The organism is Pseudarthrobacter sp. AB1 (assembly GCF_014926485.1).
Lineage (GTDB): Bacteria > Actinomycetota > Actinomycetes > Actinomycetales > Micrococcaceae > Arthrobacter.
In genome coordinates this window covers 342,643-400,313 of sequence record NZ_PZKO01000055.1, presented here as the reverse complement: position 1 = coordinate 400,313, position 57,671 = coordinate 342,643, and the positions used below count along the sequence as shown (strand labels likewise).

Below are 57,671 nucleotides of genomic sequence, written 5' to 3'. Positions count from 1 at the left end.
CAGGCAGTCGAGGTCCTTATGCGTGACCCCAGCGTGGGCTTGGTCCTAGTTATAGGCATGTACGGCGGCTACCACGAGCGGTTCAGCTCGCGGCTGCGTGAGATTGAGGAACGGGACGCCAGCCAGCTGGTCGAGATTGGAAAAAAATACGGTAAACCATTCATCGTGCAGAGCTGCTACGCATTCGACCGACTTAGCACACACCAAGTGCTTCGTGAGAACGGCATCCCTGTGATCGGGTCCATCGACCATGCGGTCCGTTCCGTAGCCGCCCTCGCTCGACGCGGGAAGCGTCTCGCAACAGCGTCGTTGCGGTCCTCTTTGCTGCTTCCCAACGATCCAGCGACCGTGCATGAGGAAGATCCGGTTCTCCTGAGTGAACCCGCCGCGCGTCGGCTCATCGAGTCCGAAGGCATCTCGAGCGGCGATTGGACATTCGCGTCCTCGGCCAAGGAACTGGAGGCTGCGCTGCGGAAGTTCGATATGCCGTGTGCCGTAAAGATTGTTGCCGACGGGGTCGCTCACAAGTCCGACGTCGGGGGGGTGAGCCTGAAGGTGACGCCCGGGTTGGCAACGGAAACCTGGAAGAGGATGGTCGCGTCGGTGACCGCGGGCGCACCCGAGGGGGTTATCCAAGGCATGGTCGTTGCCCCGATGGCGCCGTCAGGTGTCGAGGTGCTAGTCGGGGCACGCCGCGACCCGATCTTCGGGCCAATAGTGGCGTTTGGAAGCGGAGGGTTCCTCGTGGAAGCGTTACGAGACGTGTCGTTCCGTGCCGCACCGTTGACGCATCTCGAGGCCGAGGAACTCATTGACGAGACGTTGGCTTCGCGACTTCTGGACGGCTATCGCAATCTACTGCCGATCGACCGTTCCGCCATGGCTGACCTGCTAGTCGCCGTCGGTGACCTGATGCTTGCGCGGCCCGAAATTTACGAACTCGACCTCAATCCGGTCATCGCATCCGGAACGGAACTTTGTCCCGTCGATGTGCGCATTGCTGTACGAAATTTCACCCTTTGAATACCGAGAGGAACGACACCGTGCATAATAACCCGCCCCTCCTCATCACAAGCGAGGACGGCATCGCCATCTGGACGCTGAACCGGCCAGACACCCGCAACACGGTGTCCGAGGACGACATGGTCGCCGCCATCGTCGACGCTGCACAGCAGGCCAACACTGACTCGGACATCCGGTGCGTCGTCTTGACGGCTGTCGGGCCGGCATTTTCCGCCGGCGGAAACATCAAGCACATGCGTGACAAGGTCGGCATGTTCGGCGGGACGCCTGCCGCCCTTCGCGAGGGCTACCGTAGCGGGATCCAACGGATCCCGCGGGCCCTCGCCAGCTTAGAGATTCCAATCATTGCAGCGGTGAATGGGCCTGCCGTCGGTGCCGGAAGCGACTTGGCGTGGATGTGCGACATGCGTATTGCATCCACGGACGCGTACTTCGCAGAGAGCTTCGTCCGCGCCGGACTCGTGCCAGGGGATGGAGGAGCTTGGCTCCTGGACCGGATCGCCGGCCCCGCAATCGCTGCGGAGATGTCGTTCACCGGCGAATCGGTCAGTGCCGAGCGTGCGCTCAAACTAGGGCTGGTCTCCCGGGTCGTGTCGCCAGCGGATCTACTTCCTACGGCGCTGACGCTCGCACGAATGGTGGCGAGGAACTCGCGCCCAATTCTCAGAATGACGAAGCGGCTCCTCGTTGAGAGCCGCACGCAGACGATGGAGACGCATCTGCAGATGGCGGCCGCAATGCAAGCCATTGCCCATCACACGCCCGACCACCTCGAGGCGGTCAACGCGCTGCTGGAGCGACGCGAACCGAACTTTCGAAACTAGATGAGAAAAGTCTCAATTCGACGTGATTACAGAACACACCCTTCCGCGCCATCCATCCGAGGGAGCCTTCGTGAGCAAAGAGACCGTAACCAATGTTAGTACCGAGTACTTTGAGCGCGCCGGCTTCCGGATCGCCCTGCTGACCCTGGACAACGGCAGCCGCCGCCCCGAAACCCTCGGTCCTGCCTCGCTGACAAATCTGGCCGCCGCCATCCAGTCGGTGGAGACTGGCGGGACGGACGCGGTAGCCGTCACCGGCACGGGGCACGTGTTTTGCGCCGGCGCGGACCTGAAGCAGATGACCGAGGCCACCACCAGAGAGCAGGCAGAAGACGTGGCCGCCCGGGGACTGGCAGCACTCGGCCGGTTGCACGGACTCACCATTCCAACGTTCGCCTTCCTCAACGGGATCGCCCTCGGCGGCGGCCTGGAGCTGGCCCTGCACGCCCAATACCGGACCGCAGCGGATTCCGTGCGCGCACTGGGCTTTCCCGAGGTCCGGCTGGGACTCATTCCGGGCTGGGGAGGCATACCCCTCGCCACCGCGCTGGCCGGCACCGACGCGACTGCCCGGCTGGTAATCACCGACTCGCTCGCCGGCCGACACCTCTCCGCCGGGGCCGCCGCGAAGCTTGGGCTGGTCGATGCGGTGCTACCGGAAGACGGCTTTCTCGAGGCATCGCTCGATTTCGCCGTGCACGTCCTGTCTGGCCGGCACGGCCGCCGGACCGTGCGCCCGGCCGATCAAGGCCGCAGCCTGAAGCAGATCCGCAGTCGGCTGGACGCACGCCTGCACGGTGCAGCCCCTGCCCCGTACCGGGCGCTCGAGTTGATCGACGCGGCGGCCCGCAGCGTGGCCGGCACCGGCGGGACTGCCGCAGCCGGACGGGACGCCGAGATCCGCGCCTTCGGCGAACTGCTGCTCTCCGACGAGGCCCGGGCCAGCATCTACGCCTTCAACCTGACGCAGTCACTGGCCCGGAAGCCGGCCGGCGTACCTACCGCCGAGCCCCGCCCGGTACGGTCCGTCGGTGTCGTCGGCGCCGGGCTCATGGCCAGCCAGCTGGCTCTGGTCTTCGCCCGGCAGCTGCGCGTGCCTGTGCTGCTCACCGATCTGTCGACCGAACGCATCGACAAAGCACTGGCCTGGATCGAGGACCAGCTGCGCGGGCTCGTGGACCGGGGGCAGCTGGACGCCGCCGAGGCCAAAGCCATCCGCGCCCTCGTCTCCGGCACCTCAGACAAGGCCGACTTCGCCGACTGCGACGCGGTCATCGAGGCCGTCTTCGAAGAACTCGAGACCAAGCGCCGCGTCTTCGCCGAGCTAGAGTCGCTCCTGCGCCCGGACGCACTGCTGCTGACCAATACTTCTTCGCTCTCGGTTGAGGCGATGGGCGCCGGCCTCGCCCACCCCGGGCGGCTGATCGGCTTCCACTTCTTCAACCCGGTGGCCGTGCTGCCGCTGGTGGAACTCGTGGCCACACCCCGGACAGACGAGTCCACCATCGCCACGGCGTTCGAACTGGCCAAGTCACTGCGCAAAACGGCGGTGATTGTCAAGGACGCGCCCGGCTTCGTGGTCAACCGACTGCTGTCCCGCCTGTTCAGCGAGATCCTGCAGTGCATCGACAACGGCGACGACCCCGCAGCGGTAGACCACGCCCTGGACCCGCTGGGACTGCCGATGACACCGCTGCGCCTGCTGCAGTTCATCGGTCCACAGGTCCAGCTGCACATCTGCGAAACCCTTCACCTGGCATATCCGGACCGGTTCGCCGTCAGTCCAAGCCTGACGGCCGTGGCCGGCGCCGGACTGCCCGGCTACCTGGCCGACGACGGCGGGATCTCCCCCGACGCGGCACGCCTGCTGCCGCCGGCCGCCCCTGCCGACCCGGTCGCGGTTCGCGCCCGGGTTTTGGCCGCCCTGGCCGAGGAGGTGGAGATCATGCTCGCCCAGTCCGTGGCCGCCGGCCCGGAGCAGATCGACCTGTGCATGATCCTCGGCGCCAACTACCCCTTCCATACCGGCGGACTGACCCCACTTCTGGACCGCGAAACCGGCAGCAACTTCCGCCCCGGCCTCCCCTCGCTCCGATAACCGCCCAAGTACTACCCACCATCCCCACCGCACCCCCCAGGAGCACGCATGAACCACGGCCAGGACATCGTCATTATCGGAGCGGCCAGGACGCCACAGGGCAGGCTCATGGGCCAGCTTGCACCGCTGTCTGCCGTCGAACTCGGCGGCGCCGCCATCGCCGGCGCCCTGAGCAAGGCGGGCGTCGCACCCGAGGCGGTCGAGGCCGTTGTCATGGGACAGGCGCTGCAGGCCGGCGCCGGCCAGAACCCCGCCCGGCAGGCCGCCGTCGCGGCCGGCATCCCGCTGGCCGCACACGCAGCTACCGTCAACAAGGTCTGCCTCTCCGGGCTGACCGCAATCATTGAGGCCAGCCGGCTGTTGCGCCTGGGCGAGGCCAACGTCGTCGTCGCCGGGGGCCAGGAGTCCATGAGCAACGCACCGCACCTGCTGCCCGGCTCCCGCACCGGCACGCCCTATGGCAACGCCGCCCTCGTGGATTCGGCGGCCCACGACGGGCTGACGGATGCGTTCGACCACGAGGCGATGGGTCTGGCCACGGACCGCGCCAATGCTGCACTGCAGATCCCCCGCGCCGAGCAGGACCAGGTGGCCGCCGCATCCCACCTGCGGGCGGCGGCGGCACAGAACAATGGCCTGTTCGACGCGGAGATCGTCCCGGTCAAGGTGCCCCAGCGCCGCGGCGGGATCGTGCTGGCGACGGCGGACGAAGGCGTCCGGGCCAATACCACTGCTCAGGTACTGGCCGGACTGAAACCGGCCTTCTCCCCGTCCGGAACCGTAACGGCCGGCAACGCCTCCCCGCTCAACGACGGAGCGGCCGCCGTCGTCCTGACCACCCGTGGCCACGCCCAGGCTAACGGCCTGACAGTCCTCGCCACCTTCGGCGCCCCCGGACAGATCGCCGGACCGGACACCTCGCTGCCCGACAAACCGGCACAAGCCCTCCGCAAGGCACTCGACAGGGCCGGCTGGACCGCAGCGGAACTCGACTTCGTCGAGATCAATGAGGCCTTCGCCTCGGTGGCGATCCACTCGGCAGCCATGCTGGGTATAGCTCCGGAGCGGGTCAATGTCAACGGAGGGGCCATCGCCATCGGCCATCCAATCGGAGCTTCCGGTGCGCGCGTGGTGGTCTCCGCCGTCCACGAACTTCTCCGCCGCGGCAGCGGAAAGGCCGCCGTGGCATTGTGCGGCGGCGGCGGCCAGGGCGAGGCGCTGCTGCTCTTACGCTAAGTCTCGCTGACATGAAAATTGCGGTGACGTTGTCCCGTTGACTGGTTGATCTGGCGGTCGGCGTTTTGAGGCAGGAATATCCGGTGGGTTGCAGGGGCGCGAGGGTGACTTGGTAGCCCAGGGATTCGAGCTGTCCGATCGCGCGGGCCTTGGTCTTGGCAGGTGCTTGCAGCCTGAAGGAGTCGGCGCCGGGTCTTTGTAGAGTTCCCCGGTGGTGAGCACATGCCAGGCGGCGGTGAGCATGGCGTGTTCGACCGCGACGAGGGCTTTGGATGGCCCGCGCCGGGCGGCGAGGCGGGAGTATTTTGCGGAGAAGTAGGTGTTCTTCGAGCGTGCTGCCGAGAGCGCGGCGATTCCGAGCGCTCCTTTGAGGTAGCGGTTGCCGGGGCGAGTCTTGGTGGACTTGACCCGTCAGGCGGATTCGTTGGATCCCGGAGAGGTGCCGGCCCAGGACGCCAGGTGTCCGTCATGCCGAGGACAGAATGATGCCATGTGGACACCGCAATTTCATACATGTTGAATTGTAAAATAATTTAAACCAGCAACATTTCCTGTGAATAACTCTATGCATAATCCCTTGCATAGTGCTACGCTCCTTGAGTGTTGGGGGAGGGCATAATGCACATCACACCACTGGAAGACCTGTGAGGCATGAAAAATGGCACCAAAACGATCAATAAAACCGAGAACTCTAAGCACGTTTGAGGAGCTTACAAACCTGATCGAGGAAGCTCGACCTGCACTGACCCCTAGCCAATTGCGTCTAGCTAACCTCGTCATTGACGGCCCCCAGCAGCTCGCTCTCTCCACAGCGGCCGAGTTGGCCAAACGTGCAGAAATGGATGAGTCGACCGTGGTGCGCTTCGCCCAGGCGATTGGGCTGAGCGGATACCCTGCCCTCCGAGACCTGTGCGCTACTGAACTGCAGCGCCAGGCGGGACTGCTTACTCGTTACGACTCCATGAAATCTGAAGCCTTTGGAGACGAGGATTTGTTCGAAACCATGTCCACCATCGAACACAGAAATATCGACCGCACGGCGGCAAACGTGGATCTTGCCAGTTGGAAACAAATTGTCGAAATCGTCGCGACGAGCAGGTCCGTCTATGTCATGGGGTTGCGCGCATGCTTCTCCATGGCGCACCTGCTGAGCTTCCAACTCAGCCTCGTTCGCGACCAGGTCCGACTAGTAACAGACCTAGATGGGACCATCCCTGAACAGCTCTCTCACCTGACCGATGAGGACGTCTTCATCGCGATTACGCTGGCGCCATACACCACTCAGACTTTAAAGGTAGCCAAGTACGCGGCGACCCGCGGATGTCGAACGGTCGCTTTCACCGACCGTCGCTCGTCACCATTGGCTCGAACGTCGGCCAACGCGGTTCTAGTCGACGCTGACGGACCTCTCCTAATGCCGTCGATGACGGCCCTGACGTATGTCCTTCAAACACTGATCGTAGCGGTCTCCGAGACGCTCAACACTGATGGAGCGAAGGACCTTGAACGGGTGAATGCTGTCCTTGCTGCGTTCGACACCCACACCTCCGCAAGTAATTCGCCGTGAACCGAATTTTAACGAACTCAACAAGGCGTCCCGCTCAATGAAATGGGAGCACTAGGAGAAGGCCTATGGAACGCTGACGAACGTTTGTGGGGGCAAACCGAAAAAAGAATGCGAAAACTCTCCAGACACAAATGGTTGACCGTGGATGGCTTCAACTCGACGAATAGGAGCATGGCATGAACAAAATAACTCGTAAAACAGGGGTAGCCACAGTCCTCACATGCATCGCGCTAACACTGGGGGCCTGCGGCTCCGCCGAAAATGTTGGGCCATCGAAGTTCGCAGAAGGCACCAAAATGGCCTCCATTGCGAGCAAGGGTGAACTCACGGTAGGCACGCTTTCGACATATCCGCTGCTCGGCATGCGGGGCCTGGGTACCTATACGGGGTTCGACATCGAGATTGCGAAGCAGATCGCCAAACGACTAGGCATTTCAGAGGACCATATCAACTTCGTACCTGTCACGACGCCCACCCGCGAAGCATTCCTGGCGCAGGGCAAAGTCGACCTCGTCACCGCAGGATATGCCATGACGAAGGAGCGCGCCAAGGTAATTGACTTCGCTGGTCCATACCTAAATGCCCCCAACGGGCTCTACACCAAAGCGGATAGTCCAATAGCGAATTTCTCTGATTTGCAAGGCAAGAGTCTCTGCGCGATCAACGGATCCGTCCAACAGACCTACCTGGATGAGCATTATCCTGAGATCAAGCTGACTCTCTTCGACACGAGCGCCAAGTGCGCCGACGCGGTTCTTAACGGGCAGGTCGACGCGGCAACCACCGAACGAACGGTGCTCGCGGGGTTCGTCCACGAGAGTGCCGGCAAACTGAAGGCACTCGACGTGAGCTACCTCGAGGACAATAACTACGGCATTGGCGTTACGAAAACGGACGACAAGGTCTTTTGTAAGTGGATTAACGATCAACTCACCGACATGTACCAGGACGGAAGCTGGGCGAAAGCCTATAAGGATACCCTCGGCACCGGGTTGGGTGACACCCCTGAGCCTCCAAAGATCCGCAGCTGCGACAACTCCGTTAGCCAGTAAGACAACAGCGTGGACACGATAGTTCAGGCAGCGCCGATAATCTTCCAAGGGTTTGTAACCGCTTGGCAACTCGCGTTGATCGCCAGCGTGGGTGCCCTTTTACTCGGATTCATCACGGTTGCAATGCGAGTGTCCCCAGTGCCCCCACTCCGGTGGGGCGCTGCAGCATACATCACCCTAGTGCGAAATACACCGCTCACCGTTGTGTTCTTTATCGTGGCGTTCGGGCTGCCGCAGGTAGACATCCATTTGCCCTTTTTCACGTTCGCGGTTATCGCGCTCGCCGTGTACACCGCAACATTCGTTGCGGAAGCGATTCGATCGGGCATCCACTCAATCCCAACCGGACAGCTGGAGGCCGCAAAATCTATTGGCATGACTTTCCCCAAGATAATGCAGCACGTGGTGCTACCGCAAGCATGGAAGGCGGTGATTGCACCCATGGCGAGCGTGCTTATCGCTCTCTTTAAGAACACTTCGATTGCAAGCGCGTTCGGTGTAGCGGAGGCAATCAGTAAAATGACGAGCCAGGTCAACGTCCACAGCAGTCAGGTTATTTTGATTATGTTTATCACTACTTGCGGCTACGTCCTGACCGGATTGGTCATGGGGCGGGTCTCTGCCTTGGTAGAGAGGCGGGCGGTGGTCCTGAGATGAATAGCATGGCTCTCTTCGACGCGTCGGGGCCGCGTGCGCGTCGCCGTACACTAATCACAAGCTTGCTGGCGGGAATCGGGGTCGCCCTGATAGCAGCGCTGCTCGTCAAACGACTCGCGGAGAATGGACAGTTCAGCGCCGATAAATGGGATCCGCTGTTCAGCGGCGAACTGATCCAATTCCTGGCCATAGGTCTTATGTACACAATCCTTGCTGCCGTGATCGGTTTGGCGCTCGCCTTACCGTTCGGAATAGTACTGGCGGTTGGCCGACGTTCCACACATGGGTGGCTCAGACTTGTGTGCACAACCTACGTCGAATTCATTCGGGGTACGCCGGTGCTGCTCCTAGTGTTGTTTTTCTTCTTGGCCTTCCCAATTATGTTCCATATGGACCTCCCAGCTATCTGGTCCGTGGTATTTGCCTTGGTTATGTTCAATGGAGCGATCATTTGCGAGATCGTGCGCGCCGGGATATCCGCCCTTCCGACGGGTCAATACGAGGCTGCCAGCGCCATCGGGATGCGCAGACTCCAGATAGTGCGGATAATCCTGCTTCCGCAGGCCCTGCGAGTGATGCTTCCGGCACTTATCGGTCAGTTTGCCATCCTAATAAAGGACACCTCTTTGGGGTTCGTGATCAATTACGATGAGCTGTTGACCCGTAGCCAATCCGCTGGCCTGCTGTTCAGCAACCCTCTCCAGATCTATGTAGTAACGGCCGCAGTTTACATCGCTCTGAACGTAACAGTCTCCTGGCTGAGCCAGCGAATCAGCCTGAGGCAATCCCGTCGAAACAAGAGCACGCTGCCGGTGCCGACTCAGTCGGAGCAAGAGCGCATAACAGTCTCGAGCACCATCAAGTAGCGGAGTGATAGAAGCCATGCACACCAATATGGCCCACAGCAAGGTCGCCACGACCCAATCAACTTGTATTTGAGGAAGCACATATGTCTAGCGAAGCTCCAGCAATTTCAGGGATCAATTTGGGTGCGCGCGCAGAATCGCAGCCGATTATTACGCTCCGCGGCGTGAACAAGTGGTATGGGAGTCTGCATGTCCTCAAAGACATCGACCTCTCTGTCTCGCGCGGCGAGGTGGTGGTGGTTATTGGACCGAGCGGGTCTGGTAAGTCGACCCTGTGTCGGGCGATCAATCGTCTCGAGGCTATCGACAGTGGTACCGTCACGTTAGACGGGCAACCCCTCCCGCAAGAGGGCCGCGGCTTGGCTATGTTGCGTGCGGACATCGGAATGGTTTTCCAGAACTTCAATCTTTTCGCCCACAAAACAATTCTTGAGAACGTCACCCTCGGTCCCATTAAAGTTCGCGGCCAGAGGAAGAAAGAGGCCGAGAAGCGTGCCCACGAATTGCTGGAACGAGTGGGGATTGGCCATCAGGCGGTTAAATTTCCGGCACAACTCTCCGGGGGGCAGCAGCAACGTGTGGCTATCGCGCGCGCATTGGCAATGGATCCCCGCGTCATGCTTTTCGACGAGCCAACTTCTGCACTCGATCCGGAGATGATCAAAGAAGTTCTAGATGTAATGGTCGACTTGGCCAAACAAGGGATGACCATGGTGACGGTCACTCATGAGATGGGCTTTGCCCGCACCGCGGCCGATCGCGTTGTATTTATGGCAGATGGTCAGATCCTGGAACAAAACACGCCCAATGAATTCTTCACGAACCCGCAGACAGCGCGTGCAAAAGACTTTCTGGGGAAGATCCTCAAACACTGAGGAGGCCCAGTCTCGAGCTGCCGATAGTGGTGGTGGCACTTGCCAAGGTCGCGGATGATGTCGATTTTTACCTTGCTCCGCTTCATAACGCGATTGCGCGTCGAGTGCAAAAAATTAGCATTCCCGGGCCCGGTAACGAAAGTCGATAACGTGTTTCCGAATGTTTTCAACGCGTTAACTGCAATGGGAAAATATGGTTACTAATTTCCCTCGCGAATTTTCATAAAACCTCGCCTAAATGAATTCGTCGACGTAGTTTTGCTACATAAAATAATGCAATTGACCGGCATCACGCCAGCAAAGCTCGGCTAGCCCTCTGGAAATAGAGGATTTCGGGTTTGCATTCGATACCCTCCCGGAGCCCCAACCGGGGTTCAGACATGATCTTCAGCGCAGTCTCATATGCACCCAAAGATGAACAGTTCTGCCAATCCAAGGAGAAACCATGACCATCGACACTGAAACTGAATCCGTTGTAGGGGTGGCGCATCCTCTCGATCCGCTGTCCCGCGCCGAGATCTCCCGCGCCGCCGCAATCCTTAAAGACGGCCCGGCCGCGCCAGAAACGTTCCGCTTCATCAGCATTGAATTGCGTGAACCCTCCAAGATAGCCCTGCGCGAAGGCACCGACACCGAACGCGAAGCCGACTCCGTCCTGATCGACCGCGGCACCGGAAACGCCTACGAAGCCATCGTCAACCTTGACTCCGGCATCGTCACGACCTGGACACAGCTGGCCTCGGGCGTTCAGCCGCCGTTCATGCTCGACGAGTTCGCCGAGTGCGAGGAAGCCTGTAGAAAGGATTCGAACGTCATTGAGGCCCTCGCCAAGCGGGGCCTGACCAACCTGGACCTTGTCTGCTTCGAGCCGTGGTCTGTGGGCTACTTCGGAGAAGACGCCCAGGGCCAGCGCCTGATGCGCGCCCTGGTCTTCGTCCGCGAGAATCCTACCGACAGCCCCTACGCGCACCCGATCGAGAACTTCGTCGTTTTCTACGACCTCAGCTCCGGCAAGGTTGTCAAGGTCGAGGACAACGAGTCCATCCCGGTCCCCAAAGCCTCCGGTAACTACCTGCCCGAGTACGTCGGGCCGGCCCGCACCGACCTCAAACCCATTTCCATCACCCAGCCCGAAGGTGCTTCCTTCCAGGTCACCGGAAACCACGTCCAGTGGGCCGACTGGTCCTTCCGCGTCGGCTTCACCCCCCGCGAAGGCCTCGTCCTGCACCAGCTGAAGTTCCGCGACCAGGGCGTTGAGCGTCCGGTGATCAACCGGGCCTCACTGTCCGAAATGGTCGTCCCCTACGGCGACACCGCCCCGGTCCAGGCCAAAAAGAACGCCTTCGACTCGGGCGAATACAACATCGGGAACATGGCCAACTCCCTGACCCTGGGCTGTGACTGCCTCGGCGAGATCAAGTACTTCGACGGCCACAGCGTGGACAGCCACGGCAACCCGTGGACAATCGAGAACGCCATCTGCATGCACGAAGAAGACGACTCGATCCTCTGGAAGCACTTCGACTTCCGCGAAGGCACCGCCGAAACCCGCCGCAGCCGCAAACTCGTAATCTCCTTCATCGCCACCGTCGCGAACTACGAGTACGCCTTCTATTGGCACCTCTTCCTCGACGGCAGCATCGAGTTCCTCGTCAAAGCCACCGGCATCCTCTCCACCGCCGCCCAGCACCCCGGCGAGAAAAGCCCCTACGGCCAGGCACTAAACAACGACGGACTCTACGGACCCATCCACCAGCACATGTTCAACGTCCGGATGGACTTCGAGCTCGACGGCCCGAAGAACTCCGTCTACGAAGTCGACATGGAAATACCCGAACACAACCCCACCCACACCGCGTTCAAAGCAGTGGACCGGCTCCTCGAAACCGAACAGGCAGCCATCCGCAAAACCGACTCCTCCAAACACCGCTTCTGGAAGATCGCCAACCGCGACAGCCGCAACATCGTGGACGAACCCGTCGCCTACCGCCTCATCCCCACCGACGGCATCCAGCTCGCCGCCGGCGATGAATCCTACGTCAGCAAACGAGCCCAGTTCGCCCGGAACAACCTCTGGGTCACCGCATACGACCGCACCGAACGCTTCGCCGCCGGCGAATTCCCCAACCAAGCCACCGGCGCCGACGACGGCCTGCACATCTGGACCCAAGCAGACCGGAACATCGTCGACCAAGACCTCGTAGTCTGGTACACCTTCGGCATGCACCACGTCGTCCGCCTCGAAGACTGGCCCATCATGCCCCGCCAAAACATCGGCTTCATGCTCGAACCCCACGGATTCTTCAACCAAAACCCCACCCTCAACCTCCCCACCTCAGACACGGTACCCACCGCCACCACCGGACAATGCTGCAGCGGAACCGACAAGTAACCCTGAACCGGACAATGACCTAGAGCTGAAAGACAACCAGCCCTAAATACGTGGTCCCCGGCGCTGTAACAACAGCACCGGGGACCACACCCATACCCGCCAAACCCAAACCCGGAAGTGAGGACATGATTGGCGTGTTCAACATCCCCGTAATTACTTGGACCCTCACAACCATCCTGCTGCTGGGCGGAAGCTACCACGTCCTCCAAGCAGCAAAATCCCGCCACCTCACCGACCGCGTCAACAAAGGCCTCCACGCCCTCATGAACGCCCTGATGGCCGCCATGTTGTGGAACCTCATACCCACAACTATGCTGGCTCAAGTCACCGTCCTCACCTGCGCGGCACTGTGGTTCACCATCCAGGCCGTCGCCCGGCCGGAATTCAAAATACTCTGCACGGACAGCCAGGGCCGGCTCAAATGCCTCTACCACGCCCTCACCATGGCCGGTGCCGCCCTCATGCTCGCAATGATGGCCCAAACGACCACCCCGGGCCACGGAACCGTTCCCGCAGGAACCATGTCCATGCCCACCACCCACCACGCCATGGCAACCGCAGCCCACACCACCGCCACACCCACCCTGGACCATTCACCCGCCCTGGCGATCCCGGTGACAATCTTCTTCGGAACAGCAGCAGCAATATTCATCATCCTTCTCCTACGTTCCCGGCTAAGAACCACCACCACCCACGCACATACCCCAAAACTCACCACCCGCACAGAACACGCGCTCGAAGCCCTCGGCGCCGCCATCATGGCCCTCATGTTCGCCACCACGACAGCATGAATCCCAAAAAAACCGGCCCAACCCCAGGGCTCCAGGACTCTGGACATGGGACTGTGGATATAACGGTGTATCCGGCCCAACACGCCAGGCGGTGAGCTTGGTGGGAAGGAGCCGATATGACGGCGACACTGGATGCTGTGAAAAACACGGCGACCGCTACGAACATGAGCGACACTTCCGAGGCTGATGCAGCCCGCGAGCTTGTCAGGATGGCCAAGGAGCAGGGGCTGTCACTGACAGGCCCGGATGGGCTGCTGAAGATGCTGACGAAGACGGTCATCGAGACGGCCCTGGACGAGGAAAGGGACTGCCCCGGATTTCATTGACTCTCGGGGTTGAGTGTTGCTAGGCGGCTTTGAGGCCGGTATTGATTGTCTCAAACTCGACCGGCGTTAGCCGCCCGAGTCGCCGCTGACGGCGTTTCCGATGGTAGGTTTTCTCGATCCACGTCACGATAGCCAGGCGAAGATCGGCCCTGGTGGACCATCGCTGACGATCCAGCACGTTCTTTTGCAGGAGTGAGAAGAACGATTCCATGGCGGCATTGTCGGCACACGCGCCCACCCGCCCCATCGACCCTTTCAGCCCGTTGCCCTTCAGCGTCCGCACGAAGGCGTTGGAGCGGAATTGCGAACCGCGGTCGCTGTGCACCACGGTTCCTGCCGGCTCCCTGAGTGCTATCGCATTGTGGAGCGCCGAGACGGCCAGGGACGCTTTCATCCGGGAATCGATGGAGTAGCCCACGATCCGGTTGGAATAAACGTCTTTGATGGCGCACAGATAGAGCTTGCCCTCGTCGGTCCGGTGTTCGGTGATGTCCGTGAGCCACAGCTGATCCGGCGCCGCCGCGGTGAAGTCCCGGCGGACGTGGTCATCGTGCACGGGCGGACCGGCCTTGCGGGTCAGTCCGCGTTTCTTGGCGAACACGGACCAGATCCGCTGGCTGCTGCACAGCCGGGCGACCCGGTTCTCTCCGACGCTGAAACCCTGGTCTTCGAGCTCGTCGGCGATGAAGCGGTACCCGAACGCCGGATCGTCCCGGTGGACGTCCAGGGCTGCGTTGATCAGGTGGGCGTCAGACCAGTCGCGCTCCGTGACCGGCGCGGCCTTCCATGCGTAGAAGGCCTGTTTGGAGAAGCCCAGCACCCGGCAGGCCACCGCGACGGGAATCCCGTCTGCGGCAAGGTCAAGGACCAGCGGGAACTTCATTTTGGGGGCAGTTCCCGGGCGAAGAAGGCCGCGGCCCGGCGCAGGATTTCGTTCTCCTGTTCCAGCAGCCGGATCCGCTTCCTGGCGTCCCTGAGTTCGGCAGCTTCCTTCTCGGCCACGCCGGGACGGGCGCCGTCCTCGATGTCGGCTTTCTTGAGCCAGTTATGCAGCGTTGCTTCGGAAATTCCGAAGTCTTTGGCGATCTGTGAGATCGGGGCTTCGTGCTTGCGTGCAACCGCGACCACGTCGCGGCGGAACTCAGCGGGGAAAGGCTTGGGCATGTTGAACATCCTTGCTGCAAGGAGTGAATCCTCACAAGTCAGGAGTCAAGCAAACCCGGGGCAGTCCCTAGCGATGCGTTGCCGGCTCACCGCGGGGCTTAGCGGATCTACCTTTAGAGCCCGAAGGTCGCTCTCGAGGACCTTTATTGCTTTCCCACGTGTGAGCCGCGAGAAGCTTGCAGGAATGCAAGTAAACGAGCGGTCAGCGTGAAGAAGGGCTGCTGCAGCAACCCGTTCCAGCCCTTCGTTGCGGATCCTGTGTCGTTGATCGCTCTCGATGAAAACGCTCATCTCAGTCCTTCCTGTTGACCTGGAATGCTTCCAGGTAGCTTCCGTAGATCCGCTCGACGGTGATTCCGCCGGGGAAATGTGTTGTCGCTTCGTCTCTCTGGGCCTCGGAGTCAGTGACGATGAAGAGGTGGTTGATCTCGTGCTCCGTGTCGGTCAGCGAGTAGCTGGGCATCTCAACGCCGGGGCCGCTTTGGATTCGACCTGGGTGATGCTTCTCGGGTGCGTGGCTCAGGCGGCCATACGGGATTGGATGCTGCGTTTACGGTCAAGGTCGGCCTGTGTGACCTGCTCGCCGCGGGACGTGATGTAGGGCAGGCACAGGTCCGGGTACGCCTCGGCGCCCAGGGGCCCGTACGCGCGGATAATCTCCCCGGAACGCTCCACGTACCCGCCGGTCTCACTGGTCCAACGGAGGGCCTCCAGCGCCCCGGTCATGAGCTGCATGAGCGGGTGCCCGAGAGAATCCGCCAGGGGCGCGAACTGGCTTCGGATCCGCCAGCTGACGGTACGCTTCTCGCGGTCAAAACTGATGGCCGACTCATGGGCTGCGAACTCGGTCGTCCGGTTGTTCGCGAACTCCAGATCGCCTTTCTGGACGCGGGCCGGCTTGACGTAGTTCCCCGGTGAGCCGAGCAGTTTCCGGGCCTCGATGATCGCCAGCTCCTCCCACGGGTCAATGACCAAAGTGACGGAGCGCATCGGGCCGCGGGTAGTCCTCCGGTTGTCGGCGGTCCGATCCTCCAGGAACATCTCCACGGCAGCCCGGTACTCGCGCGGCCGGTCCTGTTCACGGCGCGGGATGCCCCGCCAGCACTGCTGGGTCAGCTCATACGTCCGGTCCTGGAGGTCCTTCTCGGCAGACTCCAAGGACCTCCGGAGCGCGGTGAAGTCACTGGACGGCAGCGTGACTGTGCCGTCCTCCCATGCAGCCGTCATGGCGCCACCGCTGATCCGGTGAACAGCGCCCGGAGCCGGCTGGCCAGCCCTTCCCGTTGAGCGGGTTTTACGAGCCCCAGCCGGGCAAGCTTGTGGGCGAGGAGACCGTCGAGATCGGACAGGGCCAGTCGCACGGTCTGATCCATGCGGAGCCCAGAGTCGGCAGCCAGCCGGCGCACGGCGGACGGGAAGTCCTCGCCATCCCTCGGATCCCTCAGCGCCTCAGCGAGCAGCCAGGAGATCGGCTGGACCGCCGTGGCGTCCGGAGTGTGCCCGACATAGACCACCGAACCACCCGACTCAGAGACCCGCACCCGGTAGCACATCGGTACAAGGCGAAGCCCGGCGAACGCGTTCAGGGCCGATTCTGAAGGCCCCTGCGGTACACGCCGCAGCCGGCCGGCGTCCACCAGTTTCTTCACGTCGGATGCGCTGCCTCCTGCATCGGCAACCCAGGACAGCACATCGGATTCGTAGCGCGGCGTCTCCAGGTAGGTCAGGAAGTCACGCAGCAGACCGGGGACCTCAACGACAGTGTTCTCCGCCACCAACAGCTTGAAGCTCGAGCCGTCTTCCACAGATTCCTCCGTAAGGATCTGGCCCACGAGCATGATGACTGGCTCGTCTTGATCAACGAATTGAGCCACTGCTACCAGGCTCCTTCGGTCGAGAGTCGCTGGTTGGACGGCGCGGCAGGGTGCGCTCCGGGTTCTACTCTGCGTGGCATGACGTTCTTTCTCGCGGGGGTCTGACCTGGCGGTTCCTGCGGATTTCTCTGGCATGAGCCACCGCGAGGAAACATGCGTAGACGACACGCCAACGGCCAGCCCCGCCGGGACGAACCGGGAGACTGGCCGCTGGGACGATCAGAGGCTGACGATCCGTGGGTTCCAGATGATCAGCGGCGTCGTCCCGTATCCGTACCAGTCGTCGCGAGGATCACCGATGCGGAAGGACAGGTCGAACTCATCACAGATCTGCTCTGCTTTGGCAGTCATTTCGTGGACGTGCAGGTAGGGCGCCGAAACTACGCCCGCGAAGTCTGTGAGCTTGTTCCTGCCCTTGATCCTGAACCGCCTGGGGTGGTCGAAAATGGACCCGGAGATGAAGCAACTATCACCCTCGCAGCCGATCGTGCTGGCTGCAGCCTGCCCAATGATGGGTAGTCCGGCCATCCGGTGGAAGCAGCTGCGGTTACTCCTGGTGTGGTGGGCAAGACCGTTGGTGTTCAACCATTCGTCCATCTCGACTGTGGGAAGCTTGCCCGGTTCTGATGTCTTTGGCATTAGGTTCAATCTCTCGTTCTCTGAAGCCGGCGGATCAGCGGCGGGGAATGCCGGCACTGTGGGTGCGTCGTTGGGAAACATGCGTAGACGACGCCTCAGACTGCAAGCCTCGCCTGGTCAAATCGGGAGACTGGCCGCTCGTCAGATCGGGCCTAGTAGCCGATGACTCTACGGTTTCCACTGCTACGGAAATCTCGGCACCGCCCTGGCCGACCTGGCCGACCGCCGTGTCCCAAAGCCCAAGCATTTCGTCGGCTGTGCGGCCGCCGGCGTAGTTGATGTCCCGGATCTCGAAGCGTCAGAAGTGCCAGATGGCTGGGCTTAGCCGGGCCTCAGGCGGAATGCCGGGGAAATGCGGGTGGCTCTGCATGCGTGGAACGGTTGAAACCCCGCGCGTACGGGGAAACGCGACCAAGGACCGGGCCCTAGTGCCTGCCGTTGGAAATACCCCCGCGCGTGCGGGGAAAAGGGAGGCGCCGTGCGGGTTCTCCCGGCTGGTTTGGAAACACCCCCGCGCGTGCGGGGAAAAGCTTAGCCTGCTCCGCCGCGGCCCCAAGGCCCAGGAAACACCCCCGCGCGTGCGGGGAAAAGCATGTCAGCGACGAACTCGTGGCGTGGGCGTTTGAAACACCCCCGCGCGTGCGGGGAAAAGAAAGGGACACCACCATCAAATTGACTGAGATCGGAAACACCCCCGCGCGTGCGGGGAAAAGAACCAGGTCCACTACCGGCTATTCCGGGACAAGGAAACACCCCCGCGCGTGTGTTAGCGGCCATGAAAAACTGCCCATAGGCGGCCACGGAACTGCCCACTGACGGCCAGGAAAACTGCCCGTTGGTGGCCATGAGATCTGCCCACTTCCTTTACTTAGCCCTGCTGCTTAAGCGGCGGGAGCCTCTTCCCGGGGTTTGATGACGGTGTCTAGTCGCACCAAAGTCGCCCGGGAAGAGGCCCTAATGAAGTTTGACGGAGAAATCATGGAAATACTTGCTGCGTATGATCTGACCGGATCGTTGCGTGCCGCCGCGGAACTCACGGGCTGCTCCCACCACACGGTCGCCCGGCACGTCGCCGCCCGAGACGCGGGCCAGCCGATCGCCGAACCGGCCTACCGGGGCCGGGTCACCGACCCTTTCCTGCCCAAGATCGAAGAATGGATCGAGGCCTCCAAGGGCAAGATCCGCGCCGACAAAGCCCACGAGAAACTCCGGGCCCTCGGCTATGAGGGTTCGGAGCGCTCTACCCGCCGGGCCGTCGCGCAGGTCCGCGCCGCCTGGCGGCTGGGTCATGTCCGGGTGCACCGCCCCTGGGTGACCGAGCCCGGTCAGTGGATTCAATACGATTTCGGCGACGGCCCCGTCATCGAGGGGAAAAAGACCGTGCTGTTCGTGGCGTGGCTGGCATGGTCGCGGTTCCGGGTCGTGATCGCACTGCGGGACAGGACGGCGCCGAGCGTGTTCGCGGCGCTGGACCGCACCTTCCGTGTCATAGGCGGCGCCCCAACCTACGTCCTCACGGATAACGAGAAGACCGTGACAGTTTCCCATGTCGCCGGGGTCCCGGTGCGCAACCAGCAGACGGTCGACTTCGCCCGCCATTACGGCGTGACGGTGTTGACCTGCCAGCCGGCGGATCCGGCATCCAAGGGCGGTGTGGAGTCCTCGGTGAAAGTCGCCAAAGCCGACATCGTGCCCAAGGACACTAACCTGCGTGCCGAATACGCTTCCTTCGCCGAGATCGAGGCGGCGTGCCAGGCGTTCATGGACGAGGTCAACAACCGTGAGCACCGGGCCACCCGCCGTAAACCCGTGGCGATGCTGGCCGAAGAGGCGCCCCGTTTGCACCGGATCCCGGACACCGCGCACACCGTCGCGTTCGGGCTCTCCCGCAGCGTCCCGGAGAACACGCCGATGGTCACGTTCGAGAACGGGCAGTACTCCGTCCCGGCATATCTGCTCGGCGCACGGGTGTTCGTCAGATCCCACGGCGCCGGAGCTGACGAGCAGGTCATCGTCGTCCACCACGGCAGTCAGGGGCCGGTCGAAGTCGCCCGGCACCCGCGTGCCCGGCCCGGCAGCCCGGCGATCGACGACGCGCACTTCCCGGACCACCGGCCCCGGATCCCGGGCGACTACACGGCGAAAGCCAGAACGGCCGCGGAAGCGGAGTTCCTCGCGATCGGGGACGGCGCCCGGACCTGGCTGCTCGAGGCCGCGGCGGCGGGCACGGCGCGGATGAATGTGAAGATGGCCGAAGCGGTCGCCTTGGCCAAGATCGCCGGGCAGTCCGAAGTCGACCACGCTTTGGGGACCGCGGCCATCCATGGCCGCTTCGCGAACAAGGACCTGGCCTCGATCCTGAACGCCGCCCTCACCCGCACCGCCACCCATGCCGCCGGGGAAACCCGCTCCCTGACCCAGGGCACCGCCGCGTGGGCGGCCATCGGCCGACCACCCATAACAGCCAGCGCCGCCACCGCGCTGGAGGAAAGCGCATGAGCCCCGTCCCGGTCACCGCACCCGCGTTGCCGGCGGAGCTGGAGGCGCTGATGCGGCAGCTGAAGATGCCCCACGCGCGGGCCCTGGCACCGGAACTGATTGCGACTGCCCGCGCCCAGCGCTGGGAACCGGCCGAGGTCATCAAAGCCCTCTTCGTCGAGGAAGTCACCGGCCGGTCCCGGTCCATGCTCGCCACCAGACGCAAAGCCGCGGGCTTCCCGACCGGGAAGACCTTCGACACCTGGGACCCTGCCGCCTCCTCGATCCCGGCCCCGACGCAGCAGGCGCTGCGGACGCTGGAATGGATCGGGCGGAAGGAAAACGTCGTGATCTGCGGCCCCTCCGGCACCGGCAAAACGTTCTTCCTCGAAGCCCTCGGGCAGCAGGCCGTCGAGGCCGGCATGCGGGTCGCATGGTTCCGGCTCGAGGACCTCGGCGCCCTCATGCGCGCCCACCGCTCCGATGACAGCGTCACCAAAGTCGTCGCCCGGATCCTCCGGGCGGATTTAGTGGTGGTCGATGATATAGGTCTCTTGCCGGTCGGCACCGACGCGGCCGAGGGGCTCTACCGCCTCGTCGACGCGGCCTATGAGAAACGGTCCATCGCGGTGTCCTCAAACCTGCATCCCGCCGGCTTTGACGAACTCATGCCCAAAACCCTCGCCACAGCAACTGTCGATCGGCTGCTGCACCACGCGCACGTCTGCCAGACCTCAGGCGAATCAATCCGCCTCAGCCAGGCCTTGGCCGGAAAAGGAGTCAAACCAATGAACTAAAACCACAACCCAACATGGCCAACGCCAACCGAACACCTGGTGGGCAGATCTGGTGGCCATGAGTGGGCAGTTTTCATGGCCACCAGCGGGCATTTCTGCTGGCCGCCCGTGGGCACAAACTATTGGCCATTGACACGCGTGCGGGGAAAAGCCCGTATGGTTATGCAGCCGGGCCGCCATGAAGGAAACACCCCCGCGCGTGCGGGGAAAAGTCGCCCACGCGGTAGTCGGCCAGGGGCCAGCTGGAAACACCCCCGCGCGTGCGGGGAAAAGGAGGATGACCCGAAGTCCTACATGGCCGCCAAGGAAACACCCCCGCGCGTGCGGGGAAAAGTTTGGAGGATCCCCGGGAAGCGCACACGAACCGGAAACACCCCCGCGCGTGCGGGGAAAGGTTTCGCTCATGATGCCTTTCGGGCCATGGAAGGAAACACCCCCGCGCGTGCGGGGAAAAGCCACCCACAGCGAAGGCCCGGACCGCACCACGGGAAACACCCCCGCGCGTGCGGGGAAAAGGCCGCGAAAACCACTGGGGCTACACGTTCCTCGGAAACACCCCCGCGCGTGCGGGGAAAAGATGACATGGCTAGTGTGACCCACACACTTGAGGGAAACACCCCCGCGCGTGCGGGGAAAAGGCCCACTTCAGTGATACGTTCGCCTACCGCCCGGAAACACCCCCGCGCGTGCGGGGAAAAGAAGCCCGGGCGCTTGGCGGGTCCCGGGCTACTGGAAACACCCCCGCGCGTGCGGGGAAAAGCGCTGCACGGACTTCCTGGCGCCCTCGAAGCCGGAAACACCCCCGCGCGTGCGGGGAAAAGCTATCGCCGCGCCCACCGAGGCGGCGACGGCAGGAAACACCCCCGCGCGTGCGGGGAAAAGCCCCGGCCCCCGCGGTGAACGCGGAACCGACGGGAAACACCCCCGCGCGTGCGGGGAAAAGACGGAGGCGGAGCGTTTCTCCGTTAGCGCCGTGGAAACACCCCCGCGCGTGCGGGGAAAAGCTTCCAGCAGCTGCGTCCGGGGGGAGCCGATGGGAAACACCCCCGCGCGTGCGGGGAAAAGGTGGTTTCGTCTTCGAGGATCCGCAGTAGGACGGAAACACCCCCGCGCGTGCGGGGAAAAGTGTCAGTCGCGGCGGCTTGCCTGGGCGATGACGGAAACACCCCCGCGCGTGCGGGGAAAAGTCCTGGCTCCGGAAACCCCTGGTGCCGGTCCGGGAAACACCCCCGCGCGTGCGGGGAAAAGCCCCGCAGGTTTTGCAGGTGCGGGCCAGAATGGGAAACACCCCCGCGCGTGCGGGGAAAAGCCCTCGAAGCCTTCCCGGGTATCTCCGGCAAGGGAAACACCCCCGCGCGTGCGGGGAAAAGCCGTGGCCCCGGAGCCGGCGAACGGTTCCAGGAGAAACACCCCCGCGCGTGCGGGGAAAAGCGAAGCGGTCAGCCGTCGGCACCTTGGCCTTGGGAAACACCCCCGCGCGTGCGGGGAAAAGACCGCCGGCGGCTTGAACAGCAACGTCAGTGTGGAAACACCCCCGCGCGTGCGGGGAAAAGGCGTCACTGGTGCGGGGCTCGTTGCGGGGCACGGAAACACCCCCGCGCGTGCGGGGAAAAGCCGCTATTGCCAGCATCACCCTCCCCGAACGAGGAAACACCCCCGCGCGTGCGGGGAAAAGTGGGGGTCTGTTGCGCCGGCCGCTGCTGTGGTGGAAACACCCCCGCGCGTGCGGGGAAAAGGATCCGAACGGTGAGCCGATCATCAACTGGAAGGAAACACCCCCGCGCGTGCGGGGAAAAGACTAACTGACCTGCGGCTTTATGTGGATTCTTTCACGCCTTCTGTCTTTTCACGTCCAATCAGTGGCCCGACGAGTCCTACGAGATGGAGCCCGTCGACGTCCAGAATATTTGGCGGCTCGCTGCCGGCGGTTCGTATCTCGTAGCCCTGTTCTCTGCTGGCGTCCGTCAATACGATGGCTGATGCTCCGTCTTCCACCGCCAGGGAAGTGCGTTCCCAGATTCGATCTGCGACCGCTCTGCTTGTTCGGCCCACGAAGACTCCTGGCACGACCTCGGTAAGAAATCTTCCGATATAGCCCCGGAGGTGATCTGGGACGGCGCGGGTAACAACAACCGCAATCACTCGTCACCTCCGTAGTTGACGTGCCCTGCAACTTCGCCGGCCTCACCGATTATCCTGTCATCGTCCCTCTTCGGAAGGTGTGGCGCCAGGACTTCCATGAGCGCATCCAGCATCCCGGCGAGCACTTTCTTCTGGTGGATCAGTTTGCGCAGACTCGAGCGAAGCTTGGCCATCGCTTCTGGGTCGCCCTCCTTTGATTGAAAGGCGACGGGAATTGTAATGGAGGGTTTATAGAGGTCCGCGAGGTCGAAGATCAAGGATCTGCTGTTTCCTCGGTGGATAATTCCCAGCGCCGGGTTGACGCCGATCGCGGTGCAGGCCGCGGCAGCGCAGCCGTACAGGATGGAGTTGCCCAGGTTCAGGCCCATGTTGATGACGTCGTCAGCTTTGGTGTCGCGCTTGAACGTGACCGCGTGCTGTTTGGCCAAGGTCTTGTAGAGGTTCCTGATGGTCCGGCCTTCGAGCCCGCGCATGGTCGCGACCGAACCGCCTGGCAGCATGGGCACGCCGAGCTGCCGTTTGTAGAGGCTGATCGCGGCTTGTTGGACTGAGTTTTCATCGGTGATGACGTGCGCCTGAGCGATGGCCCACCGCGCAGATGACGTCAGAGGTGTGGCGGCGGAGTAGGCGTTGGCGCCACCGTTTCCGGCGAAGACCACTGTCGTACCTGATCGTGTCAGAGATATGGCTGCGGGGTGTGTGATGGAGGTCCCCGGGCCGAGGGCAAGCACGGCAATGCCGCCTACCGGCAACTGTATGCGGGTCCGTATCTTCTCGCCTTCGTCGGCCTGCATGGCCCAGACCCCTGTGCGGTTCTGGTAAACGGTGGCCCTGTCCAGGTAGGCGAACGAGACCCTGTCCTCCAGACGGACCTGGTGGCCGGCCGGTATTGTTGCGAAGGCCAGCGCCCGGTCGGAGTAGCTCAAGAACCAGCCTCAAGGTCGATGACGCCCAGCAGTGGGTCGTAGCCGATTCCGGCCTGGCCAAGGATGATCGGGACCATTCCTTCGAGGATCCGGGAGCGGGGATTCCAGGGGTTGCCGGCGGTCAGTGCACGTCGCGCCAGCTTGCCGTTGAGCGGGACGGTCGCTTCCATGGCCTGCCGCAGCGCCGGGCGGTCAGTGGCCTTGATTGCTTCGAGGCCCTGTATGGACCCTGTCCAGGCCCCGGGTGCCCCGGCGGTGCCGTCGGGGTCGATGGCGATGACAGTAATGCTGGGGCCTTCGATGAGGCGGGTGAAGGTTTCTTCGTCAACGTCGTGGCCGGTGAGCCTCATGAGGGCGGCGAAGTCGATGTCCGGGGCCGTGATTTCGGCGGCGTCGATGACGACTCCGCCTGCTTTCGCGAAGCGCCGACCGTATTCTGCGAGCTCTTCTTGTTCGGTCCAGTCGATTTCATCGAGGCGGAGCGTCGAGGCCTCCACAAAGGCCTGGCTGTCATCCGGCATGGCCAGCCGGCTGCGGCCGGTCAGGAACCTCTTCACCCGGGCCAGCTCTGAGGCAAAGTAGGGCAGGCCCCCGCTTTTACCGTCGCTACAGAGGATATGCAGCGGAAGTTCAACAACGCCTGGCAGGCGGGAGCTGCGCCGCGGGTCTTCGTGGCGCCAGACTCGGCCGGCGCGTTGGATGATTGACGGCGCCGGGGCAAGGTCGGTGCTCATGGCGTCCAGGTCAATGTCGAGTGACGCTTCAATCGCTTGGGTGCCGACCACTACGGTGCCCGTCCCGGCCCCGCCTTTGCCGAGGACAGTCAGGAGGCGATCTGCCGCGTCCCTGCGGTGGCCGGCTGTCATCCGGGAGTGGAGCACGATCGGGTCGAAACCGTAGCTCTGCAACCCGGTCGCGATGTCCTGGGCGCGGCCGACGGTATTCGAGACGATGCCCAGGCGTGCCCCGGGCGCGATGGCCTTCATCCGGGCCGCCCATTTCAGGTGAGCCGAGACCTGGTCAGCAGTATTCTCCACCGAGATGGCGATACCGTAACCTTCCTGGGCCAGGGGCCAGGTAGCACCTGGCACAAGGTTGTGCGAGGGGAAAGCGATTGGAGGCGGCTCCCAAACAGGGTCGTAGGCCCGGGCGAAGCGGTCCCGTTGCCATTGGGGCAGGGTTGCCGACAGTATGGTCACGCGGGTCCCGGTTGCGCCCCACCAGCACATGAGCTGCTCTGCCAGCGCCGATTGGTATTGATCCATCAGGTGTGCCTCGTCGATGACGATGTGGGCGTTCGCGAGGGTCAGTAACCGCAGGTGGGCCCATTTGGTCCGCAGAGAACCGGCAAGGACCTGGTCGATGGTGGACACGGCAACGGGTGCGAGCATGCGTGCGCTGCCATTGCGGACGAACTCGGTAGGGATCAGCCCATGCCCGTCGGCGGTACTGTGCTCTGAGGATTGTGCGTAGAAGTCCTCGACGCTGGCGAGCCGGTGCGCGAGCCCGGCGACGTTACCGGTCTCTTGGTAGGCCTTCTGGACCCTCTTCATCATCGCGTTTGTTGTCGCCTGGGTCGGCAACGCGAAAATCAGACGTTCTGGCCTCTGCGCGTGACGAAGCAGCGCAGCCTCGGTCTTGCCGTTGCCCGTCGGGGCCATGGCGATCCACAATCCGTCGCCCACTTCGAGGCCGGCTTCCTGGAGGGGCCGGAGCGTGTAATCACCAGCGATGGAGGTCTGCGCATCGACGAAGTCCCGATAGACGCCCAGGGTCTGAGGAAGCCGATCGGCGAAGAACGCGGACCGTCGTACCATCCATCCGGCGTGATCCTTGACCTCGAGGAGGCCCGCGTTGAGATCCTCCTGGGCCTGCTTCACGGCGTCCAGATCGGAAGCGGTCCGGTCCGCCAAGATTACGAGTCCGGCAATGATCACGGCAACAGCGGACGTTGCGGGCGGCAGCTCGGCGTCAGGGTCAAGCCCGCAGGCTGCCGTTACGTCAGCGGTGAGCTCCTCACGGGCGTCCTTCCAGGCTCCGCCGGCCGAGCGGGTGAACGCCCGACATTCCGGTGTCTCCGGGACCTGAAAGCGCCCGTGGTGCCCCAGCGCGGCAGCAGCCAGCCAGTCACCGCCGGCGCTGTCCCCGAAGTCCAGCCCGGTCCTGGTCAGGGCCAAGGCTGACGAGCGTTCGTGCCGGCGCAGAAGACCGACCCGTTCGGCCGGAACCTCCAGCGGGTACCCGGCGGCTACCAGATCGCGCCGGACCCCCGCATGCCACGGCTCATCCTTGCCTGAAGCAAGCTGCCCGGCGAAGACCGGGTTGGCTTTGCCGACGTCGTGGAGCCCGGCCGCGGCAGCGACCCAGGCGCGGGCGTCCGGGCCGAGGGCAGCTTCGAGCCGGTCCTTCAATCCGTCACGGAGCCACAGATCCCACAGTGCGGTCGCGGCGGCTGCGGTGTCCAGAAGATGACTGATCAGCGGGTAGGCGTCGTCCAATCCGTGGCGTTTGCTCCAGAGCACGGTTTATCCGATCGCCTTCACTGTCAGCAGACCGCAACCGTAATTCTTGGCTCGGCCCACTCCAGAGGCCAGCAGTTCACGCAGCCGTTCGGTGTTCTCGACGACGGCGAACCCGTCGACGAGGTCGGTTTGGACGACCCGGCCTGTTTTGCGCCCGACGACGCGTCGGTCATGGTTGAGGATCTGGACCTCGGACAGTCCCCCTGCCAGGCGCTCGGCGAGCCATTCGGTCATTGCGGGGCCGGTGTTGGCCGGGTCGTCGTCCCTCGGGACTATGGCCGAGAGCGCTGACGGGTCGGTGCTTGCGGCCTTGACTCGTGCGCTGTGGCGGCGGACAGCGTTGACTGCCACCCGGAAGGCTACGGGGGTGCCCGTGGCCGGCGGGTCGTTCTCCTCGCGGGAGATCATGCCCTCAATGCTGGTGGTCGGCGCCTGGCCGGAGCGTACGAGCAGCACCCCGGGGCGCTGTTGATCGGCAGGTTCGACACGGAAAAGCACTCCGGCAACCGCGCGCGGTGAGGCTCCTTCGACCGGGCCGAAGAGGCGCATGACCGTTGAATGCAAGGCGGCGGGATCGTTCAGGCTGCGCGGGGAGGGCATACCGTTGCGTCCGCTGAAAAGGATGTGCAGCGGCGCCATAGTCAACGTGGTTGTAGTGGTCAGGGTGCTTGCAGTGGTCACGAAACTCTCTCTGTGGGTCGTGGACGGCGAATGTCTGGCGGGGATCAGGGCGGCGAGGCCGAGCAGAACCCCCGCGCGTGCGGGAAAACCCTGGCTGGGTTAGACGTGTGCGGCCGTACGATCTGGCAGGTGTGCTGATACGGACCACCATGCCCACCGGTCAGGAACGCCACCTGCCGGTGCGATTCGGTCCGGATAGGAGTTGTCACGTCCATCCAGTGTGTGGACGGGCAGTGCGGTCCGGTCGCCGAGGGCAGGCGCGGAGTCGAGAAGCCCGTCATCCCCCAGGCCGAGCAGGAACGGGAACGCTGGTGCGAACGCCTTCCGGCCCAGGTACGGGCTGAACCCGGGGCTGGCAAACGCCTCCCCCATCTCCCCTATCCGGTCCGGGTGACTGAGCCTGACAGTGAACTCTGCGCCCGCCAGGTAGGTCCGGCGCACAATCGAGGTACCTTTCTGAGCATCAGGGGTGAACGACGGAGGTGCGCTCCTGGGGTTGCCGGACGCCGTCCAGATCCGGTCCACGAAAGCTTGAGCTTCCGGTCGTGGGTTGATCGTCTGGAAATCTTTCTCAACCCGGCCGGGGTTGTCGACCCGGACTTCGATGGTCAGGTCCTGGAGCCATTGTGGCCATTCACCATGCCGTGCCCCGAGGGCTGCGGCGCACAAGCCGACGATGCCGGACCGGGTCGGAAGGAGCCCGGTGTTGACGTGGTTGCCCGTGGCCCGCGGACCGGCCCAGGATTGGGCCGGTCCGGCCAAGCGAAGGTAAAGGCTTGTCATGCCAGGATCCAGTCGACGACCGCCCCCACGAGGCCCTCCACCCCGGTGGTTTCTGCGCCGAAGCGGTCCACCCCGGTTGCGGTTCCTGCAGCGAGGGCGATCCCGAAGTTTCCTTTGTCGAAGTCCAGTGCTGCGGCGCGCTGCTCCGCCAGGCGAGCCACCGCGGGTTCCCCGTAGCCGCCGTCAGCGCCCGGCATGACCGGTGTCTCGAAGTCGTAGGCCAGCCGGTAGGACTGTTCCTCGGCGAGGACCACGAGCGGGGCAACGTAGGGTGCCGTGGCGTTCTTCTTGCCGGAGGGCAGCTTGTAGATCAGAGCCTCGACCAGCAGCGAGAGCTGCTCCCGGGCCGTCTCAGAGTTCACCCCGGTCCAGCTGCGCTTGAGCTGTGCCCGGTCGATCGTGACGCTCCGGTAAAAGACACCGGAGGTGTAGGAGGCGACACCAAGGAAGGATGCGCCCTTATGGGTGGCCTTTGGGTCCTCGTCCATAGTGGAGAAGTAGTCCGTTTCGATGACGGCTTTGTGGACGGAGATCGCGGGGCTGACGGCGATTGCGGCAGCGGTGTTCGCTTCCGGGGCAGCCGCGAACATCCGGCCGAACGCGGCGATGGACAAAGATCCAGTGACTCCGGCGTCAACGAACTGAACGTCCGCGTTGCCCGCAGCGACCGCGGCAGCCGCCGTTTCAATCTCTTCCATGCTCAGCCATGAAGACGTCCCGGATTCCTTCGCGTCGCCAGTGTCGGCGCCGGCGGCGTTCTTTACGAGGGCCGAGACGATCTTCTTGGATGCTGCGAGGGCATCCTTCGGTTCGAGAGCCGGGTTGATCACGACGGCACGGTCCGCGACGATGCCGGCGAGGTTTGTCGAGCGGATGCTCTTGTCCAGGGACTTGACCTCGTAGTCGGTGCGGGCCGCGCGCTTGATCGCCTGGCTGGAGAGCATGCCGCGCAGCGCTCCGCCGATCACGGCCCGCTTGGGGGTACCGGTGTCGTCCCGGTTCAGGTTGCTCCACGGCAGGGTGTTGATCACGTGCAGTGTCAGGTTGTTCAAGTTAGTTCTCCTGGTTCTGGTTGGTGCTGCTGTTAGCCGGCGCGTCGTGGGTCCACGCCCCGTAGTAGTCGCCGAGCACGGAGGCCCGAACGGACTGGGAAGCTTCGGTGTAGCCGTTGCCCCATCGGCTCAGGAGCCGGCCGATCCGGTAGAAGTCGACACCGACTCCCGAGCCCCGGGCCAAGTCCAGCAACCGCCGGATGGTGGCGGAGACCTGTTCAAGGTCCTGTTCCTGCAGGCTCGCAAGACGGGATGCGATGACGTCCGGCGCGTCCGGGTCAAGGCTCTTCTTGCCGGAGCGGATGAGACTGAGGTCCCGCAAGGACGCCCCGAGCGGCTTGTTGGCCTGCGGGATGTCCCTGTATGCGGCGCAGAGGCCGGCCGCACGAAGCATGGCCGTCTTTGCCCGCTCGTCATCGACGAAGCGCAGGACCCAGGGGAAGGCGTAGTGCTCGGTGGAGGCTTCGACACCACGGGCGACGGAGGAACGGTATCGGGGGTCATTGTCCCGGCGGGCAAGGACCTCGCCGATCAACTCCCTGATACCGTCACGGCTTTCAGTCATTATTGTGCTGCTTTCTGTCGGGGATCATGTCAGGCCATTTTCTTTACGCGCAGCCCGAGAACATCTGCGACGTTCATGGCGACCCTGCCGCGAGCCGTCATGATGAACGGGGCAAGCTTGGCGGCCGGTGCCGTTGCGGTCACTTCATCGAAGGCCTCCATGGCCGCCCTGCGGACGAGAGGCCAGAGGCCTGCGTCGATTTCCTCGCCGGTACCGTTGGTGATGAACTTCTCAAACAGCGGCGAGACCTTGATCCAGAAAGCCGTTTCGACGTCTGTCCTGCGGTCGCGCAGAGCGGTGAGCCTGCCCTTCATGGTGAACGGGGCCGTGACTGCTGCGCAGGCGGCCCTGATCATGAGTGCGGCATCGGCAACGGCGTGGGCGCGTTCTTCGGCCACCATCCACTTTTTCGGAGAAGACACGAGGACCTCGGTGCGCCGCACTACTGGGGACGAAGCGCTGCCCTCGACCAGGTGGCGGAGGAAAATGAGCTGGCTCTCGCGGCCCGGGGGCAGGACAGTGGCCTTGGACCGGCTGCGGACCGCCTGGGACAGTCCCTTGGCATTCCATTCCACCGCCAGGTCAGTCTCATACCGGCCCAGGTCCAGACGCTGCATTTTCCGCTGAATGTCCGTGACGACCCCGGCGGCGTTGGTCTTTTCGACGTCCACATAGAGGTAGAAACTGTCCTCGGTGTTCCGCTGATCCCACCATGCTTTAGCGCCGTCCTTGCCCGCACCGGCGGTTGGCGGCAAGTGCGGCGAGCCGCCCGTGGACACGGCGGTCAAGGTGCCGTCAACCCAGAGGCACTGGGCGGTGTTCGAACCCCACGTTGCCCGCCAGAGCGGGTGCTCGACCTGTCCATTCTGTGCCATGGACCGGGCTGCTGACGGGTCAGCCCACACGGGCAGGCCCTCGCCTGACACCCATGCCGTCGGAGTGTTCATCAGAATGGTCTCGAAAAGGTTCTTCCCCTGCCATAGCACCTCGGTGGCGGTGAAGCCGACCCCGGGATAACGGATGCCTGGGGAGCCATTGACGCAGGAGCGGCCACCGATGCTGTTGTTGCCACCGAAAGAGTAGTGGTAGTGCACCGCCAAAGCCAGGACGGCATCAGCGGGATCCAGCGTCTTCGGCACAGTGTTCGCGGACCAGAAAGCCTCGGCGCGGTCCGCCGGCATCCACGGGTACAGCTTCTTCACGGGGGTTTTGTCCCCTGCGGCGACCGGTTCGGTGCCGGCTGGGACCTGCAGGAACGGTCGCTCCGGGTCAAAGATGCTAGTACGTGGCGCCAGCTCGCCCAGGACCGCGTCTATGCCTTCCGTGCTAAAGGAACCCGTCGATGATGATCGCCTGATGATAAGGGCGGCCACCGCCGTAAGGAATCGCAACTGGGCACCGACCTGGATCCCGTTGAGGGTGGTGTCTATCCCCTGGATCCGGTGAGCATCTGTCAGCACCTCCCGCACTGTCAGCGGACCGTCGGTTGTGCGGATCCACGGAATGCCGGACAACGCGCACCCAGGAATACTTTCTTCGATCATCAATCCCCCAATTCGTGAGCTGACTTATCAGCAATCGATATGTATCCACACAAACACACATAAATAAATAGGCCCCGCAGAATCACTCCAAAAAAGACGCCACACCTGCGGGAGAAACTTCTGTTACATCAGGGGATCACGCTTAGAATCCCGTGCGGCGGGTCGTTCGGCTGCGCTCACCGCCTCATATCGATGGTGACCATTTCGTCCGCTACGGCGGCACGGGGTCCAGAAGTGGACGGAGGTGCCGCCGTCCGTGGACATGAAGCCGATCGTGGTGGTCATCGACGAGCTGACCGGCCTGTTCTTCCCAAAAAAGGTCCGGTGGTGGAGAACTGGCCGCCCACAGGGACCCCCTGGGCTGGCGGGACTGGTTGAGGATGCTCATGCCTGTCCTGTGTGCGGCGCAAACGCAAAGCGCAGCAACCTGGTGCTCAGCTGGCTGCGGCCGCCAGGCGCCTCCCACGCCTCACGGGCATCCCGGTCCGGTTCGCCCAGGCACCGGGCCCTCCACTCTTCCGTTGCGTCCGCCAGCCGGGCCGCGAGCCGGCCCTCTTCCAGGCCTTCCTGAAGGATCTCGGTGATCCGGTGTCCGACGACCGCCCGGAGGCGCTCGAACGTGGCCCGTCGCGGCCCCGGCGGCTCGTGGGGCGGGAAGCCGCGCACGGCAAACGTGACGATCCCGGACGGCGCCGGGGCCGCGGCGGTGCCCAGAAAGTCCTCGGCGACCCGGCAGATGGCCCGGTGCAGGATGGTGTCCTGGCTGGGTCCGGCCGCGGGTACCACGGAACGACCCTCCCCGGAAGTCATGCAGCGGCCGCCAATGATCCGTCCGGCAGGGCAACGGTGTGGTCTTCGAGGCTGAACCCGCTGTAGGCGCGCTGACGCTGGCATTCTGCGGCCAGATGAGGGAAGCATCGTCCGATCTCGTCCAGGACCTGGAACTTGATCTCCTGGTTGAACAGCGGCCGCAGGTTGCCGGGCAAAACCCTGCTTTGTTCGAGCAGGTTGTCGTACGTGGTGCAGCAATGCCTCAAGTAGTTGACCGTGAGCCTGTTCCACAGTTCCAGGTTGATATGGGCGCGCAGCCGCGGTGTCTTGCCGGTCAGCTCGCACGTTTCGCGGTAGTTCCGGAACGTGTGATCCCGCAGATCCAGGGTTGACCCGGAGAACGAGACGGTGATGCGCACCGCGCGCGCTGCCCGGCGGAGCTTGCGCTCATCACTGCCGCGGGCCAGACGGACTTCGCGCCTGACCTCAGGGTTCCCGGACCGGAAGGCGCCGGCCCGGCCGCTGCCTTTACGGGTCCGCTCGGAAGGTTCGAGGTCATCATCCATGAGCTGGAAGCGTGCCGGGATACGCATGCGGAGGCCTTTCGTGTCTGAGAGCTGGCAGTCGTTGTTCTGACCTATATGCGGCCACCTGTCTGGCGGGCCATACGCCCTGCTGTGTGCGGCCCGGACACAAGAGAGCCGCCGGGGTCACCGGCGGCTCTCAGGGGCGTACTGGGCCGGGTTCAGGCTGCCTCGGCAAGGTTGGTGAGGTCTTCGGCCAGGACGCACAGGGCACAGACCGTGTAGGCGCCGTTCGTGTCGGCGGCTCCCCCGCTGCAGTGGATGCACAACAGCGCCAGGTCGCGGAGGTTCGGGCGTTTGCTCATGCCACCAATGTGTGCGGTCGCCCCCGTCCCGATGCCCGCCGGTCAGGCGGCCTGGGCGGCCAGGACGGGGGTGGCCGCGGCGCTGGCAGGTTCCTGCCGGACCGACACGGTCCGGGTCACGGTCCTGGCAGCGGTCTTCTTGGCTTTGACTGGAGCAGGGGCGGATTTCTGCACCAGCACCACGGTCAGGTGGGTGATGGCCAGGAGCACCACCGGCGGCATGGCCGCCACGATGGCCGAGACGGCAACCGGGACGTTCCCGTTACTGCCTTCGACAGCGAGGACCGCGTGCACGGCGTTGGCGCCGGTCGAGACCACGGCCCCAAGAATGAGGACGGACCAAGGGTAGGCGAGCGTTCGGCGGTCGTGGCCGGCGAGGGCGACGATCGCTACGGTGGCGGCGACGATGAGCCCGTCGATGATGATGGGCCAGATCCAGCCCAGGGCCGGGCTGATGCCGGCGCTGACGGCCAGATCGGTGAGGGCCGCGAACGAGAGGATGAAAGCCCCGGCGGCGATGAGAATGGTGGTGGCCAGCCCGGTGGCAACTATCGGCCGGGACAACTGCGTGCTCTTGCGGGCCGGTGCTGAAGTCATGGGGGTCTCCGTTCGAGAAGATTGGTGGCTGCGGACATGTGTGCGGACCCCTGCGCCCGGCTCCCCGCACGGACCGGCACCGCCAGCCTGACCCGGCGGCCGCCGGCGGGAATCTTTACGCGGCCAGGCCGAGGGGGCGTCCGGCCCTCCGTCGGGACAGCCTGTCCATGACGTCGCGGTCGTTGAACGGGGAGACGGTCTTGCTGGCGTCATCGAAGGCCATTGTCGCGGCGAACCGGTACGCGGCCCGGACGCTCTCATCCATCGGCAGGGCCGCCTGTGCCGGTTCCAGGAGCGCCTGCAGCCTGGCTGCTGCGGGCCGGCGGGCTTTCTTCACCCCGTCCGCTGCAACGGTGTCCCATGCCGTCCCGACCGGGGTAGTCCCCGAGGCGTCGAAGGTGGCGTAGCTGAGCGCTGCCCGGCCCGCGGCATCCCGGCTGATGAGGGTGTGGACCTGCCGGCCAAGACCGGGGCGCAGGAACGGGCCGCCGAGCATGAGTCGGCCGGAGGGTGCGTAGGGTGCCGAACGTGAGGGCAGCGGGGCGGGGCCGGCGACCGAGGCCAGACATTTGGCCATGGATGCCGCGTCCAGGAACGCCGGCCCCTTCACCTCCAGCCAAAGGTCCTGGCCGGGCAGGTAGAAGTCCGGCAGATAGGTCAGTCCGTCCCCGACCCGGTAGAAGCACACCTCGTAGTCGTAATCGATGGCCAGCAGATCCAATAGGACCGCCCACCGCGCTTCCAGCCGGGATCTGAAAATGTGCCCCGAATAGTTCACTTCCAGGCCTTTGGGCCGGGGGATTCTTGGGTTGCGCTTGGGGGCCGCCGGAGCCTTGGCGGAGGACGCGGCCGCCTTCGGTGCCGGGCCCGTTTTGGCCGGCCGTTTCGCTGTCGTACGGGCCGGCTTTTTGGCCGTCCCGTTCGTGGCCGTCCGGGGCGTGCTCCTGGACGCTGACCGGGCCCCGGGCTTTGCCGTTGCGGCGGTGGTCTTGCGGGCCCCGGTCCGTGTCGCCGGACGGGGTGTCTTTACTGCTGGCATGGTGGCCTCCTTCGCAGGAAACCATGCGCCGATGGCCCGGAAGAGGCTGGCGGCACCGTCCGGGACGGTCCCTACCGGTCCCTACCAGGTACCTACCAAGTGGTAGGGACCAAAACGGATTCAAAAACCTCTAGATCTAGGGGAATTAAGGCCATATATATATATCTACCTACCGTACCTACCTTAAAACTACGTTTCATATATAGGAACCAGGGTGTTATGTTTTGACCCCTCCAAAATCATCATCATCGTTTCTCCCTTGTGGAGATGTTGTTTTCCGGTAGGTCTGGTAGGGACCAGCCCGAAACGGCCCCAAAAACACCTAGATCTAGCGGATTTTTCGCCCTTTTTGGTCCCTACCACTGGTAGGGACCAGGTTGGTTCCGGGTGGTCAAAAACCCCTTTTTGGTAGGTCTGAGGTGTGTCAAGGATGTGAGACAGTCGGGTAGTTTCTTTTCGGTCAGGCAGCAGCGGGAAGCGGCTGGTTTTCTCTTGTGAAGTTGGCCATCGCCGTCGCTGGCGGCAGACCTTCGTTGTTGGTGTGGGGCCTCCAGCGGTTGTAGAACACTTCGATGTAGCGCATGGTCGCCCGTCTCGCGTCCTGCCGGGTGGCGAAGCTGTGGTGATGGTAGAACTCGTTCTTCAGCGATGAGAACAGTGATTCGGCCACGGCATTATCCCAACAGACCCCGGTGGCGCCCATGGACTGCCGGACGTTATTCCCGGCGCACCAGGCGCCCATTTCGCGGGACGTGTACTGCGTTCCATGATCGCTGTGGAAAATCGCGTTGGGGCTCAGATGGCCGCGGTCCCTTGCCATCGTCAGGGCCCCGGTGACCAGGGAAGCACGCATGTGGTCAGCCATGGCCCAGCCGACGACCATGCGGGTGCACAGGTCGATGACAGTAGCCAGATACAGCCACCCCTCGCCGGTGCGCAGGTAGGTAATATCGCCCACCAGGCGTGTTCCAGGTGCTTCTGCGGTGAAGTCCCGGCCGATGAGGTCCTCGAAGACCTTGTCTGGATCCGAGGGGATCGTGGTGCGCTTGAAGGCGCGCATCCGCTTGGCGGCCCACCCGTTCTCGGCCATGATCCCCGCCACCGTGCCCACCGACACCTCGATGCCGGCGGCAGTGAGTTTGGTGTGCACCATGCGGTGGCCGAAGATCCCGTCGGAGGAATCGAAGACGGTCTTCACCTGATCCGTCAGTTCCCGGCGGCGGAGCGCCGTCGGGGTCTCCTCAGCGTCCAGCTGCCGGTAATACGTGGCCCGCGGAAGCTGTAACTGCCGGCACATCCAGGCCACCGGGAAGTCGGCGTTCTTCTCCTGAACAACTCGGTACAAGTCCTCTACCGTTGTTCTTTGGCGAAGAACGCCGAAACTTTTTTCAGGAAATCGTTCTCCCTCTCCAGCTCCCGCAGCCGCGCCTCCAAAGCCTTGTATTTCGCAGGATCCACCGGATCATCCGGTTTGCCGCCGCCCTCCGGTTGCCCTTCACGAGACAGCCGCACCCAGCGCTTCAACGCGGTAACGGAAATGCCGAGCTCCGGAGCGACAGAGGCAGGCGAACGCCCAGATGAAACCACAAGCTCAACGGCATCAGCCTTGAACTCATCGGAATAGGTAGGTCGAGCAGACATGAGCACAATCCTTTCAAACTGTGTCTCACATCAGTAGTACACCTCAGTCCGGGACCGTTTTGGGTCCGCCCGGGCCGATCGGGACCGGCGGCTACCCTTCGTCCGGAGCGCTGCTCAGCCACTGTGCCGACGGCGCCCAGGGCTTGTAGGCGCCCTGCACGACCCCGGCAACACGGTCCCAGGAGTAGCCGCCGGCGTTCGAATCGAGCGAAACCCGGTCCGCACCGTCGGGAAAACCTCCCTCATCGGAGGGCTGGGGAAGGACTTTGACCACTGTCACGGGCACGCTGACCTCGTGGCCGGAGCCGTTCCAGGGGTCGATCAGCAGCACCCGGGGCGAGGTGAAGGTGAGCTGTTTGTTCTGGATTTCGGCACCTGCGACGCGCGGCGCGGCGGCCATCTCTTCGAGGTCTCCGGTGAAGATCAGGTCGAGCCTGACCCCCTCATGCCAGTCCCAGGGACCCTCTTCGATCAGCTCATCCAGGGCCTCCGAAACGCCCTCTGATTCGATGTCGGCGCCATGGTCTTTCAGGAGGTCCAGGAGCGCCTTTTTGCGGGTCTCCGCGCCCCCGGTGTCAAGGTTGCTTCCCCAGGCCGCTGACGGGTCGGTGAGGCGTTCAATCGGGGTCCCGAGACGGGTGCGCATGAGCTGGTCCGGGGTGTTCCTGAGCAGGCCGGAGACCGGGTCTGAGGTGTCATTTTCCCGGATCGCCTGGACGGCTTCGTTCTGCTCGTCCCAGTCCAGTTCATCGAACTCGCAGAGAGCCGTTGATTGTTCTAGCCGATTGAAGGGCAGTTGGATTGAATCTGTAGTTAGATAATCTGGTCCAGCTTCGTCCAAAAGGCTTCACGCAGGGCCCGGCGTACGCCCTGCAGGTCGGTCTTGTATTCGCCGATCCGCTGGGCGCAGTCCTTCAGCAAGACCCGGTCAACGTCAGCGGGCAGAATGGGCCGGTCTGCCAGCAGTTCGTTGAGCTCACCCTGGGTGGCGGCCCCGTACCAGCTGGTCGCGACGCTTTCACCGACGTCGTGGGCTACGTCCAGCGGGCTGTCCTCGGGTGGCAGGCTGGTGCGGCCCGACCCGCCGGAGCTGTACACGAGGTGCGCTTCGGTCCGGTGCGGCCTCGGGGCCGGGGGCAATCGTGTGCGGTGCTGGGGCGGCCCCGGCCGGGCAGCGAAGTCTGAGGGCCGTGGAGCCGATGGCGCGACGTCAGGGGCGGCCTGCGGGCTCGCAACGAGCCCAGGTGTGGGCCGGGGCTCGTCAGCGACGTATTTGGTGAAGCAGGCCTCAACGAGCGCCGTCGGCAGGGCGATAATGCTGTCCACACGCAGCGCAAGGTGTTCGGCCACGGAGGTGACCCCGAGCCGGTGACTGGGGTTGTCGAGGCCGACCAGGACGACCTTCATGCCAAGGTCCTGGGCTTCTTCGACCGCTTCAGCCAGGTCATCGTCCCCAGAGACGAGGAAGGCCACGGACGCGGCTCGGTTCCGGGCCACGCCCACCAGGTCCAGGCCGAGCTTAAGGTCAACGCCCTTCTGTTCCCCGTTAAAGGAGATCCGGCCCAGACGGACCTTCACGTCTGGCAGCAGCCCGATCGCCTTGTGCTGGTCAGTGAACAGTGCGTCCTTGGAGGCGTCGTACCAGTAGACGCGCAGGACATCGAGGCCAGAGTGCTCCGCAGTGCGCTTCAGGATGCCTTGGATGAGCTTTTCGTAGTCGACCCGGAACGCAGACCGCAGCGATGTGCCGGCAACGTGGGTGCCGCCGACCGCGAGCAGGAAGCCGGCATCAACAAAAATCGCTCTCTGGGTCACCATGGACTCAACCGTACAGTCCCACAGCGGCATGACTTCAGGCGACATAGTGGAGCGAGTCGCCGGCGCATTTAGGGCACCACCGGTTGCTGATGTTCTGCAAGTAGTCCTCAATTTGGACGGAGCTGCAGGGACTGCGCTCAATTTTCCAGAGTCCCCAACGAACCCGCAGTGAGACTCCTCGTTCTCCACGATGAAAGTGTAGGTGCGCCGCACAAAGCGGGGCACGACCACAAACGTGTTCGGGCTCTACTGCTTCGTTAGGTGGCATCTCCAAAGGGAGCTGGGCTGAATAGCCGGGTAGCCCCTCTGGCTGATTCCGCCGGGGCAGCTGCTTGGAAGGGCTGTGCTCCACTGTGATGATCAGATGCCGCCGCGACCAAGGGGAAGAGGCCCGGCAACGGTCCGCCGTTGATTCTATGCAGACTGTGCCAAGCCGCCATCCCTAATGGAGGCAGCTCTTCGCGCACGTTCCACTGCCCCCATTGCTTGAGCGTGCAGTTCCGGGTCGTAGGAGACCGTCCCGCTCAGTCCCTGAGCCTCACGGGTTCTGACCATCCAGGCGATGATTTCTTTGCTCGTGTCCATACCAAGTCTCTATGCGGGCAATGGCCCCACGGCGGACACCTGGCGCTCATCGCCACCATTCCGGGGAGAGACGATCGGGGTCGAATGCCTTCAGCCCTGTTACATGCCGTCGTGGCAGAACCACGATCTTGACGAATACAGCGTCCAGAATGGCTCGTCGCGCACTGACCGGCATGTCCTCCCACGAATCTCTGACCATCTCCCCGGTACTCAGTTTGGGTGGCCGCATCACAGGCACCGGGAGGGCGGCTTTGGCACGTTCAATAGCTGACTTTGCCGCCATCCACTCCCCCCGGCTGATGGTTCCGGTACCGTAGTCGCCAGCGAGTTCTTCGAGTCGGGCGTCCAGCGCCCCCGATTTCTCGAGCCACTCCTCGCTGTCTGAGCTCTGCTTGAGCACACTGACGTCATGAAGCCTCAGCGCCGCTTCGATGACCCACGATTCCGTCTCGGCCGCGACTATTGTGGTTCCCCCGCAGGCAGCTGCGCCCACATTCCGGGGACAACGATATGAGGGCTTCTTGGACTTCCCGTTGATGCTCTTAACCATTCCGGTCCCGCACTTTGAACACTTAAGGAGACCCGTAAGAAGATGCTTTCGGGGACCTCCTCTTTTGCCCCCTGACCGGCCCGGAGCAAACTTTGCTCGCAGCATCGCGGAAACATCCTCGGACACAATCGCTGGCCACTGACCTTTTGAAGCGACTTTTCCTTTGTGTACTCGGAGGCCAGCTATCCGAGGTGCTTTGAGTATGTTGATGACGCTGGCCGCCCTCCATGCTGCTGCGCGTGCAGTGGGGATGCCTCTCTCAGTCAGATCGCGGGCAATGGCATTGATGCCCTCCCCGGCGAGAACACGCGCAGCCATCTCCCTGATGATGGCTGCTTCCTCTTCGATGACCTTCCCACCAGCGGTGAACCCGTAGCACTTCTGACCTGGCCACGCGCCGGCCTCAGCCAATTCAAGGTGCTTGCGTGTGATTCTCATGCGGGTCTTGGCAACTTCGCCCGCGGCGAAGGCGGTCACGACTCTGGCCATCGTCTGACCGTCGGGCGTGCTGAGGTCGATGCTGCCGTTCGTCGCAGAATGAATGTTGATGCCCGTAGCCGACGCCAAGTCGATCCAGTCTTCGAGCTCTCGTGAGTTTCGATGCAGCCGGTCGGCCGAATAGACGACAACTACATCCACGGCACCCGCCTCCATGAATGCCTTGAGCCGGTCATAGTCCGGCCGCACTTTCCCTCCCGAGGCAGAGATGTCGTTGTCCTCAAACTTTTCAACGACCTCCCAGTCCTGTTTTGCCGCCAGTGCAAGGCAGTCTTTGAGCTGCCTTGCTACTCCCAACCCTTCAAGCTGGAGGTCCTTGGAAATCCGGGTGTAGATCGCGGCCCGCGCACGGGCACCTTCCCTTTGTGCATTCATGCTGGTCTTCTATGCGTGAAGCGCGGCCGCGGGTGTAGTTTCTCGTACACGTCATGATTAACCCACCACTTCGTGCGCTGAGTTTGCATGGACGGTGCACATCCCCGGAAGTCCACTATTTAAGGCGATCAGCATGTCCAGGCTTTCCGCTTCCCGTACCTCTCCAACGACCAAGCGGTCCGGGCGCATCCGGAGGGCTTCCTTGACAAGCCTGCGCAGAGGGATTTCGCCCTCTCCTTCGAGGTTGGGCTGCCTGCATTGGAGTCCGACGACATCCCGGAGGGGGAACTGGAGCTCAAAGATTTCCTCGACCGTAATGACGCGCTCACGGCTGCCGATGCTCGCTGCCAGGCAGTTGAGCATGGTGGTTTTGCCCGCCTGGGTGGAACCTGACACAAGGATGTTCAGTCCGCTGGATACGGCTGCACCGAGGAACCGGGCCGACTGGGGTGTCAGCGTGCCCAGCTCGACGAGGTGTTCAAGGCGGCTGGCCTTCACCACGAACTTACGGATATTTACGGCCCAGTGCCTGCGGGTGACATCCGGGATGACCACATGCAGCCTGGAACCGTCGGGGAGTGCGGCGTCGACAAAGGGCGATGACATGTCCAGGCGCCGGCCGGAACTCTTCAGCATGCGCTCCACGAGATCGCGAACCTGTTGGTCAGTGAGGCTGAGCGAGGTCAGTTCCGACTCGCCGTTCCTGGCCACGTAGATTTCGTTGGGCGCGTTGATCCAGACTTCCTCGATGGCCGGATCGTCAAGCAGCGGCTGAAGGACACCGAACCCGGCCACCGCGTCAAAGACAAACCGGCGTGCGGCTTCCAACGGACCAATCGGAGGCAGCGGCCCCATGAGGGCGCGTTCGTCGTAATCGCTGACGGCTGCTTCGACCAGACGGCGGACCTCGCCCGCCTGCCGTAGCGGGTCCAGGCCCCGACGGCGGATCAGCTCGCGGACTTCGTCTTCCACGATTCGCACAGCGTCCATGTTGTTCCCCAATACAACTACCGCCCCCGGTGGAGGCAGTTCAACTGGGTACAGCCTAGGGAGCGTAGCGCACGCCGCCAAGTCATATGGTGCGGGCTGTGGATAAACCGCTCGATTGCTTCATCGTCTGAGCTCCTATCGCGGAGCCACGAAATTTTGCCCCCATTCACCGTCGCACAAGACGCCAGCCGTCCAGAGCCCACCGGCTCCGGATAAAGGACTCAACCCCAAAGCCATCTGCCCGCTTTCGTGTACCCGTCCTCAAAAATATCGGACTGGCATCACATGCCCAAAATTGGAAACAGCTCGAGGGTTTGCCCGCCTCAATGGAAATTGGCGGTAGGCATTGACTCTTCGACGTCGACTGCCACGCCTCATGTCTTCGTTAACATGGCTCTTGAGATTTGAAAGGCAGGCCATTAGCAACTAGCGTTCTTTACAGCGACTTCGCATGTCACACATCATGAGGAGACGCTGAGGAAGGCCCCGTGGCTCTAGACATCGACGGGGTCTTCCTTCTCACCACAAGCCGCCTGCGCTTTCAGCGCCTTAAGCTCAAGATGGAATCTGACGGACAAGCCTCCGGCGCACAGGAAGGCTTACGTCGCGTCGGCCGCGGACAGGCACTGCGCTCTGACACATCTCCCACGCCTGTATGACCACCATCTCAGAACCTTCATTCACAAGGTTCACATCAGAAACTCTGGGATCACTAGTCTCCGTGGGCACCGCAGTGCTAGGGTGGGCGCGTTAAGTCTCAGTCACTCTGTCCGGCTGCTCCCTGGGGGATACGCCGAAACAGCAACCCAGGTGAGCGTTCGGGGGAGCGCCACATTGTATCCGGAGCCAAAAAAATGAAGCGGAACCCGTCTCAGTCCCGTCGCCCTGTAATGCAATACCTAGGGACAGCAGTTGTGGCTGCCGCTCTTGTAGTTGGCCTTGGGCCGGGGGCAACCGCCTTCGCCGTTGAGTCCTTTCCGGCACCGACGCCTTCCTTAGAAGGCCCTCCCAGTCCATCCGCCTCCCCCTCGCCTGCCGTCTCGACGGCGGACATCGCACCTGCTGCGACGGCTCCGGTGCAACCTGTCTCGCCAGCATCAACGGCCGCGCCCTCCCCTGAGCCGGTAACCTCTGATGCGAACGAGTCCATGGCCAAAGCCATCGGCGGCGGCGGAGCAGAAATGGGCCAGCGGTCGAAACGAGTGTCCGCCTCGTCTCCGTCGGCGTCGATAAAGAAACTGAGCACGGAGTCTCTTAGCAGCGAGGGCACCTGGATGCCGACTTTTGGTGTGCAGGGACTCGACGTCAGCGCCCACCAACCAAGCGTCGACTGGCAGAAGCAATGGAACATGGGCGCACGATTCGCCTATGTCAAGGCCAGCGAGGGAAACTACTACACCAACGAATTGTTTGGCTCACAGTACCAGGGTTCACGTAGCGTCGGCATGATCCGAGGGGCCTACCACTTCGCCATCCCGAACTGGTCCTCGGGCGCCGATCAGGCGCGCTACTTTGTTGCGAGTGGTGGCGGCTGGACGGGGGACGGCTACACTATGCCCCCCGTCCTGGATTTTGAGTTCAACCCCTACGAGGGCAGGACCATCAACGGCTTCTACTTCGGCAACACCTGCTATGGCATGTCATCCAATCAGTTGGGTGCATGGGTCCGAGACTTCGGCAATACTATGCAAGCGCTGACCGGACGCTTGCCCGTGATCTACACCAACACCATGTGGTGGAATCAGTGCCTGGGCAATCAGACAGGTTTCGGCGACTATCCCCTTTGGGTGGCGGCCTATCCAGGCTCCCCCAGTGACAACGCGGGCGCCGTCCCTGCTAGCTGGAGCACTTACAGCATCTGGCAGTACAGCAGCACCGGGCCGCTGGCGGGTGACTCCAATGTTTGGAATGGTGACTACGCAGGACTCCAAAATTTCGCCCGCTTCGCAGACGGTGCTAGTATGCGCTTTGCCATAGGCCCGAACAGTTCCACAATCTATGCTGTCGCTGGAACCACAAAGTATCGGATCCCTGACTGGGCAACCTATCAGCTTTTTTCCGGGGTTAGCCCCTTGGCCCAGGTCAGCCAATATTTTCTAGATCAGCTTTCAACCGGCCCCGATGTCGGTCGTTTTGCCAGAAGTACTGACGGTTCGATTTACATGATTGATGCCGGCCGCCGACTCCATGTTCCCAACTGCACCATGATGTACGACTTTGGGGGTGGGAGCTGTACTAATTGGGTCCCTCTTTCGCCCGGGCAGATTGCAACGTTTTCAGATGGCGGGACACTAGCCAACGCGACGGCATCTCCCTCGGGGAGGTTGTTTCAAGTCTCCAGCATGACCAAGCGCGAGTTTTTCGACCCGGCTTCACTCAGCGCAGCCGGGTCACCCTCCACTGTCGTGAACGTCAGTGACGCCCTAACAGCAGGTATGCCCTATGCCGCAGCTCCGCCACTCATCCGTCCGGACGTGATCGCTGTCGACCGCAACAGCCGTCAGCCGTACATCTACACCGACGGCAAACTACTTGCGGTAAGCACATCGATTAACTCGGAGAACGTCTGGGCCAATTCGCTTAGCGCGGCTGCCTTGGATCCACAGTCGATCGCCAAGCTCGTACAGGGGCCAAAGTTCGGAGGCTTCGCATCAAATGGGGCCACTACTGCCCGCTATGCAATTGGTTCAACCAACAAATTTCCGTTGGCTGACCCGACGAAATGGCCCGACACATCCGTTACCTTTTCGGACTTCTTATTGAGCAAAATAAACACAGGTCCAACAATTTCCAGTCCTGTATTCATAAAGTCGTCGGCTTCGGCGGTCGTGTACCGATGGGATAAGTCGGTCGCCCGCGAGGTACCCGATATCTCCACCTTGACTCAGCTCGGGCTGGGCAGTATTCCTTATATCTACGCGCTGCCACCGACCACCATTCAGGCGCTGCCCAAGGGGCCCGTCCTCTTGCAGTTGGCTAACCTCGCTGTGGGGGACTCAAGTCCGGTCGTCTATCTAATCGATGGGCCCGATAAGATGCTGCAGCTGGAGGATTTCCGGATCACCAGCAGCGTGGGTATAGGGGGCTACTCACGTGTGCCCCAGTCGGCGTTGGCGCCCTACGCCTCCACGGGAACTGTCCAGCCCGTCATTCGGTGCTCGTCGAACACATATCTCGGCTACGGCGGCAACCTATGGAAGCTTCCGGCCACTACGGCAACGGCACAGCTGCCTGCACGAAGCCTTGAAGCGTCGACCTGCATTGCGCTTCCTGCAGCGAGGGGCAACCTAGACACAACGATCTTTGTCAAAGCGCTCGACTCCCCAGTTGTTTACCTGATAGCTGAAGGGACAAAACGTCCGGTGGCTTCGTGGACCCGTCTTGTGGAGTTGAACAATGGAAGCGGGTCACCTGTCATAGCGGAATACAGCCGAAGCGCTCTGGATCCGCTTCCGACGGGAAGCCCGGCGTAGCAAATGATATATCCGAATTAATCCAAAAAAGACGGGTGTCCGGGAATTTCCCGCCACCCGTCTTTTTGTCCCTGGGGTCAGTTGGCGCTTTGATCCAGCAATTCAAGCAGGTATTTTCCGTAACCGCTCTTCACCAGCGGTTCCGCACGCTCCTGCAGTTCGGCGTCGCTTAGGAAACCCAACCGCCAGGAGATCTCTTCGGGGCAGCCGATGGACAAACCCTGGCGCTTCTGTACGGTGTGGATGAATTCGGACGCTTCGTTCAGCGAGTCGAAGGTTCCTGTGTCCAGCCACGCGGTGCCACGCGGCAGGATCTCCACCTGGAGCTTGCCACGCTCGAGGTACACGCGGTTCACATCCGTGATTTCCAGCTCACCGCGGGGTGAGGGCTTCAGGTCCTTGGCGATCTGCACAACGTCGTTGTCATAGAAGTAGAGGCCGGGAACCGCGTAGTGGCTCTTAGGCTTGGCCGGCTTTTCCTCCAGCGAAATGGCCTTTCCTTCGGCGTCGAATTCCACCACGCCGTAAGCGGAAGGATCGGCAACCCAGTACCCGAACACCGCCCCGCCGTCGATGTCCGAGAATCGGCGCAACTGCGTGCCCATGCCCCGGCCGTAGAAGATGTTGTCTCCCAGCACGAGGGCAACCGGTCCGTTGCCGATGTGTTCCGCACCGAGGATGAAGGCCTGGGCCAACCCGTCGGGGGAAGGCTGCTGCGTGTACGTAATATTCACGCCGAACTGCGAACCGTCGCCGAGCAGCCGCTGGAACTGATCCGCATCGTGCGGGGTGGTGATGATGAGGATGTCGCGGACGCCGGCGAGGATGAGCGTGGACAGCGGATAGTAGATCATAGGCTTGTCATAGACCGGCACCAGTTGCTTGCTGATGCCCAACGTAATGGGATGGAGTCTGGAGCCGGTACCGCCGGCAAGGATAATTCCGCGCATGCAACCTATCTTTCCCTCTGATTCGAAGTCCAGCCAAATCCGGTAACCTATGAAACTATGCAGCGACTTCTCGTAACCGGCGGCGCCGGATTCATCGGCTCGAATTTTGTCCATTATGTTATGGCCAACACGGACAACTATGTCACCGTATTGGACAAGCTCACCTACGCCGGGAACCGTGAGTCACTAAGGCACCTGCCCGAGGACCGTTTCGCTTTAGTCCAGGGCGATATCGCCGATCCTGCCGTGGTGGACCGGCTCGTGGCCGAGGCCGACGTCGTGGTCCACTACGCGGCCGAATCCCACAACGACAACTCCCTGCATGACCCCCGCCCGTTCCTGGACACGAACATCATCGGCACCTACACGCTGATCGAAGCGGCCCGCAAGCACAACAAACGCTTCCATCACATCTCCACCGACGAGGTCTACGGCGACCTGGAACTCGACGACCCTGAGCGGTTCACCGAGAACACCCCCTACAACCCCTCCAGCCCCTACTCCTCCACCAAGGCCGGCTCGGACCTGCTGGTCCGAGCCTGGGTCCGGTCGTTCGGCCTGCAGGCCACCATCAGCAACTGCTCGAACAACTACGGACCGTACCAGCACGTTGAAAAGTTCATCCCCCGCCAGATCACCAACGTCATCGACAGGATTCGGCCCAAGCTCTACGGCAAGGGCGAAAACGTCCGCGACTGGATCCACGCCAACGACCACTCCTCCGCCGTGCTGGCGATCATCGAAAAAGGCATCATCGGCGAGACCTACCTGATTGGGGCCGACGGCGAAAAGAACAACAAGGACGTCGTAGAACTCATCCTCGAGCACATGGGCCAGTCCCGCGACGCGTACGACCACGTCGTAGACCGCCCCGGCCACGACCTCCGCTACGCCATCGACTCCACCAAGCTCCGCTCCGAACTGGGCTGGAAGCCTGAATTTTCCAACTTCAACGCCGGCATCGAGGACACCATCGCCTGGTACCGCAACAACCAGGACTGGTGGCGCCCGCAAAAGGCCGCCACCGAAGCAAAATACAAGGAGCAGGGCCAGTAAGCATGGAGTTCCAGAAGAAGCTCGCGGGCGCGGAAACGCCGATTCCCGGCGTCGTGGTCTACGACCTTCCGGTCTACGGCGACAACCGCGGCTGGTTCAAGGAAAACTGGCAGCGGGAGAAAATGACCGCAGCCGGGCTCCCGGACTTCGGCCCCGTCCAGAACAACATCTCCTTCAACGACAAGGCCGGAACAACCCGGGGCATCCACGCTGAACCCTGGGATAAGTTCGTCTCCGTTGCCACCGGCCGGATCTTCGGCGCATGGGTGGACCTCCGCGAAGGCCCGTCATTCGGGGCGGTCTTCACCACCGAACTCGACCCCAGCAAGGCCATCTTCATCCCCCGCGGCGTCGCTAACTCCTACCAGACACTGGAGGACAACACGTCCTACGTCTACCTGGTTAACGACCACTGGTCACCTGACGCCGAGTACACCTTCCTCAACCTGGCAGATGAAACCGCGAACATCCCCTGGCCCATCCCTCTGGCCCGCGCGGAAGTCTCCGAAAAAGACCTGGGCCACCCGCGTCTGGCGGGCGTCAAACCCATGGGCCCCCGCAAAATTCTTGTCCTGGGCGCGGACGGACAACTCGGACGCGCCCTGCGCAAAGCGTACGACGGCGACACCTCCGTTGAGTTCGCCAGCCGCCAAGACTTTGACCTCCTGGACATGGACTCTTACACCGCAAGGCACTGGGGCAACTACAGCACCATTATCAACGCCGCCGCCTACACAGCGGTGGACACCGCCGAAACCGGGCCCGGACGCGAGGCCGCCTGGGCCATCAACGCCACCGCAGTCGGCCGACTGGCCCGGGTCGCGGCCGAACACTCGCTCACCCTCGTGCACGTCTCCAGCGACTACGTGTTCGATGGCACACACACGGGACATGCAGAGGATGAACCATTCACGCCCCTGGGCGTCTACGGCCAGAGCAAGGCCGCTGGCGACGCCGTCGTCAGCACAGTCCCTCGGCACTACATCGTCCGGACCAGTTGGGTCATCGGAGAGGGAAACAACTTCGTTCGCACCATGGCAGCCCTAGCCGGCCGCGGAGTCCAGCCCGCAGTCGTCGACGACCAAATCGGCCGCCTGACCTTCGCCACCGACATCGCCGACGGCATCCATCACCTGCTCCAGACCCAAGCGCCGTTCGGAACCTACAACCTGAGCAACGACGGAACCCCGCAGTCCTGGGCCGACATCGCCGCGGACGTCTACGAACTCAGCGGCGCCGAACGGTCCGTCGTCACCGGCGTCAGCACCGCCGAGTACTTCAAAGACAAAACGGCGGCCCCCCGCCCTCTAAACAGCGTACTGAACCTCCAGAAAATCAAGGCCACGGGATTCCACCCACGCAGCTCCAACACTGCACTTGCCGAATACCTCAGCACAAGCCAGGCAACCGTCTAGCATCGCAGGAAAACGCAAAGCCGAGATCGGTCCGAAGGTGCGGAACCCGGCTTTACCTGTTAGCTGGCTTACGGCGCTTTCTCAGTCGCCAGCCGACTCTCCGTCGAGGGGTGGTTTTCCGTCGAAGCACGTCGCCTGCGTGCTGCAACTACGTCCCAGGCCATCCACAAAAACATGCCGCCCACCCCGACGCACCACAGGGATACGCCTTCGGCCCAGCCGGGCGGGATGAAGGCGACGGACAGCGTGGATCCGGCCGAATGTTCTGGCACGTCTACGGCTAGCAGGAATCCGTCAACGGGGGAAGTGACGTTCGTACCGCTCGCTGTGTACCCGGGCCACGGCAGACGGCCCAAGGCGGCCCGGCCTCCGCCGGAGGCAACCTCGTCCACGCGAAGAGTGACCTCGGTGGCTGTCCGTCCGGTCTCGGTAAGCTTCGTGCCCGCGGACGTCCAGACGAGCCCGCCGGACGAGCCCGTTGGAATGTCGCGGCTCCACAACGCTATTTCCCCGTCGTCACTTACTTGGTGCCACCCCGCCGGTACAGACCTGACAGGTACGGCATCCTGACGTCCAATGTAGTTGTTAGAAGCAGCGGGTCGCTGGTTTCCTTCGAACGACTTCTTCAAGATTTGTATGTTGTCGATCCCAAGTTCGTCAGCGAGCAGCATGCCGGTTTCGTCACGCCGCTCAAAGAGCCGGTCCAGGAGCTCAGCGCAAGTGCCGCCCAAATAACGCAGGCACAAAGCCTTGTTGTATTCCGTGTGCCCGATCAGCTGGTATCTGTTCAGGACGGATGCGGGGCTGAGGTACCAGGTGTTGGCCAGGAGGGTCCGGGACCACGTCGACTCGTCCTGTGGGTAGTCGAGCGGATCCCCTACCACCAGGACCTCCCCTCGGACATCTGCCAGGACACCCTTGGGGATGGCGGTATCGGCCGGCACCGCAGAATCAGAGAGCGGGCTCACTTCGGTTGTTCGGTACTGCAGCAAGGTGGTCCCCAAGGTCACACCGAGGCAGATGACAGCGATTGAGGAAGCCATCGACAATTTATCCAGCGGGATAGTGTTGCCCCGCATCCGCCACCACAGGAGGCAGATGGCGGCAATCGCGACGAGGCCGGCCAAAAAGACCGCGACGTAACGATCGGGGAATTGGGCCCAGCCACCGTAGACACCGAACGCAATGGCGCCCGTTGCCCCCAAAAGGGACAGCTTCGAGGGATGCCTGGCGAGTGCATGGGACAGCAGCACAACGCACAGGAGGATGCAAACCATTGCCAGATAGGGCATAAAACGGGCTGGATAGCGGAGGGGACCGACGGTTGAGGGCAACAGCACAAACATTAGGGAGAGCGCCGCGAAGAACAGGATGTCCCTGATCTGCGGGGCGTACGCCCGTATCCGGCGCCAGCTCAGGAACGCGACCAGGGGCAGGAACCAGGCGATGTACAGTGCTGGCGCAGGAGCGGACAAGCCGCCCCACCACCAGGACGGCATCATCGGGTAAGCGGTGGCGATGGTTGAGCTCAGGAGACCGCTGAGGTCAACGCCCATAAAGTCGTCATTGGCGATGGCGGTAGTGCTGCGCGTTGTCACTGCAGCCGTCAGGACGCCGGGAAGATAAACCACAACGGCGACCAGGACGAGGCCGAACCCAAGGGCCGCAGTGCGCCATGCCTTCGTCCAGTGCCGTTTCAAGAGCGCATCCACGCCTACGGCCAACAGGACGAAGCCCACCGCCACGGTTCCGGCGACGTACCCGATGGTGACCACGAGGTATCCGACCAGGAAAGCCCAGAGCGGACTCCGGCGGCCATCACTGGCCATCTTCAGCAGCATCCAGAAATAGGGCACGAGTGCCCACGCGAGTTGCCCCGTGACCCATGAAGGGGCATCGAAGAACATGGTGAAGCCGTTTAAAGGAGAGGCGACGCCGGCCACCAGAGCCAGTGCGGGAGGAACCTTGAAGGATCTGCTCAACAAGTAGCAGCCGATGCCGCCGATCACCAGGAAAGCGATTTTCAGGCTGGTTGTTACTACAACGGCATCAGGGGCGAAGTAGACAATAACCCCAATGAGCATTATGAGGGGGTTCCACGTTCCCCACTGTCCTTCGGCCGCATAGTTTCCGCTGGACCAAACCTGCGGATTGAGGATCGGTACGGTACCAGACAGTAACGATTCACCCAGGTGGTACCAGACCCCGTAGGCCCCGTTCTCGGTGTCATCCCAAAAATAAAACCGCGGTGTCCGGATCAGCGGTACCAAGCTGAGGGCTAAGACGCTGACTCCGGTGACGAGGATCCATAGTAGCGAGCGCGCCGGTGCGTCTTCACGGTCTTGCATTAATTCCCTGTCTTCATGTTCCGGCCGCATCAATTCCGACCTTGAGTCCCCGGCGCCAGGACCGGGGCCGCCGAGCATACTCAGCCCGCTACCTTCCAAAGGGTAATCGTGGCCAGCTGCCCGCCGTTGGAATAGGTGGCCTCCGACATTTTCGCTCCACTGACCTGTCCTTGCCAGCCAGAGGGGCAGCCTGTGTCCGTCAGCACGTAACGGATGTCAACTTGTTCCGCTGCAGACTGCGCAAACGACCCCTTCGAGCGCTGAACCAGGATCTCGCGGATGTCCTTTTCATCCTTGGGCCAGGCCAAGCCGAGGTTGTAGAAAGCGATGGGGAGACCGGTCAGGGCTTTCACCCGGAACGGGCTGATGCACGGATCGAACATCACAAGTTCCGACGCCTGACCGCTGCCGTCCACCGTAACCCGCAAGTGGGAGTTGGGGTCAGTCAGCGGCATTGCCGCCGACTTTATCGCAAGTGCCTGCGGATCGTTGAAGCTTGCAGTGCCGTACTCATGGACGTATTCCGAAAATTTCGAGTAGTCGGAGAGGCTCACGGCAAAGGCAACCAGGACCGCCACACAGGCGGTTGTCATCATGGTCACCGGTGTACGGCCCATGCCTGCAGCTGCCGGCGCAGTATTCTCAGACCCATCAGATGAATCCGCCTCCCAAGGCTGCAGCTGGCGGCCCGCGCGCCACAGGTGCCAGCTCCGGGTGGCAACCTGGCAAAAAACAGGAACAGCAGCCGCGGTTATCAAGGTGAAGCTGTCAATCCAGAAGCGGTACGGCTCCTGGTTCGCACCCCACAGGTCATTGCTGGCAACGAGGGGCCAGGCGAAAACGGACCCAAGGGCGAACGCAAGCCAGGCCTTGTTGCCCTGCACCACTCCCGCCCAGAAGATCAACGCGAGCATGAGCAACGGAACAAGCGCGCCTAAAAGACCTGTCCACAGGGGTACACCCAAGGCATTCGACGACAGTTCCCGGTACGTCAGGAAGTCATCCTTGTCGGCCAGCCCCAGCAGGGTTCCGAGGATCGTGGGTGAAGCGGCCAGAGCCAGCGACACGCAGGCGGCAATGACGAGGGCCCTATATTTGAGGAGGATCAGGATAAATCCGGGTGCGGCGGCGAGGAGGCCAGCCATCAGCGTAACCAGGGGTCCTGCCTTGGCGGCGATCACGGTACCGCCCAGCAGCACTGCCGCCAGCAGCACTAGGCTCAAGGCGCCGTGCCACTTCCGCCCGAATTTCAGCAGGCCATAGGCGCCCGTTGCATACACAAGGAGGTAGACGGCGGTCAGGAAAGAGTAGGTCTGCACATTTGCCAGCGCGCCGACAGCGGCAGCCGCAATAATAACAACGGCAGTGCGGGTCTTCGCGCCCGCCGGCGCCCTGCCATCCAGCAGGGGAAACGTAACGCCAACGAGGATGCAGATAGCGGTTACGGCGATGGACAGAGCAGCGGATTCACCATTGAGGGTGAACAGCACTCCGAACGCCCCCCAAAGAACCCCGTGGTTATCCAGCGAGTGGTGCCAGTTGCCAGTGGCCGCCACGGCGAACGTGCCGATGATGCTCGGCACAAACCCCAGGACGCCCATCACCGGCAGCCCGGTCAGGCGGATCAGCAGCCAGCTAATGGCGGCCACCATGACGAACTGAAACGCAAGACCCGCGACCTGCCACGTACCAATGATGTCGGTGTTGAACAGACGCGCCAGTAGCCCGAGGAATACGTAGTAGAGACGGGGATAGTGGTTGACTCCGGTCTCGGTGAACGGCTCCACCGCTGCCATGTTGCCATTCTTGACGTTCACGGCGATTGCCAGGTACGAGTACTGGTCGTAAGGGAAGTACTGGCGGAAGTTGTGCCAGCTGAATCCGTTGCTGGTGGTCAGGGGGCGGACTTGGAGCACCCAGTACATCAGTCCCGATACGGTTACGGCGGCGGCCGAGATCAAATGCTGCCAGTGGTACCGAGTGTTAGTGGCAGCTGTCTGCTGTGTCATTCCGCTGGATACCCCGACATTTTCCGTTGAATTTCTGTGCAGCTTTCCCGGAGGCTGCTCGGTCACAAGTAAAGATTCTAAGGCCTGAAGCAGCAACGACGGGCCTCTGCGCCCGGCCACGCGTCACACTGCATTGTCGCCAAACGGGTAGACTCTGTGCACATGACCAACGCAGTGACAGGCTCTTCGGCCAGCACCCATCGTATTTCCGTCGTCGTCCCTGTGTACCAAGGCGAAAAGACCTTGCCGACGGTCGTTACGGAACTGATGGGGCTTGCGGAACCTCAAATTTCGCCGGCTGGCCACCGTTTTGTCATTGCAGAAGTCCTCCTGGTCTTCGATCACGGCCCGGACGGTTCAGCCCGGATCATCCGTGACCTCGTGGCTCGTTATGACATCGTTCGCGGGGTGTGGTTGAGCCGCAACTTCGGACAACACCCAGCCACTCTGGCCGGTATGGCGTCCGCGGGCGGTGATTGGGTCGTCACCATGGACGAGGACGGCCAGCACGATCCCGCCGCCATTGGCGACATGCTGGACACGGCCATGATCACGCAATCAACGCTGGTTTATGCGCTGCCCAGCAACAAGCCACCGCATGGGTTCGTCCGCAACGCCGCGTCAAAGGGTGCGAAGAAGATGGTGTCCGCCCTTCTATCGAGTAACGATGCCCCAAACTACCAAAGCTTCCGGCTGGTCACCGGTGAGGTTGCCCGTTCCGTGGCGGCCTATGCTGGCAACGCCGTCTACCTCGACGTCGCGCTGGGCTGGATTGCCTCAAACGTCGCGACCTGCCCGGTAGCTTTGCGAGAAGAAGGCGACCGCGCGTCCGGCTACCGGCTTCGGACTCTGTTGTCCCATTTCTGGCGGATGGTCATCTCCAGCGGCACGCGCGGGCTTCGACTAGTGAGCCTCATTGGAGCAATTTTCGCATTCCTGGGGATCTGTTTGGCCATCTACCTTCTCATTGCCTATCTCACGGGGCATGGTGCGGGACAGCAGGGCTGGACATCCACCATGATCGTGATCCTCATCAGCACCGGGGCGATTTTGTTCTCACTTGGGGTGATCGCTGAATATGTCGGTGTCAACGTCAATATGGCCATGGGCAAGCCCGCCTACCTGATCGTGAGCGACCCGGCCGTGGGTCCACTGGGTAAGACCGGCACCGTGATAACTGCCGCGAACAATGGAACGGCGGCTGCATCCGGGGGAACCACGCCCAATGCCTGATCCGGTATGGGTCGTCGGCGCAGGCGGCCTGCTGGGGCGGGGCCTCGTCACGGTGCTTAAGTCCAGGGGCCACCAAGTACTTACCTCCTCAATTCCCTGGCAGGATGCTGCCGCGGCCAAAGAAGCCCTCGCGGCCGGAGCTGAGCAGCTGCGGACCTTAACTGCCGGCAGGCCTTGGGTGATTGCATGGTGTGCAGGCGCTGGTGTGACCGGAACATCGCAGGCCGAATTGGACTCCGAACTTGAGGTCTTCAAAGCTGCTCTGGAGTCAGTCACAGGGATCCTGTGCGGGCCCGGGTCCGCGCCCGGCCGGTTCTTCCTGGCGTCGTCGGCCGGGGGTGTCTATGCAGGTGCTCCCGATCCTCCATATTCCGAAGAAAGCACGCCCCAGCCTCTTGCCCCCTACGGTTTTGCCAAGCTTGCCTCGGAAGGCGTCGTCAAAGAGTTCGCCGCGGCCTCCGGCACCCGGGTCTTGATTGGGCGTGTTGCCAACCTTTACGGTCCGGGACAGAACCTCGCCAAGCCCCAAGGCCTCATATCGGTCTTCGCGAAGGCCTATTTGACCGGCCAGCCTGTGTCCGTCTACGTGTCTTTGGACACCCTTCGCGACTACATATTCATTGACGACGCCGCGGCCCTTCTAGCAGATTGCCTCGACCGGCTGTGCGGTTCCGACGTCGTGGCCGGACAGACAGTGACAAAGATCATCGCCACCCAGCGGGCGGATACCATCGGCGCGCTGATTGGCGCATGCAAGACGGTCTTCAAGCGCCGCCCGCGAATTGTGCTCGGTGCCTCGCCGTACGCCAAGGCGCAGGCGCACGACCTGCGCCTCAGGTCAGTCGTGTGGAAGGAACTCGACAACCGCCAGTTCACTCCTCTCCCCGTGGGAATTGATGCAACCGTCCGGGATATGCAGACATTAAGAAGCGCCTCCGGCTCTTTATAGTCAAGCGATACCGTCGCACGCGGGTACAGCGAACACTGGGAATCCTGCCCGTTCGGTACCCTTGATAGAGCGTTAGCAACAGAAAGAGACCGTGCCGAGTTGAATAATCATGAACGACCCGCAGCGGTCTGGACCGGAAATCCTGGTTGGCCTTGGGCCTTGGCCACCCCGGTGGCGGCTATCCTTGCTGCGTTAGTGCCGGTCATCTTCAACCACCGATTCTATTTCTACGACGACACACAGATCGGCGCCTATCCTATCTGGCGCGAAATCGGAGGAATGCTCCGCTCCGGCCAGTGGCCGCTGTTCAGCGCGGAAGGGTGGCAGGCCGGCAACTACGCAGCCGAAGGCCAATGGGGCATCTTCAGCCCCGTGACCCTGGGCATAGGCTTAGCGTCCACGTTTTTCTCCGACGCCCTGATTTTCTCCACCGTTGTCAAAGTGGCCCTTCTGGCTACTGCCAGCGTGGGCATCTACCTGGTCAGCCGAAACCTTGGCGCCCGAGCGCCGTGGGCGTTTGTGGCCGGCGTGACCTCCACCCTTGCCGGGTTTACCGTGTACCTCGATTCGCCGTCCTGGGTGACCGGGCTGATGGTGTGGGCCTTTTTGCCGTTTGTTTGGTGGTCCCTGCGCAGGATGTGCTATGAGCAGAAGTCGCCACTCCCGGTCCTTGCTTCCGGCTACTTCCTCGTCACCGTCGGGTATGTGCACGGAACCATCATGATGGTCCTTCTGTTTGTCGCCGTCGTTGTCGAACTGCTACTCAGCCGGAACTGGAAGTCCCTGGTGAGGACGGTTTCCAGCGGCGTCCTCCTTGGCTTAGTGGCCTTGGCCGTTTACCTCCCCGGAGTCCTGACCCTGCGCAGCACCGCCCGCACGCAAGTGGTCGCCAATACCAACTTCCTGACGGTTGACCTCACAGGCCTCGCCGGATCGGCGCTTCCAAGTAACCTTCCGCAGGTGGCGTCCTGGTGGTGGGGGCCGTTCGCGCCCGCACCACTGACCTACATTGCCTGGTTCCTCCCCCTGTTTGCCTTGGTCAACTTCCGGCAATTACGGCGCCTAATGCCTGGAATTTCCAGCGTCCCGGTATTCCTGCTGCTCTCACTGATGATAACGCTGGCTCCCAGCGACCTTGGACCGCTCCGGACCCCTGTCAGGTTGATGCCGTACGTCTGCCTCGCCGCCATCGTGTTCCTTTGTGTCGCCCTGTCGTTGGCACGGGTCCGCAAGGTCTCCCGCGCGCGCTGGCTCAGCACGGCCGCTGTGTTCATCGGAAGCGTTTACCTGGGGTGGACTGGCAAACCTGAGCTGTGGACTGTCAGCGCACGCATGGCGCTCATCATGGCCCTCGGGTTCGCCCTGACTGCCGTCGCACTTCACCTGATCCGCAATAAATCCAAGGCCGACGGCTTGGTGGCCGCCGTCCTTGTGGCCACTTCCCTGACGCTGGCCTTCCCTCAGCACTACTACTTTCCCAACCCGCCCGTCCAGGACTTTAAACTGCCCGCCGACACGTCTAAGTACTCCACGCAACTCTCCGGCGCCAAGGGCCAGGCGGTCGTTGTGGGCACACCATCCGCCTTGGACCCGTCGATCTGGGCCGAATCCCTCGTGGGCAACATGTGGTATCTCAATCCGGTTTCCGTCCACAACCTGTACAGCCCCATCCAGAACGCGGCCTACTCGACGGACCTTTGCATCAGTTCCCGCGGCGAGACCTGCATGGAACTGAGTACCAAGCTGTTTGAAGTAGACCCGACTTCGGGTAAGCCGCTAGCAGACCTCCTTCGCTTGGACACTGTCCAGGTTGTCCGCGAGGCCAGCGACTACTCCGGTGCCGAAATCACCAAAGCGGCCCCACCGTCAGGATGGTCCGTTGCGTCCAGCACTCCGAATACTGTGATGTGGACGCGAGACACGCCACTCGGGTCTGTGGGCGGTCCCGTCTACGCATCCGAGGGAACGGAAATTGAACCAGTTTCCAACTCGAACACCGAGGTCACCTTCAGAGTGAATGAGGTGCCCGGTTCAGGAGGGAACGTAACGTTAGGGCGCATCGCCTGGCCCGGGTACGCGGCTGACGGCGCGACCATCGGGGATCCGCTCCGCGGCTACCTCCTAACCGTCCACGTGGCTCCGGACATGGCCGGAAAGACCGTGACCGTCACGTTCCAGCCTCCGGGCTGGAACGTCGAAATTGCATCCCTTGCTGCCGCGCTGCTTCTGGGCGCTGTGTGGTCGCTGGTCCACGCCCTCCGAGGCCGGCGGCGGCCCGAGTCCCCAGACGATCCGACGGCCTCCGCTGACCGCCCTGAGGCGGCCCCACCAGCGTCCGCCCCTTCGTCCGCTGCTGCCCTCCACACCAGCGTGGCAGAGCCGGAATATGCACTGAGAAAAGAGGATAAATAATGGCTTCCCATCAGCCCACGGTGGACGAGCCGGTACGCGGGATCCATTCCGGGCCGCCCGGTCCCCTGATGAAGATCGTCAAGGACCAGCGTGTAGCCTTCCTACTCGTTGGCGGTGCCAACACTGCCTTCAGCACTGGCCTCTTCATTGTCTTGGCATTGGCGTTCGCCGAGGCGCCGTCGTTCATCCTTCTGACGGTATCTTGGACTGTTTCGCTTGTTGCCGTCTTCTTCGTCTACCGGAAACTCGTCTTCCGCGTCGAGGGTCACGTCTGGCTGGACCTAGGCCGTTTTGCCCTCGTCAACCTCACGTCGCTGCTTGTGAACATCGGGCTGCTTTCGCTGTTTGCTGACCTATTGATGTTCCCTCGAATCCCAACCCAGCTTGCTATCACGCTGTTGTCCGTGATCATTAGCTACTTTGGTCACCGCTACTTTTCGTTCCGGCGCAAGCATTCTCCGGAGCAACCCCAGACCGCCACCACCACCAGCACAAAAGAGGAAAAGACGGCATGACCCCGAAAGTTTCCATAGTCATTCCCGCATATAACAACGTTCAGTACATCGCCGAAACCCTTGATTCGGTCTTGAACCAGAGCTATGACGACTACGAGGTTGTCATCGCCGACCACTCTTCGGTGGACGGGACAATGGAAGTCATCGACAGATACCGCGGTCATCCCAAGCTGCGGATCTTGACCCCAACTCTTGCAGGCGGAGGCGCGCAAGCCAATTGGAATCGAGTTAGTTCTGAGGCCAGGGGTACTTATGTCAAGCTTGTCTGCGGCGACGACCTCATCGCGCCCACAGCCGTAGCTGAGCAGGTGGCAGCATTCGAAGCGCATCGGTCGGCCGTATTAGTGGCCAGCCAACGCGATCTCGTTGATTCCAGTGGCGTCGTTTTTGTGAAGAACCGAGGCCTGCAAGGAATCTCGGGGCTCGTGACTGGAGCCAAAGCCGTGCGCGCGACAGTCGTTGCTGGGTCCAATATTTTCGGAGAGCCCGCGTGCGTCATGTACCGGAAGGATCTTCTGCAAGCGGAGGGCGGCTGGGATAATACGCACCCATTCCTGATCGATGAAGCAACGTATGCGCGGATTTGCTTTCATGGTGACGTCGTGGCAATTCGCCGTAGCCTGGCCACATTTCGTATCAGCGCCAGCCAATGGAGTGTTCGGCTGGCCAAGCAGCAGTCAGACC

47 protein-coding genes, 3 pseudogenes and 2 CRISPR repeat arrays (2 of these 52 only partly in view) are annotated in these 57,671 nt (G+C 62.5%); of the genes and pseudogenes, 22 read left to right on the top strand and 28 right to left on the bottom strand.

Annotation, left to right across the window (positions count from 1 at the left end; all coding sequences use genetic code 11):
• The 4 genes from DAD99_RS15560 to DAD99_RS15545 form a co-directional block, all read left to right on the top strand.
• A protein-coding gene (locus DAD99_RS15560) for an acetate--CoA ligase family protein (protein ID WP_193342236.1) crosses the window boundary here: on the top strand, nucleotides 1-1,023 show its final stretch. Its footprint begins 1,113 nt before the window's first position; 1,023 of the gene's 2,136 nt are visible here — the last part of the coding sequence; its start codon lies off the left edge, out of view; it ends in the stop codon at nucleotides 1,021-1,023.
• Nucleotides 1,024-1,043: 20 nt separating this feature from the next.
• Nucleotides 1,044-1,847 carry a crotonase/enoyl-CoA hydratase family protein gene (locus tag DAD99_RS15555; protein WP_309233306.1) on the top strand — a complete coding sequence of 268 codons (804 nt, stop codon included), beginning with the start codon at nucleotides 1,044-1,046 and terminating at the stop codon, nucleotides 1,845-1,847.
• Between the two features lie 70 nt (nucleotides 1,848-1,917).
• Nucleotides 1,918-3,945, top strand: a complete 2,028-nt coding sequence (locus DAD99_RS15550; RefSeq protein WP_193342235.1) for a 3-hydroxyacyl-CoA dehydrogenase NAD-binding domain-containing protein — start codon at nucleotides 1,918-1,920, stop codon at nucleotides 3,943-3,945.
• A 48-nt stretch (nucleotides 3,946-3,993) separates the two neighbouring features.
• Nucleotides 3,994-5,181 carry an acetyl-CoA C-acyltransferase gene (locus DAD99_RS15545; RefSeq protein WP_193342234.1) on the top strand — a complete coding sequence of 396 codons (1,188 nt, stop codon included), beginning with the start codon at nucleotides 3,994-3,996 and terminating at the stop codon, nucleotides 5,179-5,181.
• A 79-nt stretch (nucleotides 5,182-5,260) separates the two neighbouring features.
• Here the strand turns inward: DAD99_RS15545 and DAD99_RS15540 are convergent.
• Nucleotides 5,261-5,646 (bottom strand): annotated as a pseudogene (locus DAD99_RS15540) (transposase); the annotation flags it as partial.
• Nucleotides 5,647-5,839: 193 nt separating this feature from the next.
• Between DAD99_RS15540 and DAD99_RS15535 the strand changes: the two are divergent.
• The 8 genes and pseudogenes from DAD99_RS15535 to DAD99_RS15500 all read left to right on the top strand — a co-directional run.
• On the top strand, nucleotides 5,840-6,748 hold the full coding sequence (locus DAD99_RS15535; protein ID WP_193342233.1) for a MurR/RpiR family transcriptional regulator: 909 nt from the start codon (nucleotides 5,840-5,842) through the stop codon (nucleotides 6,746-6,748).
• A gap of 176 nt (nucleotides 6,749-6,924) precedes the next feature.
• Nucleotides 6,925-7,800, top strand: coding sequence for a transporter substrate-binding domain-containing protein (locus tag DAD99_RS15530; protein ID WP_193342232.1), 876 nt, complete (start codon nucleotides 6,925-6,927; stop codon nucleotides 7,798-7,800).
• A gap of 9 nt (nucleotides 7,801-7,809) precedes the next feature.
• On the top strand, nucleotides 7,810-8,457 hold the full coding sequence (locus DAD99_RS15525; RefSeq protein WP_309233304.1) for an amino acid ABC transporter permease: 648 nt from the start codon (nucleotides 7,810-7,812) through the stop codon (nucleotides 8,455-8,457).
• 5 nt (nucleotides 8,458-8,462) lie between these two features.
• Entirely contained in the window at nucleotides 8,463-9,323 is an 861-nt protein-coding gene (locus DAD99_RS15520; protein ID WP_193342231.1) for an amino acid ABC transporter permease, read from the top strand.
• Between the two features lie 146 nt (nucleotides 9,324-9,469).
• On the top strand, nucleotides 9,470-10,198 hold the full coding sequence (locus DAD99_RS15515; RefSeq protein WP_193342265.1) for an amino acid ABC transporter ATP-binding protein: 729 nt from the start codon (nucleotides 9,470-9,472) through the stop codon (nucleotides 10,196-10,198).
• Nucleotides 10,199-10,643: 445 nt separating this feature from the next.
• On the top strand, nucleotides 10,644-12,590 hold the full coding sequence (locus tag DAD99_RS15510) for a primary-amine oxidase (RefSeq protein WP_193342230.1): 1,947 nt from the start codon (nucleotides 10,644-10,646) through the stop codon (nucleotides 12,588-12,590).
• A 134-nt stretch (nucleotides 12,591-12,724) separates the two neighbouring features.
• A complete protein-coding gene (locus tag DAD99_RS15505; protein WP_193342229.1) occupies nucleotides 12,725-13,381 on the top strand; it encodes a DUF5134 domain-containing protein in 657 nt (218 codons plus the stop codon).
• Nucleotides 13,382-13,497: 116 nt separating this feature from the next.
• Nucleotides 13,498-13,683, top strand: a pseudogene (locus tag DAD99_RS15500) (IS256 family transposase); the annotation flags it as partial.
• 43 nt (nucleotides 13,684-13,726) lie between these two features.
• On the opposite strand, the gene DAD99_RS15495 reads toward DAD99_RS15500, so the two are convergent.
• The 5 genes from DAD99_RS15495 to DAD99_RS15475 all read right to left on the bottom strand — a co-directional run bounded on the left by DAD99_RS15495 (nucleotide 13,727) and on the right by DAD99_RS15475 (nucleotide 17,384).
• A protein-coding gene (locus DAD99_RS15495; protein ID WP_193342228.1) for an IS3 family transposase occupies nucleotides 13,727-14,871 on the bottom strand; the annotation gives its coding sequence in 2 pieces (ribosomal slippage) (nucleotides 13,727-14,598 and nucleotides 14,598-14,871; 1,146 coding nt in all).
• 292 nt (nucleotides 14,872-15,163) lie between these two features.
• Nucleotides 15,164-15,334 carry a hypothetical protein gene (locus DAD99_RS15490; RefSeq protein WP_193342227.1) on the bottom strand — a complete coding sequence of 57 codons (171 nt, stop codon included), beginning with the start codon at nucleotides 15,332-15,334 and terminating at the stop codon, nucleotides 15,164-15,166.
• Between the two features lie 56 nt (nucleotides 15,335-15,390).
• Nucleotides 15,391-16,098: a hypothetical protein gene (locus DAD99_RS15485; RefSeq protein ID WP_193342226.1), complete on the bottom strand. Its 708-nt coding sequence runs from the start codon at nucleotides 16,096-16,098 to the stop codon at nucleotides 15,391-15,393.
• On the bottom strand, nucleotides 16,095-16,745 hold the full coding sequence (locus DAD99_RS15480) for a hypothetical protein (protein ID WP_193342225.1): 651 nt from the start codon (nucleotides 16,743-16,745) through the stop codon (nucleotides 16,095-16,097). Before DAD99_RS15480 ends, DAD99_RS15485 begins: the two co-directional genes overlap by 4 nt.
• 219 nt (nucleotides 16,746-16,964) lie before the next feature.
• A complete protein-coding gene (locus tag DAD99_RS15475; RefSeq protein ID WP_193342224.1) occupies nucleotides 16,965-17,384 on the bottom strand; it encodes a hypothetical protein in 420 nt (139 codons plus the stop codon).
• A 385-nt stretch (nucleotides 17,385-17,769) separates the two neighbouring features.
• A CRISPR array of direct repeats spans nucleotides 17,770-18,156; the repeat unit is 21 nt; unit sequence ACCCCCGCGCGTGCGGGGAAA.
• Between the two features lie 185 nt (nucleotides 18,157-18,341).
• On the opposite strand from DAD99_RS15475, the gene istA reads away from it, so the two are divergent.
• Together istA and istB are read left to right on the top strand one after the other, a co-directional pair.
• Nucleotides 18,342-19,883, top strand: coding sequence for an IS21 family transposase (istA, locus tag DAD99_RS15470; protein ID WP_193342223.1), 1,542 nt, complete (start codon nucleotides 18,342-18,344; stop codon nucleotides 19,881-19,883).
• Nucleotides 19,880-20,659 carry an IS21-like element helper ATPase IstB gene (istB, locus tag DAD99_RS15465; RefSeq protein ID WP_193342222.1) on the top strand — a complete coding sequence of 260 codons (780 nt, stop codon included), beginning with the start codon at nucleotides 19,880-19,882 and terminating at the stop codon, nucleotides 20,657-20,659. Before istA ends, istB begins: the two co-directional genes overlap by 4 nt.
• A gap of 122 nt (nucleotides 20,660-20,781) precedes the next feature.
• Nucleotides 20,782-22,456: a CRISPR direct-repeat array (repeat unit 29 nt; unit sequence GGAAACACCCCCGCGCGTGCGGGGAAAAG).
• A gap of 18 nt (nucleotides 22,457-22,474) precedes the next feature.
• Here istB and cas2e read toward each other — a convergent pair.
• From cas2e to DAD99_RS15370, 19 genes and pseudogenes are all read right to left on the bottom strand, one after another.
• Nucleotides 22,475-22,801, bottom strand: a complete 327-nt coding sequence (gene cas2e / locus DAD99_RS15460; protein ID WP_193342221.1) for a type I-E CRISPR-associated endoribonuclease Cas2e — start codon at nucleotides 22,799-22,801, stop codon at nucleotides 22,475-22,477.
• The gene (cas1e, locus tag DAD99_RS15455) at nucleotides 22,798-23,727 is read right to left on the bottom strand and encodes a type I-E CRISPR-associated endonuclease Cas1e (protein ID WP_193342220.1); all 930 of its coding nucleotides are present in this window, start codon (nucleotides 23,725-23,727) and stop codon (nucleotides 22,798-22,800) included. Before cas1e ends, cas2e begins: the two co-directional genes overlap by 4 nt.
• Nucleotides 23,724-26,249, bottom strand: a complete 2,526-nt coding sequence (gene cas3, locus DAD99_RS15450) for a CRISPR-associated helicase Cas3' (RefSeq protein WP_193342219.1) — start codon at nucleotides 26,247-26,249, stop codon at nucleotides 23,724-23,726. Before cas3 ends, cas1e begins: the two co-directional genes overlap by 4 nt.
• Nucleotides 26,250-26,252: 3 nt before the next feature.
• The gene (locus tag DAD99_RS15445) at nucleotides 26,253-26,930 is read right to left on the bottom strand and encodes a type I-E CRISPR-associated protein Cas6/Cse3/CasE (protein WP_193342218.1); all 678 of its coding nucleotides are present in this window, start codon (nucleotides 26,928-26,930) and stop codon (nucleotides 26,253-26,255) included.
• A gap of 99 nt (nucleotides 26,931-27,029) precedes the next feature.
• Nucleotides 27,030-27,713 carry a type I-E CRISPR-associated protein Cas5/CasD gene (gene cas5e, locus DAD99_RS15440; protein ID WP_193342217.1) on the bottom strand — a complete coding sequence of 228 codons (684 nt, stop codon included), beginning with the start codon at nucleotides 27,711-27,713 and terminating at the stop codon, nucleotides 27,030-27,032.
• Nucleotides 27,710-28,765, bottom strand: coding sequence for a type I-E CRISPR-associated protein Cas7/Cse4/CasC (gene cas7e, locus DAD99_RS15435; RefSeq protein ID WP_193342216.1), 1,056 nt, complete (start codon nucleotides 28,763-28,765; stop codon nucleotides 27,710-27,712). The genes cas5e and cas7e overlap by 4 nt, the downstream gene beginning before the upstream one ends.
• A 1-nt stretch (nucleotide 28,766) precedes the next feature.
• Entirely contained in the window at nucleotides 28,767-29,330 is a 564-nt protein-coding gene (gene casB, locus DAD99_RS15430; protein WP_193342215.1) for a type I-E CRISPR-associated protein Cse2/CasB, read from the bottom strand.
• A 29-nt stretch (nucleotides 29,331-29,359) separates the two neighbouring features.
• Nucleotides 29,360-30,874, bottom strand: coding sequence for a type I-E CRISPR-associated protein Cse1/CasA (locus tag DAD99_RS15425; RefSeq protein WP_193342214.1), 1,515 nt, complete (start codon nucleotides 30,872-30,874; stop codon nucleotides 29,360-29,362).
• 384 nt (nucleotides 30,875-31,258) lie between these two features.
• Nucleotides 31,259-31,684 carry a hypothetical protein gene (locus tag DAD99_RS15420; protein WP_193342213.1) on the bottom strand — a complete coding sequence of 142 codons (426 nt, stop codon included), beginning with the start codon at nucleotides 31,682-31,684 and terminating at the stop codon, nucleotides 31,259-31,261.
• On the bottom strand, nucleotides 31,681-32,238 hold the full coding sequence (locus DAD99_RS15415; RefSeq protein ID WP_193342212.1) for a hypothetical protein: 558 nt from the start codon (nucleotides 32,236-32,238) through the stop codon (nucleotides 31,681-31,683). Before DAD99_RS15415 ends, DAD99_RS15420 begins: the two co-directional genes overlap by 4 nt.
• Nucleotides 32,239-32,390: 152 nt before the next feature.
• Nucleotides 32,391-32,534: a hypothetical protein gene (locus DAD99_RS15410; RefSeq protein WP_193342211.1), complete on the bottom strand. Its 144-nt coding sequence runs from the start codon at nucleotides 32,532-32,534 to the stop codon at nucleotides 32,391-32,393.
• A gap of 42 nt (nucleotides 32,535-32,576) precedes the next feature.
• The gene (locus DAD99_RS15405; RefSeq protein WP_193342210.1) at nucleotides 32,577-33,131 is read right to left on the bottom strand and encodes a DUF2637 domain-containing protein; all 555 of its coding nucleotides are present in this window, start codon (nucleotides 33,129-33,131) and stop codon (nucleotides 32,577-32,579) included.
• Nucleotides 33,132-33,246: 115 nt separating this feature from the next.
• Nucleotides 33,247-34,170 carry a hypothetical protein gene (locus DAD99_RS15400; protein ID WP_193342209.1) on the bottom strand — a complete coding sequence of 308 codons (924 nt, stop codon included), beginning with the start codon at nucleotides 34,168-34,170 and terminating at the stop codon, nucleotides 33,247-33,249.
• Between the two features lie 460 nt (nucleotides 34,171-34,630).
• Nucleotides 34,631-35,515, bottom strand: coding sequence for an IS3 family transposase (locus DAD99_RS15395; protein ID WP_193342208.1), 885 nt, complete (start codon nucleotides 35,513-35,515; stop codon nucleotides 34,631-34,633).
• Between the two features lie 5 nt (nucleotides 35,516-35,520).
• A complete protein-coding gene (locus tag DAD99_RS15390; protein ID WP_227008100.1) occupies nucleotides 35,521-35,811 on the bottom strand; it encodes a transposase in 291 nt (96 codons plus the stop codon).
• Nucleotides 35,812-35,902: 91 nt separating this feature from the next.
• Nucleotides 35,903-36,652 carry a hypothetical protein gene (locus tag DAD99_RS15385; RefSeq protein WP_193342206.1) on the bottom strand — a complete coding sequence of 250 codons (750 nt, stop codon included), beginning with the start codon at nucleotides 36,650-36,652 and terminating at the stop codon, nucleotides 35,903-35,905.
• Nucleotides 36,625-37,629, bottom strand: a complete 1,005-nt coding sequence (locus tag DAD99_RS15380) for an NYN domain-containing protein (RefSeq protein ID WP_193342205.1) — start codon at nucleotides 37,627-37,629, stop codon at nucleotides 36,625-36,627. The genes DAD99_RS15385 and DAD99_RS15380 overlap by 28 nt, the downstream gene beginning before the upstream one ends.
• Before the next feature lie 631 nt (nucleotides 37,630-38,260).
• Nucleotides 38,261-39,637, bottom strand: a complete 1,377-nt coding sequence (locus DAD99_RS15375) for a recombinase family protein (RefSeq protein ID WP_193342204.1) — start codon at nucleotides 39,635-39,637, stop codon at nucleotides 38,261-38,263.
• Between the two features lie 63 nt (nucleotides 39,638-39,700).
• Nucleotides 39,701-40,627: pseudogene (locus DAD99_RS15370) on the bottom strand (CpaF family protein); the annotation flags it as partial.
• 1,148 nt (nucleotides 40,628-41,775) lie between these two features.
• Here DAD99_RS15370 and DAD99_RS21815 point away from each other — a divergent pair.
• Complete coding sequence (locus DAD99_RS21815) at nucleotides 41,776-44,100, top strand: lysozyme (protein ID WP_375372249.1); 2,325 nt, start codon at nucleotides 41,776-41,778, stop codon at nucleotides 44,098-44,100.
• Between the two features lie 77 nt (nucleotides 44,101-44,177).
• Here DAD99_RS21815 and rfbA read toward each other — a convergent pair whose 3' ends face one another.
• Nucleotides 44,178-45,050 (bottom strand): glucose-1-phosphate thymidylyltransferase RfbA, encoded by an 873-nt coding sequence (gene rfbA, locus DAD99_RS15360; protein ID WP_193342203.1) that lies wholly within the window; start codon nucleotides 45,048-45,050, stop codon nucleotides 44,178-44,180.
• A 57-nt stretch (nucleotides 45,051-45,107) separates the two neighbouring features.
• On the opposite strand from rfbA, the gene rfbB reads away from it, so the two are divergent.
• Nucleotides 45,108-46,106 (top strand): dTDP-glucose 4,6-dehydratase, encoded by a 999-nt coding sequence (gene rfbB / locus DAD99_RS15355; protein ID WP_193342202.1) that lies wholly within the window; start codon nucleotides 45,108-45,110, stop codon nucleotides 46,104-46,106.
• A gap of 2 nt (nucleotides 46,107-46,108) precedes the next feature.
• Entirely contained in the window at nucleotides 46,109-47,521 is a 1,413-nt protein-coding gene (locus DAD99_RS15350; protein WP_193342201.1) for a bifunctional dTDP-4-dehydrorhamnose 3,5-epimerase family protein/NAD(P)-dependent oxidoreductase, read from the top strand.
• A 68-nt stretch (nucleotides 47,522-47,589) separates the two neighbouring features.
• Here the strand turns inward: DAD99_RS15350 and DAD99_RS15345 are convergent, their stop codons facing one another.
• Both DAD99_RS15345 and DAD99_RS15340 read right to left on the bottom strand, forming a co-directional pair.
• On the bottom strand, nucleotides 47,590-49,605 hold the full coding sequence (locus DAD99_RS15345) for a hypothetical protein (protein WP_227008046.1): 2,016 nt from the start codon (nucleotides 49,603-49,605) through the stop codon (nucleotides 47,590-47,592).
• A gap of 344 nt (nucleotides 49,606-49,949) precedes the next feature.
• Complete coding sequence (locus DAD99_RS15340; protein WP_193342199.1) at nucleotides 49,950-51,878, bottom strand: hypothetical protein; 1,929 nt, start codon at nucleotides 51,876-51,878, stop codon at nucleotides 49,950-49,952.
• A gap of 162 nt (nucleotides 51,879-52,040) precedes the next feature.
• Here DAD99_RS15340 and DAD99_RS15335 point away from each other — a divergent pair, with 162 nt between their 5' ends.
• From DAD99_RS15335 to DAD99_RS15315, 5 genes are all read left to right on the top strand, one after another.
• Nucleotides 52,041-53,111 carry a glycosyltransferase gene (locus tag DAD99_RS15335; protein WP_193342198.1) on the top strand — a complete coding sequence of 357 codons (1,071 nt, stop codon included), beginning with the start codon at nucleotides 52,041-52,043 and terminating at the stop codon, nucleotides 53,109-53,111.
• Entirely contained in the window at nucleotides 53,104-54,060 is a 957-nt protein-coding gene (locus DAD99_RS15330; protein ID WP_193342197.1) for an NAD(P)-dependent oxidoreductase, read from the top strand. The genes DAD99_RS15335 and DAD99_RS15330 overlap by 8 nt, the downstream gene beginning before the upstream one ends.
• Before the next feature lie 159 nt (nucleotides 54,061-54,219).
• Nucleotides 54,220-56,472, top strand: coding sequence for a YfhO family protein (locus tag DAD99_RS15325; protein WP_193342196.1), 2,253 nt, complete (start codon nucleotides 54,220-54,222; stop codon nucleotides 56,470-56,472).
• A complete protein-coding gene (locus DAD99_RS15320; RefSeq protein WP_193342195.1) occupies nucleotides 56,472-56,987 on the top strand; it encodes a GtrA family protein in 516 nt (171 codons plus the stop codon). The genes DAD99_RS15325 and DAD99_RS15320 overlap by 1 nt, the downstream gene beginning before the upstream one ends.
• Nucleotides 56,984-57,671 carry the 5' portion of a glycosyltransferase family A protein gene (locus DAD99_RS15315; protein ID WP_193342194.1) on the top strand. Its footprint extends 173 nt past the window's final position, so the window shows 688 of its 861 coding nt (coding positions 1-688); it begins with the start codon at nucleotides 56,984-56,986; its stop codon lies beyond the right edge, outside the window. Before DAD99_RS15320 ends, DAD99_RS15315 begins: the two co-directional genes overlap by 4 nt.

What these genes read in the sequence shown, in the direction of transcription:
- DAD99_RS15390 (WP_227008100.1), bottom strand. Translation starts at nt 35,811, where the DNA reads ATGTCTGCTCGACCTACCTATTCCGATGAGTTCAAGGCTGATGCCGTT.
- casB (WP_193342215.1), bottom strand. Translation starts at nt 29,330, where the DNA reads ATGACTGAAAGCCGTGACGGTATCAGGGAGTTGATCGGCGAGGTCCTT.
- DAD99_RS15415 (WP_193342212.1), bottom strand. Translation starts at nt 32,238, where the DNA reads ATGCGTATCCCGGCACGCTTCCAGCTCATGGATGATGACCTCGAACCT.
- DAD99_RS15530 (WP_193342232.1), top strand. Translation starts at nt 6,925, where the DNA reads ATGAACAAAATAACTCGTAAAACAGGGGTAGCCACAGTCCTCACATGC.
- DAD99_RS15320 (WP_193342195.1), top strand. Translation starts at nt 56,472, where the DNA reads ATGGCTTCCCATCAGCCCACGGTGGACGAGCCGGTACGCGGGATCCAT.
- DAD99_RS15410 (WP_193342211.1), bottom strand. Translation starts at nt 32,534, where the DNA reads ATGAGCAAACGCCCGAACCTCCGCGACCTGGCGCTGTTGTGCATCCAC.
- rfbB (WP_193342202.1), top strand. Translation starts at nt 45,108, where the DNA reads ATGCAGCGACTTCTCGTAACCGGCGGCGCCGGATTCATCGGCTCGAAT.
- DAD99_RS15545 (WP_193342234.1), top strand. Translation starts at nt 3,994, where the DNA reads ATGAACCACGGCCAGGACATCGTCATTATCGGAGCGGCCAGGACGCCA.
- DAD99_RS15490 (WP_193342227.1), bottom strand. Translation starts at nt 15,334, where the DNA reads ATGCCCAGCTACTCGCTGACCGACACGGAGCACGAGATCAACCACCTC.
- DAD99_RS15475 (WP_193342224.1), bottom strand. Translation starts at nt 17,384, where the DNA reads ATGCCAAAGACATCAGAACCGGGCAAGCTTCCCACAGTCGAGATGGAC.
- DAD99_RS15340 (WP_193342199.1), bottom strand. Translation starts at nt 51,878, where the DNA reads ATGACACAGCAGACAGCTGCCACTAACACTCGGTACCACTGGCAGCAT.
- DAD99_RS15400 (WP_193342209.1), bottom strand. Translation starts at nt 34,170, where the DNA reads ATGCCAGCAGTAAAGACACCCCGTCCGGCGACACGGACCGGGGCCCGC.
- DAD99_RS15405 (WP_193342210.1), bottom strand. Translation starts at nt 33,131, where the DNA reads ATGACTTCAGCACCGGCCCGCAAGAGCACGCAGTTGTCCCGGCCGATA.
- istA (WP_193342223.1), top strand. Translation starts at nt 18,342, where the DNA reads ATGAAGTTTGACGGAGAAATCATGGAAATACTTGCTGCGTATGATCTG.
- DAD99_RS15375 (WP_193342204.1), bottom strand. Translation starts at nt 39,637, where the DNA reads ATGAATGCACAAAGGGAAGGTGCCCGTGCGCGGGCCGCGATCTACACC.
- DAD99_RS15350 (WP_193342201.1), top strand. Translation starts at nt 46,109, where the DNA reads ATGGAGTTCCAGAAGAAGCTCGCGGGCGCGGAAACGCCGATTCCCGGC.
- DAD99_RS15485 (WP_193342226.1), bottom strand. Translation starts at nt 16,098, where the DNA reads ATGACGGCTGCATGGGAGGACGGCACAGTCACGCTGCCGTCCAGTGAC.
- DAD99_RS15425 (WP_193342214.1), bottom strand. Translation starts at nt 30,874, where the DNA reads ATGATCGAAGAAAGTATTCCTGGGTGCGCGTTGTCCGGCATTCCGTGG.
- DAD99_RS15520 (WP_193342231.1), top strand. Translation starts at nt 8,463, where the DNA reads ATGGCTCTCTTCGACGCGTCGGGGCCGCGTGCGCGTCGCCGTACACTA.
- DAD99_RS15330 (WP_193342197.1), top strand. Translation starts at nt 53,104, where the DNA reads ATGCCTGATCCGGTATGGGTCGTCGGCGCAGGCGGCCTGCTGGGGCGG.
- DAD99_RS15345 (WP_227008046.1), bottom strand. Translation starts at nt 49,605, where the DNA reads ATGCTCATTGGGGTTATTGTCTACTTCGCCCCTGATGCCGTTGTAGTA.
- rfbA (WP_193342203.1), bottom strand. Translation starts at nt 45,050, where the DNA reads ATGCGCGGAATTATCCTTGCCGGCGGTACCGGCTCCAGACTCCATCCC.
- istB (WP_193342222.1), top strand. Translation starts at nt 19,880, where the DNA reads ATGAGCCCCGTCCCGGTCACCGCACCCGCGTTGCCGGCGGAGCTGGAG.
- DAD99_RS21815 (WP_375372249.1), top strand. Translation starts at nt 41,776, where the DNA reads ATGGCCAAAGCCATCGGCGGCGGCGGAGCAGAAATGGGCCAGCGGTCG.
- DAD99_RS15535 (WP_193342233.1), top strand. Translation starts at nt 5,840, where the DNA reads ATGGCACCAAAACGATCAATAAAACCGAGAACTCTAAGCACGTTTGAG.
- DAD99_RS15420 (WP_193342213.1), bottom strand. Translation starts at nt 31,684, where the DNA reads ATGACTTCCGGGGAGGGTCGTTCCGTGGTACCCGCGGCCGGACCCAGC.
- cas5e (WP_193342217.1), bottom strand. Translation starts at nt 27,713, where the DNA reads ATGACAAGCCTTTACCTTCGCTTGGCCGGACCGGCCCAATCCTGGGCC.
- DAD99_RS15380 (WP_193342205.1), bottom strand. Translation starts at nt 37,629, where the DNA reads ATGGTGACCCAGAGAGCGATTTTTGTTGATGCCGGCTTCCTGCTCGCG.
- DAD99_RS15510 (WP_193342230.1), top strand. Translation starts at nt 10,644, where the DNA reads ATGACCATCGACACTGAAACTGAATCCGTTGTAGGGGTGGCGCATCCT.
- DAD99_RS15335 (WP_193342198.1), top strand. Translation starts at nt 52,041, where the DNA reads ATGACCAACGCAGTGACAGGCTCTTCGGCCAGCACCCATCGTATTTCC.